Here is a 56018-nt window from a genome sequence, read left to right as displayed (position 1 = left end):
TGCGGCCGCCGCGCTCCTCGTCGCGGCCGAGGTCGGCGCGGGCCTGGTCGGCGCGCACGTCCTGCGTGCGGTCGCCCTGGCCGCGGCCGTTCTGGCGCTGGCGGCCGGTGCGGGCCTCCTCCTGCGCCTCGTCGTCGGCGTCGGGCTCGCGGGGCGCCTGGTCGCGGCCGTTCTGCTGCTGGTCGTCCTGGTCGCGTCCGCGGTCGCGGTTGCGGCGGTTGCGGCTGCGGTTGCGGCCGCCCTCGCGACCCTCGCGGCCCTGCTCGTCGCGGCGTCCGCCCTGGTCGTCGGCGTCGCGGTCGTCGCGCTGCCGGTCGGTGGACTCCGAGGCGGCGGGGGCCTCGTCGGCGGCGGCCTGCGCGGGGGCGTCCTGCGCGGCGCCGCGGTCGGCGCCGTCCTGGGCGTCGCGTCCGCCGCGGCGACGGCCGCGGCCGGAGCGCTGCGCGGGGGCCTGCTCCTCGGTGGGCGCCTCGGCGACGGGCGCCGGCGCGTCGGCCTGCGCGTCGGCGGGGACGAGCTGGTCGGCGGTCTGGCCGCTGTTCACGTGCTGGGCGGCCTGGCGCGGGGCCTCGGCGGCGGGGTCGACGACGCCGGAGCTCGTGGCACGGCGGGATCCGCGGCCGGAGCGCGCGGGCGCCTCGGTGCGGGGTGCCTCGGCGCGGGGCTCCTGCGTGGCGGCGGCCGGCGCGCTGCCGCCCGTCGCCTCGGCGATGCGGGCCTCGAGGCCGGTGCCGGCGGGCTCGGCGGCGGGCGCCTCGATGGTCTCGGCGATGCGCTCGGGCACGATGCGGGCGGTGCTGGCGCGGCGGGATCCACGGCCGGAGCGCGCGGGCTGCTCGGCCGGGGCCTCGGCGGCGGGCGCCTCGGCGGTCTCGGAGGCGGCGGGCGCCTCGGCGGGGGTCGTGTCCGCGGCGGGGGCGGCGTCCGCGGTCGGGGCGGCGTCGGCGACGACGGGCTCCGAGGCGGGGGCCTCCTCGACGGCGACGGTCGCGTCGCCGGTCTCGGCGGGAGCGGCGGCCTCGGGGGCCGTCTCGTCGGCGGGGGCGGTGATCCCCCGGGCTGCCTGGATCTCGGAGATCGCGGTCACGAGCTCGCCCTTCCGGAGCTTGGAGCCGCCCGGGATCCCGAGCTCGGAGGCGATGGCCTGGAGCTGGGAGACGCGGAGCGCGCTCAGGTCCGCGGTGGTGGCGCGGGTGTCGACATCGGTCATGTGCGTGGGTCCTTTCCCCGATCCGGCGGGACGAAGCCCGTGCGGAGGAGAGCCGATCGCGTGTGTCTCTGCGAAAGCGGCGGACGGTCTGATTCCGTCCGGAGCTGCTGTCGGGCACGAAGGCACGGGATCTTGCAGAGACGACAGCGGGTGAGTGGTGAGAAACGACCACCGGGACCGGATCTCCGACGCGCATGCGTGGATCCGTTGATTCCGGGGTCGCCCAGAGCCTAGCACCCGGCGCGCCGCCCGGGGAGGGAACGACGCGCCGGGTGCGGGACCCGCGCGATCCGGCTAGGCGGCGGGCGCGGATCCCTCGGCGACGACCTGGACGGTCGAGCCCTTGACGTCGACGGCGAGCATCAGCGCGGTCCACGGGTTCGCGCTGCGCTCGGCGACGAGCTCGGCGGCCGTGAGGCGCTGGCCCGGGTCGCTGCCGAGGACGAGGAGCGAGGGACCCGCGCCGGAGACGACGGCCGCGTAGCCGCGCTCGCGCAGCAGGTGCACGAGCTCGTTGGTCTCGGGCATCGCCGCGGCGCGGTAGTCCTGGTGCAGCCGGTCCTCGGTGGCGGCGAGCAGCAGCTCGGGGCTCTGGATGAGCGCCGCGATGAGCAGCGCCGAGCGCGACACGTTGAAGATCGCGTCCTCGTGCGGCACGGACTCCGGCTGCAGGCTCCGGGCGAGCGCAGTGGACATGGTCGCGACCGGCACCAGCACGAGCGGCGAGACGCCGCGGTGCACGGCGAGCTTCTTGTGCTGCGGGCCCTGGCCGTCGACCCACGCGATGGTGAGGCCGCCGAAGAGCGCGGGCGCGACGTTGTCGGGGTGGCCCTCCATCTCGGTGGCGAGGCGGAGGAGCGCGTCGGCGTCGATCTCGACCGTGCCGGCGAGCAGGCCCTGGGCCGCCATGATGCCGGACACGATGGCCGCGCCGGATGACCCGAGGCCGCGTCCGTGCGGGATCCGGTTCTCCGCCACGAGGTCGAGGCCGGGCATCGGCTGGTCGAACGCGGCGAACGTGTGGGCGATGGCCGTGACCACGAGGTTCCGCTCGTCGGTCGGCACCTCGCCCGCGCCGACGCCGCGCACGTCGACCGTGGCGCCGGGCGCGTCGCGCACCGTCACCGTGAGGTCGTCGTACAGCGCGAGCGCGAGGCCGAGCGTGTCGAAGCCGGGCCCGAGGTTGGCGCTCGTCGCGGGCACGCGCACCTGCACGCGGCGCCCGATCGGGAGCGCCCGGGGCATCGGACCGTCGGTCACGACGCGACCAGGTCGAGCACGCCCGCGATCTCGGCGACGTCGACGCCCACGCTCGTGGGGGCGACGTCCGAGCCGTCCGTGGTGCGGAGCGCCCACTGCGGGTCCTTGAGGCCGTGACCGGTGACCGTGAGGACGACCGTCGCGCCCTTCGGGATCTGCCCGGCCTCGGCGCGCTCGAGGAGCCCGGCGACGCTGATGGCCGAAGCGGGCTCGACGAAGATGCCGACCTCCGCGGAGAGGATGCGGTGCGCCTCGAGGATCTTCGCGTCCGAGATCGCGCCGAAGTAGCCGTCGGTGAGCAGCTGCGCCTCGAGCGCGAGCTTCCACGAGGCGGGGTTGCCGATGCGGATCGCGCTGGCGATCGTGTCGGGGTCCTTGACGACGGCGCCGTCGACGATGGGCGCGCTGCCCGCCGCCTGGAAGCCGAACATGCGCGGCAGCTTCGTGGCGTTGCCCGCCTCGAGGTCCTCGCGGTAGCCGCGCGTGTACGCGGTGTAGTTGCCGGCGTTGCCGACGGGGATGAGGTGGAAGTCCGGTGCGTCGCCGAGCACCTCGACGACCTCGAACGCGCCCGTCTTCTGACCCTCGATGCGGTCGTTGTTGACGCTGTTGACGAGGTGCACCGGGTAGTTCGCGCTGAGCTCGCGCGCGATGTCGAGGCAGTCGTCGAAGTTGCCGCGCACCTGGAGCAGCTGCGCGTCGTGGGCGACGGCCTGGCTGAGCTTGCCCATCGCGATCTTGCCCTCGGGCACGAGCACGGCGGCCGTGATGCCCGCGTGCGTCGCGTACGCCGCGGCCGACGCGGAGGTGTTGCCGGTCGAGGCGCAGATGACGGCCTTCGCGCCGTGCTCGACGGCCTTCGAGATCGCCATGGTCATGCCGCGGTCCTTGAACGACCCGGTCGGGTTCATGCCCTCGTACTTGACCCAGACCTGCGCGCCCGTGCGGGCGGACAGGGCCGGCGCGGGGATGAGCGGCGTGCCGCCCTCGCCGAGCGTGATGATCGGGGTGGCGTCCGTGACGTCGAGGCGGTCGGCGTATTCGCGGAGCAGTCCGCGCCATTGGTGGGCCATCAGGCTCCTTCTACTCGGAGGACGCTCGCGACTGCCGTCACCGCGTCGAGGTTCGAGACCGCGTCGACGGTGGCCCGGAGGGCCGCGTCGGTGGCGCGGTGCGTGCCGATCACCAGGCTAGCGGTGGGCCGGGCGCCCGCCCCTCCCGCCACGGGGGCCTGGTGCGTGGTCTGCTCGAGCGTCTCCACGGAGACGCCGTGCTCGCTGAACAGATGGGCGATGCGGGCGAGCACGCCCGGCTCGTCCGCCACCTGGAGCGTGATCTGGTACTGCGTCGTGATCGCGCCGACGGGCAGCGTCTCCAGGTCGGCGTGCGTCGACTCGGCGACGCCCGGGCCTCCCACGACGTGCCGGCGCGCGGCGGAGACGACGTCGCCGAGGACGGCGGACGCGGTCTGCACTCCCCCGGCGCCCGCGCCGTAGAACATGAGGTCGCCAGCGGCCTCGGCCTCGACGAACACGGCGTTGTTCGCGCCGTGCACCGCCGCGAGCGGGTGGTCGCGCGGCACGAGCGCCGGGTAGACGCGGGCCGAGACGCCGTCGCGGCCGGTGGCGGGATCCGCGAGGCGCTCGCAGATGGCGAGCAGCTTGATCACGTACCCGGCCTTGCGGGCGGAGTCGAACTGCCCGGAGGACAGGCCCGTGATCCCCTCGCGGTGCACGGCCTCGACGGGCACGCGCGTGTGGAAGGCGAGGCTCGCGAGGATGGCCGCCTTCTGGGCGGCGTCGTAGCCCTCGATGTCGGCCGTGGGATCCGCCTCCGCGTAGCCGAGCTCCGTGGCGGTCGCCAGGGCCTCGTCGAAGCCGAGCCCGTGGGTGTCCATCTCGTCGAGGATGTAGTTCGTCGTCCCGTTGACGATGCCGAGGATCCGCTCGACCCGGTCGCCCGCGAGGCTGTCGCGCAGCGGCCGGATGATGGGGATCGCGCCCGCCACCGCGGCCTCGTAGTAGAGCTGCGCGCCGACCTGCTCGGCCGCCTCGAAGAGCTCGGGTCCGTGGGTCGCGAGCAGGGCCTTGTTGGCCGTCACGACGTCGGCGCCCGAGGAGATGGCCGCGAGGATGTGGGTGCGCGCCGGCTCGATGCCGCCCATCAGCTCGATGACGATGTCCGCGCCGAGGATGAGCGACTCGGCGTCCGTGGTGAGCAGCTCGCGCGGCACCGACGGGTCGCGCGGCGCGTCCGCGTCCCGCACCGCGATGCCCACGAGCTCGAGCCGGGCGCCCACGCGCTGCGCCAGCTCGTCGCCGTGCTCCCGCATGAGGCGCGCCACCTGGGTGCCGACCGAGCCGCAGCCCAGCAGGGCGACGCGCAGGTTCCGGTACTCGATCATCGTGCTCCGTTCACGTCGGGGGATGCGGGCGCGGGCGTGCCCAGGTCGCGCGCCAGCAGGTCGGCCTCGGTCTCGCCGCGGACGATGACGCGCGCCTCGCCGGCGCGCACGGCGACGACGGCCGGGCGGCCGATCCAGTTGTAGTTGCTCGCGAGCGCCCAGCAGTAGGCGCCCGTCGCGGGGACGGCGAGGAGGTCGTCGGCGCGGACGTCGCCCGGCAGGTAGTCGGCGAGGACGACGAGGTCGCCGCTCTCGCAGTGCTTGCCGGCGATGCGGACGAGGGCGGGATCCGCGTCGGAGGTGCGCGAGGCGATCCGCACGGAGTAGTCCGCGCCGTAGAGGGCGGGGCGCGCGTTGTCGCTCATGCCGCCGTCGACGCTCACGTAGCGGCGGACGGCGGTCTCCGCCTCCGCGGCGACGCGCGGATCCTCGACGTCGCCCGTGGCGGACTCCGCCTCGGCCACCTCGCCGTCGAGGCCGCCGACGGTCACGAGCACGTCCTTGACCGTGCCGACGGAGTAGAGCGTGACGGTGGACGGGCCGACGATGCTCCGGCCGGGCTCGACCGCGATGACGGGCACCGCGATCCCCCGGCGCCCGCACTCGTCGCCGACGATGCGCGCGAGGCGCCGGGCGATCTCGGGCACGGGCACGGGCCGGTCGACCGACGTGTACGCGATGCCGAAGCCGCCGCCGAGGTTGAGCTCGGGCACGGGACCGTCGGCGAGCAGCCGCTCGTGCAGGTCGAGGAGCCGGCGGGCGGACTCGACGAAGGCGTCGGTCTCGAAGATCTGGCTGCCGATGTGCGCGTGCAGTCCCGTGAAGGAGAGGGACGCGTGTGACCGGATCCGCGCGACGAGCTCGGGGGCGTCGGCCAGCGTGATCCCGAACTTCTGGTCCTCGCGCGCGGTCGCGAGGTACTCGTGGGTGTGAGCGTGCACGCCGCTGTTCACGCGCAGGCGCACGGGCTGGACGCGGCCGTGCGCGGCGGCCGCGGCGGCGACGCGCTCCACCTCGATGGCGCTGTCGACGACGATCTGGCCGATGCCGGCGCCCACCGCGCGGTCGATCTCGGCGACCGACTTGTTGTTGCCGTGGAACCCCAGGCGGGCGGGATCCGCGCCGGCCGCGAGCGCGACGGCGAGCTCCCCGCCGGAGCAGACGTCGATGTGGAGGCCCTCCTCGACCATCCAGCGCGCGACCTCGATGCTGAGGAACGCCTTGCCCGCGTAGTAGACGCGCGCGCTCGTGCCGACGGCGGCGGCCTCGCGGGTGAAGGCCGCGAGCGTCTCGGCGGCGCGGGCGCGCACGTCGTCCTCGTCCATCACGTAGAGCGGCGTGCCGAAGCGCGCGGCGAGCGCGGTGGCGGGGACCCCGGCGATGCGGATGGCTCCGTCGTCGCCGCGGGCGGTGCCGCGGGACCAGACGGCGGGGTCCAGCGCGTTCGCGTCGTCGGGGAGCTGCAGCCAGGACGGGGCCAGCGGGTTCGCGGTCACGGAGGTCACCTGTTCGTACGCGGGGCGGACGTGCGGGATGGCGAGCGGACCCGGTGTGGTCCCTGGAGCCGAAGGGGGCGGTGCGAGCCATCCTACCGAGGCACGACGAGGCCCCCGGCGCATGTGACGGCGGCCGCCGCGGCACGGCGGGAGCGCGGCCGGGCGGCTACCCGCAGCTGCCGGTGACCCCGAGCGAGTCGCGCGTGAGCTTCAGCGACGACGACGCGACGGTCATCGACGCACGGCCGTCCGCGATGGTCACGTCCTGCACCGCGACGCCGGCGGGGAGGTACTGCGCGACGCACACGGGGTACGTGATGTCGCGGATCCCCTGGATGGTCTGCGCGAGGTCGATCTTGAGCGATCCCGCCTGCAGATTCACCTCGGCGGGCGTGATGACCACGGTCGAGGCGTCGCGCAGCACGGGCTGCGCCGCCACGGTGTAGCCGAGCGTGAGCCCGAGGATCCGCGTGGACCCGGAGTAGCCGAGCGTGCCGTCGCCGAACTCGAGGTCGGGCGGCGTGCCTGCCGTCTTGGCGAGCAGCGCGCTCGCGGGGACCTGGTCCATCGACACCGTCGCGACGACGCTCCCGACGGTGCGCTCCTGGTCGGTGGGCACGTCGGTCGCGACGATGTGCGCCTGGAAGGGCGTTCCGTCGGCCTGGAGGTTCGGTCCGTCGAGCACGACGCGGTCGAGCGTGCCGCGGATGAGCTGCGGGATGACCCAGTCGCCCTCGATCGAGACGTTCACGCGCCCGGTGATCTGGCCGGGCAGCTGGTCGGCGATCTGCTTCTCGGCCTGGTCCTCGGCGACGCCGCGGACGGTCTGGTCGATGATCCGCAGCCCGAACGCGAGACCGACGCCGATCACGGCGAGCACGAGGAGCCAGATGAAGACGGTGCCGCCGCGCGGGCCGCGACGACGGCGCCTCGCCTCCCGCGGGTCGCGGCGCTCGGGCGCCTCGAAGACCTCGGTGCCCTGGAACCGCCCCGACATGATCCGCTCCCCTACATGCGCTCGGGGGCCGAGACGCCCACGAGGTCGAGTCCGTTGGCGACCACCTGCCGGACCGCGTCGTTCAGCCACAGGCGCGTGCGATGCAGGTCGGTGACCTCCTCGTCGCCCCGCGGGACCACCCGGCAGCTGTCGTACCAGCGGTGGTAGGAGCCGGCGAGCTCCTCGACGTAGCGCGCGACCCGGTGCGGCTCGCGCAGCTCGGCGGCCTGCGCGACGATGCGCGGGAACTCCTGCAGGAGGCCGAGGAGCGCCGACTCGGTCGGGTGCGTGAGCAGCTCCGGCGCGAATGCCGAGCGGTCGACGCCCGATGCGCCCGCGTTGCGGTCCACCGCGCAGGTGCGCGCATGGGCGTACTGCACGTAGAAGACGGGGTTGTCGTTGGTCCGCTTGCCGAGCACCGCGAGGTCGATGTCGAGGTTCTGGTCGGCGGAGGAGCGTACGAGCGCGTAGCGGCCGGCGTCCACGCCCACCGCGTCGACCAGGTCGTCGAGCGTGACGATGGTGCCGTTGCGCTTGCTCATCTTCACGGGCTCGCCGTCGCGCAGCAGGTTGACCATCTGGCCGATGAGGATCTGCAGGTTGACGCCCGGGGTGTCGCCGAACGCCTCGACCATGGCCATCATGCGGCCGACGTAGCCGTGGTGGTCGGCGCCCAGCATGATGATGTTCTGCTCGAAGCCGCGCTCGCGCTTGTCGAGGTAGTAGCCGAGGTCGCCCGAGATGTAGGCGGGCTCGCCGGTCGACCGGATGACGACGCGGTCGCGGTCGTCGCCGAACGTGGTGGTGCGGAGCCAGACGGCGCCGTCCTCCTCGAAGACGTGGCCGAGCTCCTTCAGGCGCGCGACGGCGCGGTCGACGGCGCCGGACTCGTGCAGCGAGTCCTCGTGGAAGAAGACGTCGAAGTCCACGCCGAAGTCGTGCAGCTTCTGCTTGATCTCCGCGAACATCAGCTCGGTGCCGGCGCTCCGGAACAGCTCCTGCTGCTCCTCGCGCGGCAGGGCGTCGATGTCGCCGTCGTACCCCTCCACCACGCGCTCGGCGATCTCGCCGATGTACGCGCCGCCGTAGCCGTCCTCGGGCGTCTCCTCGCCGAGGTGGCTCGCGAGGAGGCTGCGGGCGAAGCGGTCGATCTGGGATCCGTGGTCGTTGAAGTAGTACTCGCGCGTGACGTCAGCGCCCTCGGCCTGGAGGATGCGCGCGAGGCTGTCGCCGACGGCGGCCCAGCGCACGCCGCCCAGGTGGATGGGGCCGGTCGGATTCGCGGAGACGAACTCGAGGTTGATGCGGATCCCCTCGAGCGTCGTGCCGCGGCCGTACGCGGGGCCCGACTCGACGATGGTGCGTGCGAGCGCGCCCGCGGCAGCCGCCTCGAGCGTGATGTTGATGAAGCCCGGACCCGCGACGTCGACCTTCGCGACCTGCGGCAGCTCGCCGAGCGCCTCCGCGATGTCGGCCGCGATGGTGCGCGGGCTCTCCCCCAGCGGCTTGGCGATCCGCATGGCGATGTTGGTGGCCCAGTCGCCGTGGTCGCGGTTGCGCGGGCGCTCGAGCACGACCATGTCGGGGCTGAGCGCGAGGGCGTCGCCCCCCGGTCGTCGTCCTGCCGTCCGGGCCACGATCTCGAACAGGGCGCCGGTCAGGTCAGGGGTCGTCATGGGGATCGATCCTACCGGCGGGCGCGACCCGCCCCGCCCGGCGCGCGTGCCCGTGCGGGCCGCCCCCAGGGCGCCGGGGCATCCCAGCGGCGTCCCGTCCCGGCTCGGTAGGGTGTCGATCCCGCCTCCCGCTCGTGGCAGCCTCGCCGCGCGCCGAGCGTCGCACCCCGCGGCGCGCCCGGATCCGAAGGAGCACCGCCATGCCCGTCCGCCTCCCCGCGCCCGCCCGGCCCCGCCTCGCCCGCACCGTCCCCGCCACGGCCGCCGCCGGGCTCGCGGTGGCCCTGCTCCTCACGGGCTGCTCGAACCCCGCCCCGCTCCAGCCCGCGACCCCCGGCCCCTCGGCGAGCGCCGGCGGCGGCGAGGCGCAGGGCGGCGGATCCGGCACCGCGCCGAGCGCGTCCCCCACGCCCGCGCCGCCGAAGGGCACGCCGGTCAGCACCACGTGCGCGCAGCTCCTTCCCGACCTCGCCGAGTTCGGGAAGGGCTTCGCGAGCGAGGCGCTCCCCGCCGACACCTCGACGGACGGCCTGCGCGCCGACGTCCTCGCGATGCAGGGCATCGCCTGCGCCTTCCGGTCGTCGGACGGCACCGCGGTCGAGGTCGACGTGGCGCAGCCCGTCGCGGCCGAGCTGCAGTCCCGGCGCGACGCCGCCATCCTCCTGGCGGACCCGATCGCGGGATACCCGTCGGGCGTCGAGGCCTACTTCGAACTGCAGGACGCCGTCGGCGTCGCCACCATCTACTCCTCGAAGCACATGGTCGTCATGCGCTCCGCGTCGTTCTACGAGCCGGGCGACCACGCCGACCTCGGCAACGCGGTGCTCAAGACCGTCGGCGGCTGATCTGACCCGTCAGCCGGGGCGGACGGCTCAGCCCAGGCGCACGGCCGCGGCCACGTCGTCGACCGGCAGCTCGTCGACCGTGGCCATCACCTCCATGCGCGAGATGGTCACGAGGCTCCGCGTGTTCGTGAGGAACGCGGTGTCGGAGGCGTCGCGACCCGTGGAGATCCGCAGCAGGCTCTGCCGGGGCGCGAGCCCGGTGGCATCGACGACGTGCCATGCGCCGTCGACCCACGCCTCGGCGACCGCGTGGAAGTCCATGGGGCTGAGGCCCGGCGCGTAGACGGCGGCCAGGCGCGCGGGCACGTCGAGCGCGCGGAGCATCGCGATCACGAGGTGCGCGTAGTCGCGGCAGACGCCGCGGCGGGCGAGCAGCGTGCGGACGGCGCCGTCGGTCGGAAGGCTGGAGCCGGGCGCATACCGCAGCGACTCGGCGACGAACGCGCGCACGGCGGCGAGGAGGGGCAGGCCGTCGAGGCCGCGGAACTCGCCGCGAGCGGTGGGGAACAGCGTGTCCGACTCGCAGTAGCGGCTCGGGCGGCGGTAGATCCAGAGGTCCACGTCATCCACGGGCGCGGGGTCGCGGCGGCCCGTGACGGTGGCGCGGTACTCCATCGTGAGGACGCCCGCGCCGGTCGTCAGGACGTGCAGGCGGGTGTCGTGCCGGTCGACCACCTCGGTCGCCTCGATCGCGCGGCCGTCGAGGGCGAAGGAGAGATGCTCGGACGCGATGTCGGCACCTCGGGCGACGGCGACCGCGAAGGCCATCTCGCTCTCGCCGGATACCTGCAGCTCGAGCATGGAGGAGACGTCGCGGCGCATGCGTCCATCGTGGCATCGGATCCGCTCGGCCCCGTCCGCGCGACCGGGTCGCCGCGGCTCAGCGCGGGTGCGGCCCCGTCGACGCGCGCGCGACGAGCGTCGGCTCGAGCATCCGGGAGGCGGCCTCGCGACCGTCGACGAGCGAGAGGAGCGTCTCCAGCGCGAGCCGCCCCATCTCGTGCACGGGCGAGCGCACGCTCGTGAGCCCGATGGATCCGGATGCCGCGAGCGCGGTGTCGTTGTAGCCGACGAGCGCGACGTCGTCGGGCACGGACAGGCCCGCGTCGCGGAGGGCCCCCATCGCTCCGATCGCCGCGAAGTCGTTGGTCGCGAAGAGCGCGTCGGGCGCGTGCCCGGCGCGCAGCACCTCCTCGGTCGCCTCCCGGCCCGCCGCCGCGTCGAAGCCCCGCTGGATCACGCGCTCCGACGGCACGGGCATCCCGGCCTCCGCGTACGCCTCGAGGAAGCCGCGCGTGCGGTCGACCGCGGTCGACGCGAAGGACATGCCGGCGAGCACGGCCGGCCGGGTGCGCCCCTGCGCGATGAGGTGCTCGGCCGCGAGCCGGCCGCCCGTCACGTCGTCGCACGTGACGGCCACGTGATCCCCCCGGCGGCGCGAGACGAGGACGAAGGGCACGCCCTCCTCCGCGAGCTCGTCGAGCAGCGGGTCGTCGAGGTGCGCGTCGCCGAAGATCATGCCGTCGACCCGGCGGTCGAGCATGCTGCGGGTGCGGCTGCGCTGGAGGTCCGGCCGGTCGAGGCTGTTCGTGACGAAGGTGGAGATGCGGCGCTCGGTCGCCGCCTCGTCGATGCCCTCGTAGACGGTCGCGAGCACGTAGTCCTGGAGGCGCGGGACGAGGACGCCGACGAGGTCGGAGCGGGAGGTGCGCAGGCTCGCGGCGTGCGGGTTCGGCCGGTAGCCGCTGCGCTCGGCGATGTCGAGGATGGCGGCGACGGTCTCGGGTCCGGCCCACCGGCCGGGGTGCTCCTCGCGGGAGTTGAGCACGCGGGAGACGGTCGTGATGCTGACGCCGGCGAGCTCGGCGATCATGCGCTGCGTGGTGGGCGGCCGACGCTTTTGGGTCATGCGGGCCTCCTCACCCGATCCAGCATGGCATAGCGTCGCGGGCCGGCAGCGAGGGTGGCCGTGGACCCTCCGGCGGGGAAACATCCCCGCAACAGGACGGCAACGTGATCGTTCGACGCAAACCATTGACGCAATCGTTTGTGCATCGCAGGATCGTCCGCATGCCCCACGTCCTCGTGCTCGCCACCGGCGGGACCATCTCCTCGCGCGCACGCGCCGACGGGTCCGCGGTCGCCGCCGATCCCGCCGAGCGCCTGCTCGGATCCGTGCCCGCCCTCCCGCCCGGCGTCACCGTCGCCACGCGCGACGTCCTCCGGGTCAACTCGTTCGCGCTGACGCACGCCGACCTCCGCACCATCGCGGACGCGGTCGCCGAGGCGCTCGCGCGCGACGACGTGGACGGCGTGGTCGTGACGCACGGCACGGACACCCTCGAGGAGACGGCGTTCCTCCTGGAGCTGGTGACGGACGACCCGCGGCCCGTGGTGCTCACGGGCGCCCAGCGCTCCGCCGACCACCCGGAGGGCGACGGGCCCGGCAACCTGCGCGACGCCATCGTCGTCGCCGCGTCGTCCGAGGCGCGCGGGGCCGGCGTTCTCGCCGTGTTCGCCTCGCGCGTCCTCGCCGCCGACGGCCTGGTGAAGGCCCGCACGCTGGATCCCGACGCCTTCGCCGCCCGCGACGGCGCGCCCGTCGGCCGCGTGGTCGGTGACGGCGTCCGCCTCGCCCGCCGGCCGCGCGCGCTGCCGCTCCTCCCCGCGCCCAGCCCGCGCTTCGACCGGATCCGCGTGGACTGCGTCAGCGTCCACCCGGGCGCCGACGCCGTGCTCCTCCGGGCCGCGATCGCCGCGGGGGCCGCGGGCGTCGTCGTCATCGGCACGGGCGCCGGCAACGCGAACGCCGCGCTCGTGCCGGAGATCGAGGCGGCCGTCGACGCCGGCGTCCTCGTCGCGCTCGGCACGCGCGTGGCCGAGGGACCGGTGGCCGCGATCTACGGCGACGGCGGAGGGGTCGACGCCGTGCGCGTCGGCGCCGTGCCGATCGGCCGCCTCTCCGTCGCGCAGGCCCGGATCCTCGTGGCCCTCCTGCTCGACCACCACCCCGTCGACGAGGCGCGCCGCCTGCTGGCCGCCGCCGCCGACCCCGCGACCGCACTCCCCACCCCGGCCGGCGTCCTGCCGGCCTGACCCATCACCAGAGAGGACCCCCATGGTCAAGGACATCATCATCGCGTTCGGCATCGACGTCGATGCCGTGAGCGGCTGGCTCGGCTCGTACGGCGGGCAGGACTCGCCCGGCGACATCTCCCGCGGCCTGTTCGCGGGCGAGGTCGGCGTGCCGCGCCTCAACGCGCTGCTCGCCAAGCACGGCCTCCCCTCCACCTGGTTCTGGCCGGGCCACTCGATCGAGACGTTCCCGCGCGAGTTCGACCAGGTGGTCGCCGCCGGGCACGAGATCGGCGCGCACGGCTACAGCCACGAGAACCCCATCGAGATGTCGCGCCAGCAGGAGGCGGACGTGCTCGACCGCTCCATCGAGCTCATCGAGTCGCGCGCCGGCCGCCGGCCCACCGGCTACGTGGCGCCGTGGTGGGAGTTCTCGCGCGTGACCAACGAGCTCCTCATCGAGCGCGGGATCCGCTACGACCACTCCCTCATGCACCGCGACTTCGAGCCGTACTACGTGCGCGTGGGCGACACGTGGCAGGGCGTCGACTACACGAAGGACGCGGCCAGCTGGATGCACCCGCTCGTGCGCGGCGAGGAGACCGACCTCGTGGAGATCCCCGCGTCGTGGTACCTCGACGACCTTCCTCCCATGATGTTCGTCAAGGGCAGCCCGAACAGCCACGGCTTCGTGAACCCCCGCCACCTCGAGGAGATGTGGCGCGACCAGTTCGACTGGGTCTACCGCGAGCAGGACTACGGCGTCTTCACCTTCACGATCCACCCCGACGTCTCGGGCCGTCCGCAGGTGCTCCTCATGCTCGAGCGGCTCATCGCCCACATCAACTCGCACGAGGGCGTCCGCTGGGCGACCTTCGACGAGATCGCCCAGGACTTCCAGCGACGCTCCCCGCGCACCCCGCGCGTCCCCTGATCCGCGACCCGACCGACCGCAGGAGACCACCACCATGAGCACCGACACCTCCCGTCCCGGCACCGCATCCGCGGGCGCCGGCCCCGCCGGCGCGCTGCCCGCCGGCCTCGAGAGGGTGAGCGTCCGCCAGACCCGCCGGGTCACGGGCATCGCCTTCCTCGCGTGGACCATCGCGGTCTACGACTTCATCCTCTTCGGCACGCTGCTGCCCGACATCTCGCGCGACTTCGGCTGGGACACGAGCGAGTCGCTGCTCGTCTCGACGCTCGTCAGCGTCGGCACGGCGGTCGTCGTGCTGCTCGTCGGCCCGATGGTCGACCGGCTCGGCCGCCGCGTCGGCATGGTCGTCTCGGTGACGGGCACGGCGCTGTCCTCGGGCGCGACCGCGCTGAGCGCCGGCGCGGTCTCGCTCGTCGGGATCCGCAGCATCAGCGGCCTGGGCCTCGCCGAGCAGTCGATCAACGCCACGTACCTCAACGAGATATACGAGCAGACGGAGGACGAGAGGATCCGGCGCAACAAGGGCTTCGTCTACGCGATGGTGCAGACGGGCTGGCCGCTCGGCGCGCTGCTCGCCGCCGCGTTCGTGGGCCTGATCACGACGGCCTTCGGCCCGGGCAGCTGGCGCGTCGCGTTCGGCCTCGCGACGGTGCCCGCGCTCGTGGTCGCCGCGATCTGCCTCACGCTCCGGGAGAGCCCGCAGTTCGTGGCGCAGCAGCAGATCCGGCGTCTGCGGACCGCGGGCCTGCACGACGAGGCGGCCGCCTTCGCGCGCGCCACCGGGCTCGACGTGCAGAAGTCCGCCCCCATCGCGCGCATCTTCCAGGGCAAGCACCTGCGCAGCACGATCGTGCTGAGCGTGGCGTGGCTGCTCAACTGGTTCGGGATCCAGACCTTCTCGGTGCTCGGCACCACCGTGCTCGAGTCGGGCAAGCACATCGACGCGTCCAACGCGCTGCTGCTGATCATCGCGTCGAACTGCGTGGGCGTGCTCGGCTACCTCGCGCACGGCTGGCTGGGCGACCGGCTCGGCCGCCGCAACGTCATCGTCGGCGGCTGGCTCATCGCCGGGCTCGCCTTCGCGGTCATGCTCCTCGGGCCCGACGACCCGACGTTCGTGATGGGCGCGTACATGGTCGGGCTGTTCTTCCTGCTCGGGCCGTACGCGGCGATCCTGTTCTTCCAGGCCGGCTGCTTCGACAGCGACTGCCGGGCGACCGGATCCAGCTTCATCGGCGCGATGAGCCAGCCCGGCGCCATCATCGGCGGCTTCCTGCTCACGGGCCTCACGGCGAGCGCGATGTCGTTCGGCCAGGCCGCGCTGTGGGTGGGCGCGGGCGGGATCCTCGCCTCGGCGCTCGTGATGCTGCTCGCGAAGCCCACGGGCGAGACGCGCGAGGCGACCGCGTGACCGGCGCGGCGCCCGTCGCGCTCGTCACGGGCGGGGCCTCCGGCATCGGCCGGGCGACCGCCGTGCGCCTCGCCGCGCGGGGCGACCGCGTGGTCGTCGGCCGCTACCCCGGCGACCCGCACGACCCGGGCGCGACCCTCGAGGCCGTGCGCGCCGTCGGCGGCACGGGCATCGCGGTGGACCTCGACGTGGCCTCCACCTCGTCGGTCGACGCGTTCGTGCGGGCCGCGCTCGAGGAGTACGGCCAGGTGGACCACGTAATCGCGGCGGCCGGGATCCTCCGCCGCGCGCCCCTCGGTGCCATGACCGACGAGCGGTGGGACGAGGTGCTCGGCGTCGACCTCGGCGGCGTGATGCGCGTGATCCGCGCCGCCGAGCCGCTCCTCGGAAGCGGCTCCTCGATCGTCGCCGTGTCCTCCATCGCGGGCGGCGTCTACGGCTGGGGCGACCACGCGCACTACGCGACGGCGAAGGCCGGGGTCGTCGGCCTCGTGCGGAGCGCGGCCGTGGAGCTCGCGCCGCGCGGGATCCGGGCGAACACCGTGATCCCGGGCCTCATCGAGACCCCGCAGTCGCTCGACGCGGTGAACTCGCTCGGCGCCGACGGCCTCCGGCGGGCGGGCGACCGCATCCCCGCCGGGCGCGTGGGCCGGCCCGAGGAGGTCGCGTCGGTCATCGCGTTCCTCGCCTCCGACGACGCCGCCTACGTGACGGGCCAGACCCTCACGGTCGACGGCGGCCTGACGATCCGGATGCAGGAGTGACCGCGTCGGTGCCCCGGAGCGACCGGCTCCGCGGGCGCACCGCGCTCGTGACGGGCGCGGCCAGCGGGATCGGCGCGGCCATCGCGCGCCACTTCGTGCTCGCGGGCGCCGAGGTCGTGCTGCTCGACCTCGCGCCCGCCGTGCACGAGGAGGCGCGGCGGATCGGCGCGGTGGGCGCGGTCATCGCCGACGTGTCCGACGAGGCGCGCGTCGCGGAGGCCGTCGCGGAGGCCGGGCGGCTGCTCGGCCGGATCGACGTGCTGGTCAACTCCCACGGCATCCTCACCGAGGCGCCCGTGGCGGAGATGACGCTGGCGACCTGGCAGCGCACGATCGACGTCGACCTCACGAGCGTGTTCCTGCTCACGCGGGCCGTGCTGCCGGGGATGCTCGAGCGGCGCGACGGGCGGATCATCACGGTCGCGTCGCAGCTCGGCCAGAAGGGCGGCGTCGGGCTCGCGCACTACGCGGCCGCGAAGGCCGGGGTCATCGCGTTCACCAAGTCGCTCGCGCTCGAGGTGTCCTCGTCGAACGTGCTCGCGAACGTGATCGCGCCGGGCCCGATCGCCACGCCGCTCGTCGACGCCATCTCGGAGGACTGGAAGGACGCGAAGCGCCGGGAGCTGCCGCTCGGCCGCTTCGGGACGGTGGACGAGGTCGCGCCGACCGCGGTGCTGCTGGCGGCGGATCCCGACGGCAACCTCTTCGTCGGCCAGACGCTCGGGCCCAACAGCGGCGACGTGATGCCCTGACCCGTGCGGCCTCGTCGTGCGCGCCGCGATCGCCCGCGACGGTGTCGGCTCAGGCGGCCGCGGTGCGCGCGGCGCCGACGGGCTCGCGCAGCGCGCAGGCCTCGGCGAGCGCGTCGAGGAGCGCGGGCAGCTGGTCGCGCGCGGCGCCCGGGTCCTCCGGGTGCCACTGCACGCCGATGACGGGTGCGCTCTCGTGCTCGACTGCCTCCGGCACGCCGTCGGGCGCGACGGCGACGACGCGGAGGCCCGTGCCCGGGCGGTCGACCGCCTGGTGGTGCGCGCTCCGCACGACGACGTCCGTGGATCCGAGCACGCGCGCGAGCCGGCTGCCCGCGGCGACGCGCACGTCGTGGTCGCGCATGACGGCCGTGATCTCGTCGGCGTCGTTGCGGTGCTCCCCCACGCCCTCGATGTGCTGCTGCAGGGTGCCGCCGAGCGCGACGTTCACGATCTGGGCGCCGCGGCAGATCCCGAGCAGCGGCGTGCCCTCGGCGACCGCGCGGCGGACGAGCGCGATCTGCCCGGCGTCGGCGACCTCGCGGTGCATCGAGCGGCCCTCGTACTCGGCCGGCCCGCCGTAGAAGCGCGGGGCGACGTCCTCGCCGCCCATGATGACGACGGCGTCGGCCTCGCGCGTGCGGGCGAGCAGCGACTCGACGCCCTCGTCCTCCGCGGCGATGTTCTCGACCACCCAGCCGGCCTCGTCGGCGACCTCGGCGACGCGCGCGTTGAGGCCCTGCACGAGCGTGTTGTACGCGGCGGCCTCGGGGCGGGAGCGGGTCACCTGCACTACGGCGAGGCGGCGGAGGGGGGCGGGCATGGATCCAGTGTGCGGCGTCGCCCGCGGGATCGCACGCCGCGCGTCATGTTCCGCAACACGCGCCGGCGGAGGCGCGCCTCAGGGCCAGACGAGCGTGTGCGACCAGGATCCGTCGGGCCCCGACCGGTACATGATCCGCAGCTGCCCGTGGTCCTCGGTCGCCTGCCAGAACTCGACGACCGTGGGCTGCAGCACGTAGGCGCGCCACGACTCGGCGACGAGCTCCGGGTCCGCCTCGACGGCCTCCCGCGCCCGGGCGACGCGCGCGTCGCGCTCGGCGGCGTCGGGCATCGGCTCGCTCTGGTCGCCCGCGATGACCTCGGCGCGCGACGACGGGTGCCGCGAGAGGAAGTCGCGCGCGCTCACCTCGCCGTCGCCGTGGAAGACGGGCCCGGTCGCGCGGATCTGGCGCCCGCGCTCCCGCCAGTACGCGACGAGCGCCGCGCGCGGGTTCGCCTCGAGGTCGCGCCCCTTGGGGCTGTCGGCGAGGGAGGAGAACCAGAGGGCGCCCGGCTCGTCGTCGACCGTGGGCGTCACGTCCTTGAGCAGCAGCGTGCGCGCGCTGGGCCGCCCGTCGGCGTCGGCCGTGGCGAGCACGACCGCGTTCGGCTCGGCGGCGTCGTGGGCGACGGCGTCGCGGATCCAGTCGACGACGAGGTCGATCGGGTCCTCCGGCAGGTGCGCGGGGTCGAGCTCGGGGAACTCGTGGGGCTTCGGCTTCGCGCCCTTCAGGAGGTCGCGGATCGAGGTGGAGTCGTCGTCGTCTGCCATGCGTCGAGCCTAGGCCGAGCCGCGGCGGACGCCCGGGCGACCGGCCCGCGGACGCGCATCATGCCCGACCGGTGGCGCGCATTCGGCACCATGCGGGATTCGGATTGGTTCGTGCACCACTGGACTTTTCCAGTACCGGGCGGCGTGGTCGTCCGACCGGGCGCCCACTACCTTCGTCTCTAGGCCCGCTCCCCCAGTTGGGCCCAGCACCACGCGGCGGGAACCCGAGACCCGTCTCGGGCCCCGCCGCGTGTGTTCACGCGTCCTCCGCCCCTGCCGCTCCGCGAGCGTGCGTCGAGTCGATGCGCTCCGCTCCGATGCGACCGCGCGCGCTCGCCCCTGCGAGGCCGACGCGGCGCGCGCGATCGAGCGGAGGTCCCGCGGCGTCGCCGGCCGCCGTCGCAGACGCCCCGGACGCACGAGAGGCCGGCCCCGCTGACGGGACCGGCCTCTCACCGCACCAACACGGGATATGGGAAGGTGTGCCCCCAGGAGGATTCGAACCTCCGCCCCTGCCTCCGGAGGGCAGTGCTCTATCCCCTGAGCTATGGGGGCCAGGGTGCGCGCGAGCGCGGATCCAGGGTAGCACCGGCGACGAGGCCCGCCGCGCCGTCGCCACGGGCCGTCGCTCGCCGACGCATTCCCTCTCCCGGGGAGACTCCCCGCTCCAGCACAGGCGCGGCACGCCAGGATGGACGGAGGACGACCGCCGCGCCGCCCGGGCACGGCGGCCCACCCGATCCCCTCCAGAGGAGACCACCCGTGAAGCTGTCCCGCATCGCCGCCGCCGCCACCGGCTTCCTGCGCACGTCCAAGGGCCAGGACGTCGGCCGCACCGCCATCGACAAGGTGTCCGGCATCGCCGACAAGGCCACCGGCAGCAAGCACGCCGACAAGATCCAGAAGGCGCGCCAGGCCGCCGACGACCAGCTGCGGAAGCTCGGCCCCGACGGCGGCCGCGGCGGCCAGGGCCCCACGCCGCCCGCGACACCGCCCCGCCGCTGAGCGCCGGCAGCCTCGAGCTCACGCTGGACGCGGCGTCCGACGCCGCGATCCGCGCATCCTGGCGCGCCCTCGCCGATGCCGGGCTGCCGAGCCTCGCCGACCACGCCGGGAGACGAACCGCCCGCACGTGACGCTGCTGGCGGCCGACGGTCTCGGCGGGTCCGCGGACGACGCCGTGCGCGCCCTCGTCGCCTCCGTTCCCCTGCCCACGCTGCGGCTCGGCGGGCTCGTCGTCTTCGGCGTCCCGCCCCGCGGCCTCGTGCTCGCGCGGCAGGTCGTGGTGGACCGGGCGCTGCTCGACCTGCACGCGCGGATCCACGCGGCCGTCGACCGGGCGACCGCCGACGGGGACGCGGACACCGACGCCGCGCCCGTCGAGGTCGTCCCGCACACGCGCCCCGGGTCGTGGACGCCGCACATCACGATCGCCCTGCGGCTCACGACCGACCAGCTCGGCGCGGCGGTCGCGGCGCTCGGTCGCATCGACCCGCTCGACGCCCCGGTCGCCGGCCTCCGCCGCTGGGATCCCCGCGACCGCACCGTGACGGAGCTCGCGTGACCCGCGAGGCCCCGATCCTCACGGCCACCGCACGCACCCGCGCCACTAGCCTGGATGGAGCACGCACTTGAGACGACGGAGGAGTCGGATGCCGCGGTCCGCGAGATTGATCGGGGCCGCGCTCGCGCTCGGCCTGTTCGGGGCCATGGTGCCGACCGCCGCGCAGGCCACGGAGCCGGTGGACTTCGGCGGGGCCTCGATCCTCGACCCGGTCGACGCCGTCACGTCCGCGCAGGAGCAGCAGATCCAGCAGGCGATCGACCAGCTGCAGGAGCAGACCGGGGTCACGCTGCATGTCGCGTACGTCGACACGTTCACGGGAGCCGCGAACCAGGCGGCCTGGGGGCAGGCGACGAAGGACGCCAACGGCTTCGGGTCGACCGACGCGATCCTCGCGGTGGCGGTCGACGGGCGCCAGTTCACCCTCGGCGTCCCGGACAGCGTGTCCGTCGCGCAGCGGACGCAGCTCACGGACCAGGTGGTCGCGCCGCGTCTGAGCGACGGCGACTGGTCCGGCGCGGCGGTCGACGCCGCGCAGGGGCTCCAGTCCATCTCCCAGTCCGGCACGGTCGCCGAGACCGGCACGGGATCGACCCCGTCCTCCGGGAACGACTCCGGCATCGACTTCGGCCTGGTCCTCCTCCTCGTGCTGGGCGCGATCCTCGTGGCCGCCGTCGCCACGACGCTCGTCGGCCGCCGGAAGAAGCAGAAGGCCGTCCAGGCGAAGCGCCAGGCCGCGCTCGCGGAGATGAAGACGGCCGAGCAGCGCGCGGGCAGCATGCTCGTGCAGCTCGACGACGCCCTCGAGACCAGCGAGCAGGAGGTGGGCTTCGCGGAGGCGGAGTTCGGATCCGGCGCGGTCGGCCCGTACAGGGAGGTGCTCGTGTCCGCGGGCGGCAAGGTGCGCGAGGCGTTCGCCCTGAAGCAGAAGCTCGACGACACGATCGAGGACACCGACGAGGAGCGCCGCACCTGGGCCGCCCGCATCGTCGAGCTGTGCGAGGAGGCGCGCGGCGAGCTCGACGCGCAGGCCGCGTCGTTCGAGGAGCTGCGCGCGCTCGAGCAGAACGCGCCGCAGACCCTCGCGGCCATCGTCACCGACGCGGAGACGCTGAAGTCGCGCATCGACCGGACGCAGGAGGCGGTGGACCTCCTCGGCCGCCGCTACGCCGGCCCGTCGATGACGACCGTCACGGGCAACGTCGACCAGGCCCGCTCGCTCCTCTCCTTCGCGACCGACACGGCGCAGGAGGCTGCCGAGGCGATCCGCGCGGGCGATCGCGCGTCCACCGGCGAGATCGCGGTGAAGGTGCGCGCGGCGCAGCAGGCGGTCGGTCAGGCCGGCAAGCTCCTCGACGGCGTCGACCGCGTGTCCTCCGACCTCGAGCACGCGTCCACGCGCGTGCAGGAGGAGATCGCCGACGTCCGCAGCGACATCCAGGATGCCCGCGCCGCCCAGCGCGGCGGGCGCATGCCGGAGCTGACCCGCCTGGTCGAGGCGGCCGAGCAGGCCATCGCCGACGCCAAGCCGCTGCAGGGCCGGCTCGCGGATCCGCTCACGAGCGTCACGCTGCTGCAGGAGGCGGAGGCCCGGCTCGACGAGGCGCTCGCGCCCGTGCGGGAGCAGCAGGAGCAGGTCCAGCGCGCGATCGGCTACCTGCCGCGGGCGCTGTCGACCGCCGAGAGCCAGGTGGCCACGGCGCGCGACTTCATCTCCACCCGTCGCGGCGGCGTCGGCGAGGAGGCGCGCACGCGCCTCGCCCACGCGCAGCGCGCGCTCGACGACGCGCATGAGGCGGCTCCCCGGGATCCCGTGCGCGCGGTCGCCGCGGCCCAGGCCGCGACCTCCTACTCGGCGCAGGCCATCGAGGCCGCGCAGCGCGACCTCGACCAGGGCGGCGGCTACGGCGGCGGCATGATGGGCGGCCGCGGCGGAGGCGGGGACGCCTTCGGCGGCGCGATCATGGGCGGCATCATCGGCGGCCTGCTCAGCGGCGGCGGCGGAGGCGGCGGCTGGGGTGGCGGTGGCGGCGGCTTCAGCGGCGGGGGCTTCGGCGGAGGCGGCGGCTTCGGCGGCGGGGACTTCGGCGGAGGCGGCGGCTTCGGCGGCGGCGACTTCTAGCGACGACCAGCAGGACGACGAGAACGAGAGCGACCCATGATCAACCCATTCCGACGAAGCACCAGACGAGAAGGAGCAGCACCCATGTCCAAGCAGTCCATCCTCGGCCGCATCGCCCAGCTCGCGAAGGCCAACATCAACAACCTCATCGACCAGGCCGAGGACCCGCAGCTCATGCTGGACCAGATGGTCCGCGACTACACGGAGAGCATCCGCGAGGCCGAGAGCGCCGTCGCCCAGACCATCGGCAACCTGCGCATGATCGAGGACGACCACCGCGAGGACGTCCAGGCCGCGCAGGACTGGGGTCGCAAGGCCCTCGCCGCGAGCCAGAAGGCGGACGAGTACCGGAACGCGGGCAACACCCCGAACGCCGACAAGTTCGACGCGCTCGCCCGCGTCGCGCTGCAGCGCCAGATGCAGTCGGAGAGCGAGGCGAAGGGCGCCGAGCCGACCATCGCGTCGCAGACCGAGGTCGTCGAGAAGCTCAAGCAGGGCCTCGACACGATGCGCGGCAAGCTCCAGCAGCTGTCGTCGAAGCGCGACGAGCTGAACGCCCGCCAGAAGACGGTGCAGGCGCAGTCGCAGGTGCAGGACGCCATGAAGAGCATCGACATCATGGATCCCACCAGCGAGGTCAGCCGCTTCGAGCAGAAGATCCGCCGCGAGGAGGCCCGCGTCCGCGGCGCCGAGGAGCTGCAGGCCTCCAGCCTCGACGCGCAGTTCGAGGAGCTCGAGGACCTCGGCGAGCTGACCGAGGTCGAGGCGCGCCTCGCTGCGCTCAAGTCCGGCGGATCCGCGCCGAAGCAGGTCACGTCGGGCGAGTAGCCGCACGCCACGACGGGCGCCGCATCCTCCGGGAGCGGCGCCCGTCGTCGTGCCGGCGGGGAATGCCCGCCACGCGGATGCCGTTCCCTCCCCCATGACCAACATCGGAATCATCGGCGCCGGACTCATCGGCAGCCAGCTCGCCCGCCTGTTCACCTCCACCGGCCACGACGTCGTCATCGCGAACTCGCGCGGCCCGGAGACCCTCACCGACCTGATCGACGAGCTCGGCGAGCACGCCCGCGCCGCCACCGTCGAGGAGGTCGCGGAGGCCGGCGAGATCGTCGTCGTCACCATCCCGCTGAAGAACATCGACAGCGTCCCGGTCGCGCCGCTCGCGGGCAAGATCGTGATCGACACCGACAACTACTACCCGGAGCGCGACGGCCACATCGCCGAGCTCGACGACGAGACCACGACGACCGCGGAGATGCTGCAGCGGCACCTGCCCGAGTCGAAGGTCGTCAAGGCGTTCAACCACATCTACGCGGCCGACCTCACCGAGCACGGCACCCCCGCCGGCACGCCCGACCGCCGCGCCCTCGTGATCGCGGGCGACGACGCCGAGGCGAAGGCGACCGTCACCTCGATCCTCGACTCCTTCGGCTACGACACGGTCGACGCGGGACCGCTCGCGGAGGGCTGGCGCATCCAGCGCGACACCCCCGGCTACGGCCCGAAGCTCGACGCCGCGGGCCTCCGCCAGGCGCTCGCCGAGGCGAAGCGCTACCGCGACATGTAGGCAGCGAGGCGCAGGGTCCGTCCCTCCCCACGTCGATGCCCGCCCTCCCCGCTCCGGCGGAGACGGCGGGCATCGCCATGTCCGGCCACCCAGGCGATACTGGGGTGTGCCCGCCTCCTTCGTCGTCGTCCCCCAATGGCAGGGCTCGGGCTCGTCCCGCGCCATGAGGCTCGCGGACGGCGCCGAGGCGATACGCGGCGACCTGCCCGCCTCCGCCACGCACGTCGTCGACGTGCCCGTCGAGGCCGGCGAGTCGCTCGGCACGGGCGTGCTCCGCTACGCGTCGCTGCTCGCGGTGCGCACCCGCCAGGAGGCGGCGCTGCAGGCGGCGTCGGCATCCGGCGCGTCCACGGTCGTCACGATAGGCGGCGACTGCGGCGTGGAGATCGCGTCCATCGGGCACGCGGCCGCCGCCCACCCCGGCCTCGCGGTCGTGTGGCTCGACGCCCACGCCGACCTCAACTCGCCCGCCTCCTCGCCGTCCGGGGCCTTCCACGGGATGGTGCTGCGCGCCGTCATCGGCGAGGGCGTCGACGGGCTGGAGCTCCCCGCGGGCGCCGTCACCCCCGACCGCGTCGTGCTCGCCGGCGTGCGCGCCCTGGACGACGCCGAGTCCGACCTCGTGGACGCGCGCGGCATCCCGCTCCTCGGCGCCGACGCCGTCGGGCCCGAGGCGCTCGTCCGGGCGGTCACCGCCACGGGCGCCGCGCACGTCTACATCCACGTCGACCTCGACGTGCTGGATCCCGGTGCCATGTCCGGCGTCGGATACCCCGAGCCGTTCGGGCTCGACGTCCAGGTCGTGACCGAGTCGATCAAGGCGCTGCGCCGGTCGTTCGGTCTCGCGGGCGCCGGGATCACCGAATTCGCGCCCTCCTCCCCCGCGGCGGCCGTGGACGACATGGGCACCATCCTGCGGATCATCGGGGCGCTGACCGGGCCCGTGTGACCCGACCGGGAGGTCGCGCCGCCCGCCCGGCCCTGCGAGTCTGGGACGGACGATCGAAGGAGACCGCCGTGAGCGACGACGCCCGCACCGCATCCACCGCCCGCCCCGAGGCCGACGAGGCACCGCGCGTGCGCGTCGAGCGGCGAGGGCACCTGCTGCTGATCGGCCTCGACCGGCCGGCCAAGCGCAACGCCGCCGACATGCGGATGCTCCGCGAGCTCGCGAGCGCGTACGGCCTGCTCGACCGCGACCCGGAGCTGCGCGTCGGCGTCGTGCACGCGTTCGGCGACCACTTCACGGGCGGGCTCGACCTCGCGGACGTCGCCCCCCACATCGGCCGCGGCCCCGGCGGCGGCCTCGACTCGGTGCCGGATGACGGCGTCGACCCGTGGCGCATGGCGGACGCGGGCACGGGCAAGCCCGTCGTCCTCGCGGTGCAGGGCACGTGCCTCACGCTCGGGATCGAGCTGGCCCTCGCGAGCGACGTGGTGGTGGCGGCCGCGGGCACGCGGTTCGGGCAGATCGAGGTCGCGCGCGGGATCCTGCCCTTCGGCGGGGCGACACTCCGCTTCCCCGCGGTCGCGGGCTGGGGCGACGCCATGCGCTGGATCCTCACGGGCGACCCGTTCGACGCGGAGGAGGCCAGGCGGATGCGCGTCGTGCAGCTCGTGGTGCCCGACGGCGAGCAGCTCGAGACGGCGATCGGGATCGCCGACCGCATCGCCGCGCAGGCCCCGCTCGCCGTGCAGGCGACCCTCCGCAACGCCCGCGCCGCCATCCGCGACGGGCACGGATCCGCGGCCGCTGCCCTCCCCGCCGAGCTCGTGCGGCTCGCGGGATCCGAGGACGCGGCGCGCGGCATGCAGGCGGCGGCGAGCCGGCGTCCCGCGGAGTTCGTCGGCCGCTGAGCCGCCGACCGAAGCCGCCGGGCCGATGCCCGGGAGTCCCGGCGTAGGGTCGGACGATGACCTCCTACGACCTCATCGTCATCGGTGCCGGCCCCGTCGGCGAGAACGTCGCCGACCGCGCGAAGCAGGGCGGGCTCTCCGTGCTCGTCGTCGAGTCCGAGCTCGTGGGGGGCGAGTGCTCCTACTGGGCCTGCATGCCCAGCAAGGCGCTCCTCCGCTCCGGCAGCGCCCTCCGCGCGGCGCGCGCCGTCGCCGGCTCGAAGGAGGCGGTCACGGGCGACCTCGACGTCGCGGCGGTGCTGAAGCGCCGCGACTCCTTCACCAGCTCCTGGGACGACCAAGGCCAGGTGAGCTGGCTCGAGGGCATCGGCATCGACCTCGCGCGCGGCCATGGGCGCATCTCCGGGCCGCGCCGCGTCACGGTCACCGCGCCCGACGGATCCGTCACCGAGCACGAGGCGGCCCACGCCGTCGTCGTCTCCACCGGCACCGCCGCCCTCCTCCCCGACATCCCCGGCCTCGCCGAGGCCGAGCCCTGGACCAGCCGCGAGGCCACCAGCGTGGAGGTCGTGCCGACCTCCCTCGTCGTCATCGGCGGCGGCGTCGTCGCCGCCGAGATGGCCACCGCCTTCGCGTCGCTCGGCAGCGCCGTCACGATCGTCGCGCGCAGCGGCCTGCTCACCGGGCAGGAGCCCTTCGCGGGCGAGCTCGTCGGCGACAGCCTGACGGGCATGGGCGTCGACGTGCGGCTCGGCGCCTCGCCCTCCCGCGTGACGCGCGACGGCGACGAGGTCACCGTCGAGCTGTCCGACGGATCCTCCGTCACGGCCGCCGAGCTGCTCGTCGCCACCGGCCGCACCCCGCGCACCGAGGACCTGGGCCTCGACACCGTGGGCCTCGAGGCTGGCGCCTACCTCGACGTGGACGACACCATGCTCGTCACGGGCGAGGTCAACGCGGAGACGCCGTGGCTGTACGCCGTCGGCGACGTCAACCACCGCGCGCTCCTCACCCACCAGGGCAAGTACCAGGCGCGCGCCGCGGGCGAGGTCATCGCCGCGCGCGCGACCGGCGGCACCGTCGACGACTCCCCGTGGGGCGTGCACGTCGCGACCGCCGACCACCGCGCCGTCCCGCAGGTCACCTTCACCGACCCCGAGGTCGCGAGCGTCGGCCTCACCGCGAAGGCGGCCGAGGACGCCGGGATCCGCACGCGCGTCGTCGACTACGACCTCGGATCCGTCGCGGGCTCGAGCCTGCACGCCGACGGCTACGCGGGGCAGGCGCGCATGGTCGTCGACGAGGACCGCGGCGTGATCGTCGGCGTCACCTTCGTCGGCCCCGACGTCGCCGAGCTGCTGCACTCCGCGACCATCGCGGTCGTCGGCGAGGTGCCGCTCACGCGCCTGTGGCACGCGGTGCCGTCGTACCCCACGATCAGCGAGGTGTGGCTGCGCCTGCTCGAGACGTACGGCCGGCCGACCGCGTGATCCGGGCCGGCATCGGCGCCGCGGCGGGTGCCGTCCGCGGCGTCCTGCTCGACTCCCCCGTCTCGCGCGCCGGCAGCGGCGTCGCGACCGCGGTGGGCCTCGCGATCGGCTTGCCGCTCAGCACGGGCGAGGTCCGCCGCCACGGCGACCTCATCGTGCTCACGGGACTTCCCTCCTGGGTGTTCGGGCGCGGCGGCACGTGCGTCGGCCGCGTCTACCTCACGCGCGACAACGCCGGACCCGACGTGCTGGAGCACGAGGCCGTGCACGTCGCGCAGTGGCGCCGGTACGGCCTGCTGATGCCGCTGCTCTACGGGTGGGCGGGACGGGATCCGCTGCGGAACCGGTTCGAGATCGAGGCCGGCCTCGAGAAGGGCGGCTACCGGTGACGGGCCCGCTCGACGGCCGCACGGTCGTCATCACGGGCGCGAGCTCCGGCATCGGCCGCATCGCCGCCCGGGAGCTGCACGCGCGCGGCGCCGACGTCGTCGTGGTCGGGCGGGATCCCGAGCGCACGCGCGGCATCGCGGCCGAGCTGGGCGCGCGGCACGCCATCGCCGACATGGACCGGCTCGACGAGGTGCGCGGGCTGGCGGCGACGCTCCTCGAGACGTGCCCGCGGATCCACGTGCTGGCCCTCAACGCCGGCAGCCTCGTGCCCCGGCGCGCGATGACGGTCGACGGCCACGAGACCACCTTCCAGCGCAACGTCCTCGCGCCGTTCCTCCTCACGCGCCTGCTCCTCCCGCGCCTCGAGGAGACGCAGGACGCGCTCGACGCCGACGCGAGCCCGGTGCGCGTCATCGGCACCGCGAGCCGCGCCAACCTCTGGGGCCGCGTGCGCCTCGACGACCTCGACTGGCGGAAGCGCCCCTGGCTCGGCGGCTGGCAGGCGTACGGCACGTCGAAGGCGATGATGATCCTGATGATGCGCACGCTCGCCGAGCGCGTCGGCCCGCGCGGCATCGAGGCGTGCTCGTTCCACCCGGGGCTCGTGCGGACGTCGTTCGGATCCGACAGCACCGTGATGAAGGCGCTGCTCGCGCTCTCCATGGGCGCCTACGGCATCTCCGCGGAGGCGGGCGCCGTGCCGCTCGTGCAGCTCGCGTCGGTGCCCGACCTGGGCGCGCCGGACGGCACGTACTTCGACCAGCTCACGCCCGACGGGAAGACGACCGCGCAGGCGGCGGACCCGCAGCTCGGACGGGATCTGTGGGCGGCGCTGGAGCTCGCGGCCGGCACCGACGAGCCCGTGCGGCGCTGAGCCGCGCGCCCGCGACGGCAGGAGCGCGGCGGATCCGCGTCAGCGGGTCGCGAGCAGGTGCAGCAGGTCGTCGTGGCCGCCGACGTGCCCGCCGAGCAGCACGCTGACCTCGGTGACCGGGTGCTCGTCGGAGATCGGCGCGGAGAAGACCATCATCTCGCTGGCCCACGCGCCGACGGCCCGGGCGACCGCGGTCATCGGCTCGGCGGGCGCGCCGTCAGCCCCGCGGCCCTCGCGCGCGATGACGGTGACGACCATGCGCGGCGGGTGCGCGAGATCCACCTCGACGGACGCGTCCGGCACCTCGACGAACACGCTGCCGCGCGTGCACAGCGGAAGCGCGGCGAGCGCGACCTGCGTCTCGGCGAGGCCGGTCTCGTCGGTGACGAGCAGCACCTGGCGCTTCGTGCCCTTCGCGGCGCGCGTGCGGGTGGATCCGGCCATCGTCAGGATCCCTCGGCCGCGCCGCGACGCCAGTAGCCCATGAAGGCGACCTGGCGGCGGTCGATCCCGGTGTCGCGCACGAGGAAGCGGCGCATGGCCTTGATGCAGCCGGACTCGCCCGCGAGCCAGGCGTAGAGCGTGGAGCCCTCGTGGACGACCGGCGCGTCCCAGACGATGCCCTCGGCGTCGTCCTCGGCGAGCGGCTGGACCTCGTCGGCGAGCGCGACCTCGGGGGTGGCGATGGCGCCGACCTTCACGTGGCAGTCGACCCAGCGGCGCACGGCCTCCTCGAGGCGGGATCCGTTCGGGCGGCCGTCGCGCGGCAGCCAGGTGAGGTTCACGCCCTTCGGCACGCGCACGTCGAGGCGGTCGCCCGTGACGGGGACCTCGATGAAGGCGCAGCCCACGGCGTCGTCGGGCAGGGAGGAGAGGATGTTGCAGATGGCGGGCGCGGCCGTCTCGTCACCCGCGAGGAGCAGGGAGCGGGCGGCGCCCGGGTGCCACTCGATGCCGAGGCCGCGGGCGGGGCTGAGGGCGTCGGGGCCGATGATGACCATCTCGTCGCCGGGCTGCGCGGCTCCGGCCCAGCGGGAGGCGGGGCCCATGTCGCCGTGCAGCGCGAAGTCGACGTCGACCTCGCCGAGCTCGCGGCGGACCGCGCGGGACGTGTAGGTGCGGAGCGGGTTGCGCTCGGCGTCGGGCAGCGCGCGCCACCAGGCGAACCAGTCGTCGCCCCCGACGCCGGTGAGGTCGGGCAGGCCGTGCTCGGCGACGGGCAGCAGCAGCTTGATGCGCTGGTCGAGGCACTCGTCGCCGAAGTCGCGGAGGTCGTCGCTCTGGAACGTGATCCGCAGGAACGTCGGGCTGACGCGCTCGGTGCGCGCGACCCGGGCCGCGAACGGCCGGTAGGCGGGGCGCTCGACCGCGGGTTGCTCCTCGACCGTGTCCTCGACGGGAGCGGTGCCGGCGGCGAGGGTCGCGGTGGAGGTAAGCACAGCCTAAGTATGGCATGCCTTACCTCAGCGGTCGAGGGCGGGCGGCGGAACTAGACCGGGATCCACGGGAGGATGTCATCGTGTCCGCCCTCGTCCTCGCCGCCGTGTTCGTGGGCGCCGTGGCCCAGCGCGTCACCGGCCTCGGCTTCGCGCTCGTCGTCTCACCCGTGCTCGTGATCCTCCTCGGCCCCTTCGACGGCGTCCTCATCGTGAACCTCTGCGGCGCGCTGTCCGCGGCGATCATCCTGGCGGGTGTCCGACGCGACGTGGAGTGGCGACGCTACCTCTTCCTCGCGATCCCCGCGCTCGTGGGGATCGTGCCCGGCGCCCTCCTCGCCTACCTGCTGCCGGACGAGGCCCTCGAGATCGGGATCGGCCTGCTGCTCATCGCCGCCCTCACCACCTCGCTCGCGCTCCGGCGGACCGCGCGCCCGATCGACGGGCCGGGCGTCATGGCGGGCTTCGGCTTCGCGTCGGGCGTCATGAACGCGGCGGCCGGCATCGGCGGGCCGAGCCTCAGCGTCTACGCGGTCGTGAGCCGCTGGGAGCAGCGGGCGTTCGCGGCGACGCTGCAGCCGTTCTTCGTCACGGTCGGGGCCTCGTCCCTCCTCACGAAGCTCCTCATCGCGCCGGAGCGCTGGCCGCACCTGGGGACGGCGGCGTGGGTGGGCATCATCGTGACGATGCTCGCGGGGATCGGGGCGGGCACGCTCCTCGGCCCCCGGATCCCGACGCGCGCCGCCCGCGCGGCCGTCGTGGTGCTGGCGTTCGGCGGCGCGGTGTCGGCGATCGTCAAGGGGATCAGCGGGCTGGGCTGACCCGCCGCCTCACCACTGCGGCGGGTGCCGCCGCTGCCAGCGCAGGCGCCGCTCGAGCTGCCGGCCGATCGCGAGCAGCGTCGCCTCCCCGCCCGGCTTGCCGATGAGCTGCACGCCCATGGGCAGGCCGTCGTCCGTGAGGTGCACGGGCAGCGTGATCGCGGGCAGGCCCGTCACGTTGGCGAACGACGTGTACGGCGTGTACCGCACCTGCTGCGCGAAGTTCCGCTCGCCGTCCTCGGCGTCGTACCAGCCGATCGGCCGCGGCTCCTGCGCGAGCGCGGGGGTGAGCACGGCGTCCACGTGGGCGAACTGCGCGATCACGCTGCGCTCGTAGGCGGCGAGCTGCGCGAGCGCGCGGGCGAGGTCGCGCGCCGTGAGGGTCCGGCCGCGCTCCACGAGCCAGCGCGTGAGCGGCTCGAGGAGGTCGAGCTGGTCGCCCTCGGCCGGGATCCCCGCGGCACCGGCCTGCCAGATGGTGCGGAACGCGGGCGCGTAGGTGGGATCCGGCCGCAGCGCGAGGTCCTCCAGGCCGTGGCCCATGGTCGCGAGCTCGCGCACGGCGAGCGCGAGGGCGTCGTCGGCGGAGGGGTCGCGCACGATCTCGTAGGCGTCGTCCCACGGCGTGGTGGTCATCACGCCGATCTGGAAGCGGCCCTCGCCGCGGACGGCCGCGCCCAGCAGGTCGCCGTCCGGGTCCTCGGGCGCGCGCAGGGTGAAGGGGTGCGGGATGCGGCCGTTGACCCGGCCGATCATCGCGTCGAGCAGCATGGCCGCGTCCGCGACGCTGCGCGCGAGCGGGCCGGGGACCACGAGGCCCGCGAGCGACTCCTGGCCGGATCCCGCGGGCACGAGGCCGCGCGACGGCTTGAGGCCGACGAGGCCGGTGGCCGCCGCGGGGATGCGCACCGAGCCGCCGCCGTCGGATCCCGGCGCGAACGGCAGGAGGCCCGCCGCGACCGCGACGGCCGCTCCCCCGCTGGATCCACCGGCACCGCGCGTGGTGTCCCAGGGCGTGCGCGCGGGCGGGCCGACGAGGCTCTCCGTGTACGACGGCAGGCCGAACTCGGGCGCGCTCGTCTTGCCCAGGCTGATGCCGCCCGCGTCGTCGAGCGCCTGCGGGATCGGGTCGGTGCGGTCGGACACGTGGTCGCGGAAGAGGCGGGAGCCGAAGGTGGTGCGGACGCCGGCGCGCTCGGAGAGGTCCTTGTCGCCGAACGGCAGGCCCCAGAGCGGCGCGGTGCGCGGCACCTCGCGCTCGACGTGCCGGGCGCGCTCCAGGGCACGGTCGGCGGTGACGGTCGTGAACGCGCCGAGGCCCGGGTCCAGCCGCTCGATGCGCTCGAGGTAGTGGGTCACGAGCTCGGTCGGGGTGACCTCGCCGCGCTGGAGCTGGTCCCACTGGTCCTGAGCGGTGAGGTGGTGGAGTTCGAACACCGGTCCAGCGTAGGCCGGGGTCGGGGCGGGCCGACCGGCCGACCGCGGATGCGCGGACGGGGCGGGCGCCGGTCGCCCGGCACCCGCCCCGCCCGCGCGGGTCGCCGAGGACTAGCGGCGCGCGGCCGCCGACATCCGGCGGCGGAACGCGACGAGCGCGAGGCCGAGGACCAGCGCCGCGAGCGAGGTCCCGAGCACGGGTCCGGACTCGGATCCGGTCGCCGCGAGCGTGGGCTCCGAGCTCGGCGCGGGCACCGTGCCCGTGCCGGACGGGACGACGGATCCGGCCGACGTGTCGAGCGCGTAGAGCACCGAGGCGCCCGTGCTCGGCAGCAGGAACGCGAGCTGGTGCGGGCCCGCCGTGAGGCCGGCCGGCACCGTGAACCGGACGCTCGCGCGCCCCTGCTCGTCGGTCGTGTCGACCACGGCGGCGTCGATCGGCGTGCGCGCCACCTCCTCGCCGTCGATGAGCGTCACCACCTCGGTGTCCTGCACGGGCGCGTTCGAGACGAGGAGCGAGGAGAGCTCGTAGGAGCGCTCCTGCCCGGCGCGAGGAGCGGCGCCCGTGGTGTCGACGATGCCGATCGAGCGCGTCGCCGAGTCGGGCTCGACGGGCGAGAACTCGGTGATGTAGTCGACGAAGGCGGTGAGGTCGATGCGGCCGGAGTCGCTCTGCTCGGTCGTGTTCGCGAGCTCTGTGAAGTTGTCGCCGCCCTCGGCGAGGAAGCTGTTCGCGACCATCGTGAAGACGCGCGCGGGATCCACCGGCTCGCCTCGGAAGAACACGCCCGTGATCCGCTCGCCGCGCGCGGCCGTCGGGTCGTACGTGTAGGTGAGGTCGCGCGAGAGGCCGAGCTTGAGGAACGGCCGCGAGGATCCCTCGGGCTGCCACTGCTGCTCGAGCACGGCCTTGATACCCGCGCCCGTGATCTTCGCCCTCGTGAGCGTGTTGGCGAACGGCTGCACGATGGCGGCCTCCTTGTAGGTCACCTCGCCCTCCGCGTCGCCGGCGCCCGACGACGCGACGTTCAGGTCCTGGCGGATGCCGCCGGGGTTCATGAAGGCGATCTCGGTGCCGAGGTCCGCCTGCGTGGCCCAGAGCTGCGCGTCGGCGACGAGGTTGCCGATCGTGGACTCGCCGCCGCGGTTCTCGGAGCCGTCCGCCTGGCGGGCGCGCGTGATGTCGCCCGTGATCTCGCCGACCGTGCGGCTGCCGATGACCTCGGCCTTCGCGACCGCGTCGTCCACGATCCGCTGCACCGCGGGATCCGCCGGGAACGCCGGCTTCCCCTCGGCCGTGAGGAGCGGGACGAGCTCGGAGCTGATGGACGTGAGCGCCTTGGTGGCGGGATCCACCGTGAGCGACAGGTGCCCGAGGTTCGTGCCGTAGCTGCCGGTCTGCAGCACGGGCAGCGGCAGGGCCTTGCCCGCGACGGGCAGCTCGTAGTCGTAGCCGAGGTGGGTGTGGCCGGAGATCACGGCGTCGACGTCCTGCTGCACGCCCGTGACGATGCGGCCGAAGACCGAGTCGTCGGTGAGGGAGGACTCGTCGGAGGTGGACGCGCCCTCGTGCACGACGAGCACGACCACGTCGGCCTCGCCGTTCGCGTCGTCGCCGTCGCGGAGCGCGCGGGCGGTCGCGGTGGAGGCGTCGACGACGCTGCCGACGTCGAGCGATGCGATCCCGGCCGGGCTCACGAGCTCGGGCAGCGCCTCGGTCGTCGCGCCGACGAACGCGACGCGCACGCCGTCGATGTCCTGCACGTCGTACGCCGCGTACGCGTGCTCCGTCGTGCCCTTCTCGTAGAGGTTCGCCGAGATGTACGGGAAGTCGGATGCGGGGACGACGCGGCCGTCGACGTCGTCGCGGCCCTGGTCGAACTCGTGGTTGCCGAGCGTGGAGACGGAGACGCCCATGGCGTTCAGCGCGTCGATGGTGGGCTCGTCCTGCTGGGACAGCGACGTGAAGGTCGAGGCGCCGATGTTGTCGCCCGCGCTGATGAGCGTGCTGTTCGGGTTCTCGGCCTTCGCCTGCTGGAAGGCGCCGGAGATCACCGCGGCACCCGCGGTGGACGACGTGGTCTCCAGGCGGCCGTGGAAGTCGTTGATCGAGTACACGTCGATGGCGACGTCGCCCTCGGCGGCCGACGCGGGCGCGGCGCCGAGGCCGAGGACCGCGGTGGCGGAGAGTCCCGCCGCGAGGGCGAGGGCGCCGGAGCGGGCGGCTCCGGACGGGTTTCGGGTGGGAGCTGAGCGCATGCGGGACATCCTCGTTCGGGCGGGCGGCGGTGCTCAATACCTTACGGAGCTGAGGTTTCCGTACGGTTAACTCCGGGATCCGCTGCGAGCGCCCATCGCCGTCGCGGGCGCCGCCACCGTCGGCTCGTGCCGCCTCAGCCCCGCACGAGCCCCGCGAGCTCGGCGCGCGTCGAGGCGCCCATCTTCCGCAGCAGGTTCGCGACGTGGAACTTCACGGTGTTCTCGCTGATCCCGAGGGTCGTCGCGATGGCGCGGTTGCGGGATCCGCCGGCCACGAGCGCGAGCACCTCCCGCTCGCGCGCGCTGAGCCCGGCCTCTCCCGCGGCGTCGAGGCCGGCGGCGGGAGCGTCGAGCGGCAGGCGCACGGCGATCTCGGATCCCCAGCCGGGCGTCGCCGTCACGTCGAGCGCGCCGTCGAGCGCGGCGACGCGGTCGGTGAGGCGGCGGAGCGCGTCGAGGTCGGCGGTGGTGGCCCCCGCGCCGTCGTCGCGGATCCCGACGAGGAGGTTGCTGCCGTCGCAGTCCCACTGGATCCGCACGCGCGTCACGTCCGGCTGCTCCACGAGCGCGAGCACGGCGCCGCGCACGATGGCCCGTCCCGCGTGCGCGACCTCGCCCGGGAGCGCGCGGCCGTCCACGGGCGGCTCGACGAACTGCACGTCGAGGTCGCGGAAGCGGACGAGCGGCCGCAGGTCGTCGCGGAGCCGCGCGAAGGCGCGCGCGACGGGCTCCTCGCCCAGCGAGCGGTCGCGGTCGCTCGCGGCGCGCAGCTCGACCATGGCGTTGGTCGCGAGGTCGGCCGCGGTCTGGCGGGCGGCCGCGTCGCCCGTGCGGGAGGAGCGGAGCACCGCGAGCAGCGACTCGAGCGTGGTGGCGTGCGCGTCGCCCAGCTCGGACACGATCCGGGCGCGCTCCGACGAGACGGCGCGCGCCTCGGCGAGGTAGGCGGGCGGCGCCGCGGCGACCTGCTGCCGGATCCCGTGGGCGACGCTGCGCCACAGCGCGCGCACCAGCTCGCGGGCGGCGGGCACGTCGTCGTGCGCGGCGACGGGATCCACGAGCACGAGGAGCGCGCCCGTGTCGGCGCGCCAGGCGGCGACCGTGCGAGGACGGCCGCCGACGGGGTGCTCGACGGCCCAGACGGAGCCGACGTCGTCGGCCGCGTCGCCGGACCCGTCGGCCAGGCTCGCGAGGATCCGGTCGAGCTCGGCGATCGTCACGTTCTCCACGACCTCCGCCTCGCCCGCCTTCTTGCGCGGGCGGCCCGTGCAGTCCTCCGTGAAGATCACGAGGGCGCGATGCGCGACCACCGGTCGCAGCAGGGCGGACAGCGCCTCCGCGACCTCCTGCAGCGGGGCGGCGAGCGCGTCGTGCAGGCCGTCGAGCAGCGCGACGGCGTCGGCGGACGCGGCGGCGGGACGGGCGGCGGGATCGGCGGGGTGGGTCCGGGACGGCATCCCGCCACCGTACGCCCACCCGATCCGCCGCCCGCGCGACGGCGACCTGCTCGGACGGGTAGGCGGATCCACCCGTCGGGTGGGCGTCACGGACGGGCCGCGAGGAGCACCCTCGACACGTGACCGATTCGACGCACCCCCGCCCGACCGGCGACGCCCCCGTCGACGTGGCCGCCGCGATCACGCTCATCTCCGACGAGAACGCCCGTGTAGCCCGCGCCCTCACCGACCCGGACCTCGCGACGCGCCTCGACGAGGCCGCCCGCGTGATCCGCGACGGCCGCCGCGTCTTCGCCCTCGGCGCCGGCCGCTCCGGCCTCGCGCTCCGCATGACCGCCATGCGGTTCATGCACCTGGGGCTCGACGCGCACGTCGTCGGCGAGGCCACGTCGCCCGCGATCGAGGAAGGCGACGTCCTCCTGGTCGCGAGCGGATCCGGCACCACGGCGGGCATCGTCAGCGCCGCGCAGACCGCGCACGACGTGGGCGCCCGCATCGTCGCGCTCACGACGGCCGACGACTCGCCGCTCGCCGACCTCGCGGACGTGACCGTGCTGATCCCCGCGGCCGCCAAGCAGGACCACGGCGGCACGGTCTCGGCGCAGTACGCGGGCGGGCTCTTCGAGCTCTCCGTCGCGCTGGTCGGCGACGCCGTGTTCCACGCGCTGTGGCAGGCGTCCGGCCTCTCGGCCGACGAGCTGTGGCCGCGTCACGCCAACCTCGAGTGACCGACGGTCGCTCGATCCCCACCACCGAACGCATCACGACAGGAAGAGGAACCGCATGAAGCTCCAGGTAGCCATGGACGTGCTCACGACGAAGGACGCTCTCGAGCTGGCCGGCAAGGCCGCGCCGCACGTCGACATCATCGAGCTGGGCACCCCGCTCATCAAGGCCGAGGGCCTCTCCGCGATCACCGCGATCAAGGAGGCGCACCCCGACAAGATCGTCTTCGCCGACCTCAAGACGATGGACGCCGGCGAGCTCGAGGCCGACATCGCGTTCTCCGCGGGCGCTGACCTCGTCACGGTCCTCGGCGTCGCGGGCGACAGCACCATCGCGGGCGCCGTCAAGGCCGCGAAGAAGCACGGCAAGGGCATCGTCGTCGACCTCATCGGCGTCCCCGACAAGGCGAAGCGCGCGAAGGAGGTCACCGAGCTCGGTGCCGAGTTCGTGGAGATGCACGCGGGCCTCGACGAGCAGGCGGAGGACGGCTACACGTTCGGCGACCTGCTCGAGGCAGGCAAGGCCTCCGGCGTCGCGTTCTCCGTCGCGGGCGGCGTGAAGCCCGGCACCATCGGCGACGTGCAGGACGCGGGCGCCGTGGTCGCCGTCGCGGGCGGCGCGATCTACTCGGCCGACGACCCGGCCGCGGCCGCCGCCGAGCTGCGGGCCGCGATCCGCTGATCCACCCGCCTCACCACGAGCGCCGCGCACCCGTCCTCGGACGGTGCGCGGCGCTCGTGCGTGCGGCCGGGTCAGCCGAGCGTCGCCAGGACCTCGAGCTCCTCGTCGCGCGTGAGGCCGGCTTCACGGGCCCTGTCGATCCCGCGCTCCCGCTCGTCGGCGAGCACGTCCCGCATCGTCTCGGCGAGCGCGCGGCGCGTGGCTCCGAGCGCGCGGATCCCCGCGTCGCTCCGAGCCAGCATCCCGGCCGCTGCGTCCGGCAGCCAGAGCGGCAGCGAGCGCGGGCCCGACCAGTGCCGCACGTCGGCGTCCGCCAGCCGCGCGTCGGTCGCGACCACCCGATCGCCCGTCGATCCCGCCGCCTCCGCCGCGAGGTCGAGCACGTCCGCCAGCGGCACGCTCTCCCCCACCGCGTCGACCACGCCGTCGAGCCCGCGCACGCCGACATCGACGATCAGGTCGGCGAGGTCGCGCGCGTCGATCACCTGGGAAAGACGGCCGATCGCGTCCGGCACGAGCACGGGTCCGTCGCCCGCGAGCGCGAAGCGGGCCGGCCAGTAGCCGAACCGGTCGCTGTCGTCGCCCGGTCCGGTGATGAGGCCGGGGCGCACGATCATGCGCCGTCCGGCGAGCGCCGCGGTCACCGCGCGCTCGGCCGCGACCTTCGCCTGCCCGTAGTCCGTCAGGTCGATCGGCTCCAGGAGCGCTGCCGTCTCGTCGTCACCCGCATGCGCGAACGACGCGTACACGGACACCGTGCTGACGAACGTCCAGTGCCGGGCGCGCTCGCGCAGCGCGGCCACCGCGGAGCGCGCGTGCTCCGCGGAGGAGGTGAGGTCGACGACCTCGTCCCAGTCGGCGCCGGCGACGGCCGCGTACGCGTCGGGCCGGTCGCGGTCGGACGCGACGAACCGCGTGAGGTCGGGCGCGGATCCGCCGGTGCCGCGCGCGAGGCACGTCACCCGGTCGCCGCGCGCCGCCAGCCGTTCCGCGACGAGCCGGCCGATCCACGCGGTGCCGCCGAGCACGAGCACGTCGCGCGGGGCCGCCGCGCCGCCGGCCCGCGCGTCGCTCACGAGCGGCGCGCCGCTCACGACTCGCGCGCGGGCGTCGTCTTCCCGGGCCGCACCGATGCGGTCTCCGCGACGTCGATGCGCGTCACGCCGCCCTCCTCCTCGGTCACGTCGATGCGCGGTGCCGCATCCGACTCCACGGCCTTCGGCGCCGTCGTCAGCTGCTCGTGCCGCTTCTCCGCGAAGTCGGCGTCGCGGGCCGCGTCGGGCCCCTGGTCGTCGTGCTGGTCCTGCTGCATGGGTGCGCCTCTCGTCGCGTCCACCGTACGCGGACGGACGGCCTCGCCCGGGCGTCCTCCGCCGTCCGCCGCGCGCCCTCCGCCCTCGGGGGGATCCGCGCACGCCACCGCCCCGCGTACCGTGGCGGCATGAGCGCACAGGAGCCGACCACGCCCGATCCCGCCGCGAACCCGTGGCCGCCGGTCGCCCCGCCCGTCGCGCCACCCGTCGACCTCGCCGCTCCCCCGGCGGCGGGCATGCCCGGCACGTTCCCGCCCGAGCTCCCGCCGCTGCCCGAGCGCCCGCCCGTCCCGTACCACCACGGCCTCCGCGACACGGGCGGCCCCTGGCGCGGGATCCTCGCGCTCGTGCTCGGCGTCGTCGCGTTCTTCGTCCTGTCCCTCGTCTTCGGGCTCGTCGGCTTCGGCATCGAGTTCCTCACCGGCCGCCTCGACCCGACGGACGAGTCGTCGCTCGAGACGATGACGCCCGTGATCATGCTCGCCACGAACCTGTCGCTCGCCGCGCTGATCCCCGTCTCGATGCTCCTGCAGCGCTGGCTCTTCGGCGTGCGGATGGGCGCGATGTCGTCCATCGCGGGCCGGTTCCGCTGGCGCTGGCTGGGCCGCGTCGCGCTCGTGATGGTGCCCGTGTTCCTCGTCTACATCGGCGTCACGTTCGCGCTCGACCCCTCGGGCGAGATCCGCGTCGACGGCGAGGTGATCGCGTTCCTCGTCATCATCCTGCTCACGACCCCGCTGCAGTCCGCTGGGGAGGAGTACGGCTTCCGCGGCCTCGTGCAGCGCTCCGTCGGATCCTGGTTCCGCGACACGCGCGTCGCCCTCGTCGTCGGAGCGCTCGTCTCCAGCTCCCTCTTCGCCCTCGCCCACCTCGCCGAGGACCCGTGGCTCATCGCCTACTACTTCGTGTTCGGCATCTCGGCGACCATCTCGGCGCGGATGACCGGCGGCCTCGAGGCGCCTGTCCTCATCCACGCGCTCAACAACACGCTGCTGTTCCTCCCCACGGCGCTCCTCGGCCAGATGTCGGAGAGCCTCGACCGCAGCGCCGGATCCGGCGGCCCGTTCATGCTGCTGCCGATGGTCGTCGTGCTCGGATCGGCGCTCCTCACCGGCTGGTGGGCGCGCCGTCACCGCGTGGAGACGGTCGCGCCTCGGCCGCTCACCGCGAAGGAGGAGCGGCGGGAGCGGGAGCGGGCGTGGTGGGACGGGGAGCGGCAGCGGCAGGCATCGCTCGCCGCATGGTCCGCGCCCACAGGCCCGGCCGCTCCGTCGGCTTGAGCGTCAGTTGCATCGTGACGGTGCCGAGCCAGCGCCCGAACTTCCAGCCGACGCGCCCCATGCGCCCGCTCTCCGTGAAGCCGAGCGACGCGTGCAGCCGGATCGACGCGTCGGCCCCCTGGTCGGCGATGACCGCGATGACCTCGCGGATCCCGGCCTCGCGGCACGCGTCGACGAGCGCCTCCAGCAGCGCGCGGCCGAGGCCCTTGCCCGTGGACGCCGCGCCCAGGTAGATCGAGTCCTCCACGGTCGTCCGCGACGACCGCCGGTTTCCGACGGGCTCGACGAGCGCGTAGCCGAGCACCTGCCCCGACGGCGAGACGGCGACGAGGAACGGCATCCCCATCCGCTCGAGCTGGCCGAACCGGCCGCGCCACCTGGCGAGCGTCATGCGCGTCTCGTCGAAGGTGACGGTGCTGTTCATCACGTAGTGGTTGTAGACCTCGCGGATGTCCGGGAGGTCGGAGGTCGTGGCCGGCCGGATCTCGTAGGAGAAGACGGGCAGCGGCGGCGCGGGCTTCCGGAGGTGGGCGGGCAGGCGGCGCCGCCGCTGGTATTCCTCCTCGAGCATGCCGCGATCCTACGGGGACCGCGGCGCGCTCGACCGGAACCCGCGATGCGGTCTCAGAGCCGCCAGTCGACCGGGTCCGCGCCCTGCTCGGCGAGGAGCGCGTCGGCCCGGCTGAACGGCTTCGAGCCGAAGAACCCGCGCGACGCCGACAGCGGGCTCGGGTGCACGGAGGTGATCGACGGCACGGGGGCGAGCAGCGGCGCGAGCGATCCCGCGTCCTTGCCCCACAGGATCGCGACGAGGGGGCCGCCGCGCGCCGCCAGGCCGCGGATCGCGCACTCGGTCACGGCCTCCCAGCCCTTGCCGCGGTGCGACGCGGGCGCGCCCGGCCGCACGGTGAGCACGCGGTTGAGCAGCAGCACGCCGCTGCGGGTCCACGCGGTGAGGTCGCCGTGCGCGGGGGTCGGGATCCCGAGGTCGTCGCGCAGCTCCCGGTGGATGTTGACGAGGCTCCGCGGCACGGGCCGCACGTCGGGCTCGACTGAGAAGGAGAGGCCGACGGGGTGGCCGGGCGTGGGGTACGGATCCTGCCCGACGATGAGCACGCGCACGTCGGCGAGCGGCTGCTGGAACGCCCGCAGCACGCGGTCGCCCGCGGGGAGGTAGGGGCGGCCGGCGGCGACCTCGGCGCGCAGCCACTCCCCCATGCGCGCTATGTCGTCGGCGACGGGCGCGAGCACCTCCGCCCAGCCGGCGTCCATGAGGCCGCGCTCGACGAGCTCCGGCAGGGTCAGCGCCACGGGCGGCGGATCAGGACGCGCCGGCGGAGCTGACGGTGACGCCCGTCTCCGAGCCGATGACCGACCAGACGCTGCCGCGCCCCTCGACGACCAGCTGGCCCTCGCCCACGATGAGCACGGTGCCCTCGTCGATGGCGACGCCGCCCTCGACGAGCCCGGCCTCGGTGGCGGCGATGAGCCGCGTGAGGGTGCCCCACTGGGCGGCGTGCACGTCGACCGCGACGTCGATGAGGCCGATGCCCTGCTCCACGGTGACCTCGTCGAGGTCCTCGCTCGCGGACTCCTGCACGACCTCGACGTCGCCGATGCGCCAGCCGCCGACGATGGCGGTCTCGGCGGCGACCGCGGCGCCCGCGGAGAAGCCGAGGTACGAGACCCCGGCGGTGACCTGGCGGCGGATCTCGCCGAAGACCGGCTCGAGCGCCTGGCGGTACGCGGGGGTCAGGCCCCCGCCGACGACGATGCCGTCGACGTCCTGCAGCTGCGCGACCTCGATGGATCCGCCCTCGGGCGCCAGCACGGCGACCGGCTCGCACGCGCCCGCGGCCCGGAGCGCGGCGGCGTACTGGTCGAACCACTCGGCGCCGAGACCGTCGTGGACGAGGACCACGGCGATGCGCGCCGGCTCCAGCCGGGCGGCATCGGTCGCCCTCGTCGTCGCCTCGGACAGGAACCGCGCGAGGAGGGGGGTGTCGTCATCCGACAGGCCGCCTCCGACCAGGTGCACACTCACCCCTCGACGGTACAGGCCGCGGGAGACGCCCCGAGCCGGATCCCCTGGCGGATGCCCTGCCGGACACAAGGAGAAAGCCCGGCGCCTCCGTGAGGAGGAGCCGGGCTGGATGATGCGGTGGTGACCCCAACCGGATTCGAACCGGTGTTACCGCCGTGAGAGGGCGGTGTCCTAGGCCGCTAAACGATGGGGCCGTTTTTGCAACTCGTCGAGTATGCCACAGCGCGCACAGCCCGACCAAATCGAGCCCCGACCGGGCCGGATCCGCCCGATCCGGAGCCGCTCCACGGCCGGTCGCGCGCCCCCGACCGGCGCCAGCAGACGCCCCCGCGCGCCGGTTTGCCCTGCCCGCCCGGACGGTGTTGGCTCCTCTCATGCGATTGACGAAGCTCGAGCACGCCGCCCTGGTCCTGGAACTCTCGGGGCGCAAGCTCTTCATCGACCCGGGCTCCTTCACCACCCCCATCACGGAGGCGATGAACGCCGACGCCATCGTCATCACCCACGAGCACGCGGACCACTGGACCCCGGAGCAGCTCAAGCGGATCCTCGACAAGAACGAGGGCGTCCCCATCTACGCACCCGAGGGCGTCGCCGCCGCCGCGACCGACTTCGACGTCACGGTCGTGCACGCGGGCGACGTGATCGAGGCGGGCGCCTTCACGCTGCGCTTCTTCGGCGGCACGCACGCGGTGATCCACGAGTCCATCCCCGTGATCGACAACCTCGGCGTCCTCGTGAACGACACGCTCTACTACGCGGGCGACTCGTTCGTCGTCCCGGAGGGCGTCGAGGTCGACCTGCTCGCCGCTCCCGCGGGCGCGCCGTGGATGAAGATCAGCGAGTCCATCGACTACGTGCTCGCCGTCAAGCCGCGACGCGCGTTCCCCACCCACGAGATGGTGCTCTCGACCGCGGGCAAGTCCATCTCGAACGGTCGCCTGCAGTGGGCGACCGAGCAGGGCGGCGGCGAGTTCCACGCCCTCGAGCCCGGCGATAGCATCGACCTCTAGGCCCGTTCGGGCTCGACGAGCGGACGGGTGGACGGCATGGACGGTCTCGCCGCGGCGTCGCTCATCATCGAGTTCCTCACGTGGATCGCGCTCGTCCCCGGCGTCCTGCTCTACGTCGCCGGCATCTCGGTGCGGGTCCTCGGCCGACGCTGGACGGCGACCGAGGGCCTCGTCGCGGACGCACCCGCCGACGACGACGGCCGGGCGGCGCGCGTCCTCCGCTGGTTCGACGGCGACGGCGACGTGCACGAGGCGCCGGCTGACACCCCGGAGACCCGCGACCTGGCGGTCGGATCCGACGTGCGCGTCTGGTTCGCGCCGCGCGCGCCGTGGCGGGTCCGCACGCACGCCCCCGAGCTCGACGGCCGCGCGCTCCGCGTGACCGGGCTCGTGCTCATCGGCATCGGCGTGCTCGCGGCCGTCGCCGGGATCGCGCTGCTCTTCCTCGAGTAGCGCGCGTCCGCCGCCGACCGGGCCAGCTGGGGATCCGCCCGCGCGGTCGGGAGCGCTCCATGCGGCCGTATAGAGTGTTACCTCGAAGGGGAGTACTCCCATCCGGCGGTCGTGTCGTCAATACGGTCGGACCACTCCGACCCGTGCGGCCGGTTCCGCGAGCAGCAGCTCGCGGGGTGGAGGAGACCTTCAGTACCCCACCGGACCCGTCGAGGTCCGAGTACTGGAGAACCCCCCATGGATGTCCCCTTCTGGCTCTGGGCCGCGACCATCGCGGCCGTCCTCGGCCTGCTGATCTTCGACTTCTACGCGCACGTCCGCCACGCGCACGAGCCCACGATCAAGGAGTCCGCCACCTGGTCGGTGGTCTACATCGTCATCGCCCTCGTCTTCGGCGTGGGCGTCGGCGTCTTCTCGAACTGGACCTTCGGCGGCGAGTACTTCGCCGGCTACGTCACGGAGAAGGCGCTGAGCGTCGACAACCTCTTCGTCTTCCTCATCATCATGTCGAGCTTCGCCGTGCCGCGGGCCTTCCAGCAGAAGGTGCTGCTCGTCGGCATCGCGATAGCGCTCGTGATGCGCGGCATCTTCATCGCGATGGGCTCCGCGATCATCGACAACTTCTCCTGGGTCTTCTACCTCTTCGGCGCCCTGCTCCTCGTCATGGCCTACAAGCAGATGAAGGAGACGCACGACGAGGACGAGTCCGACTCGAAGCTCATCCGCACGCTCCGCCGCTTCATCCCCACCTCGGACCACTACGACGGCGACAAGCTGACGACCCGCGTCGACGGCAAGAAGCTCTTCACCCCGATGTTCCTGGTGATGCTCGCCATCGGCCTCACCGACGTGCTGTTCGCGCTCGACTCCATCCCCGCGATCTTCGGCCTGACGCAGGAGGCGTACATCGTCTTCACCGCCAACGCCTTCGCGCTGCTCGGCCTCCGCCAGCTGTACTTCCTGATCTCGGGCCTGCTCGAGCGCCTGATCTACCTCTCGCAGGGCCTCGCGGTGATCCTCGGCTTCATCGCCGTGAAGCTCGTGCTGCACGCCATGCACGTCAACGAGGTGCCCTTCATCAACGGCGGCGAGCCGATGCTGTGGGCGCCCGAGATCCCGATCTGGTTCTCGCTGTCGTTCATCCTCCTCACCATCACGGTGGCGACCGTCGCCAGCCTCGCGAAGACGAAGCGCGACGCGTCCGCCGTCGAGGGGACCGACTCCGCGGACTCCGTCGCGGGCGAGAAGGCGCCGGCCGACGCGGACGACGACGCGGCCCGCGGCTCCGGCCGCAGCGTGGACGCGGACGCGGACGCGGACGCCCCGCGCCGCTAGCCCTCGCCGTACCGCCACGACGCCCGCTCCCGGACCCGGGGGCGGGCGTCGTCGCGTCCGCGCGGCTGCGCAGCTGCGCGTCAGCCGAGTCGCGTGCTGCCGATGCCGCCGTCGACGTCGAGCAGCGCCCCGTGCACGAACGCCGCCTCGTCCGAGACGAGGAAGCGCACCGCGAACGCGATGTCGACGGGACGCACCGGGACGCCCGCGGGCGTGGTCGCCGTCATCGCGTCGAGCACGGCCGCATCCGACGCGTTGCCGGGCGTGGCGGTCACGCCCGGCGCGACCGTGGTGACCCGCACGCCGCGCGGGCCGAACTCCGCCGCCCAGGTGCGGGTCATCTGCTCGACCGCGGCCTTGGACGCCGTGTAGGCGGCGCCGAACGGGACGCCGACGCGCGACATCCAGGATCCGACGTTGACCACGGCGCCGCTCCCCCGTTCCGCCATCGCGGGCGCGAGCGCCGCGACGAGCACGTGGGGCGCACGGACGTTGACGGCGAGGACGGCGTCGAGGTCGTCGTCGCCGAGCGCGGCGGTCGGCCCGACCGGGTAGATGCCGGCGTTGTTCACGAGGATGTCGGGCCGGCCGCCGAGGGCGGCGGTGGCCTCCGCCGCGAAGCGCCGTATCCCCTCGGCGCTCCCCGCGAGGTCGGCCGGGACGGCGTGGGCGGTTCCGCCCGCCGTCGTGATCGCGGCGACGACGGAACGGGCCCGGTCGACGTCGCGGCCGCTGACGACGACCTCGGCGCCGGAGGAGGCGAGCACGCGGGCGATGGCCTCGCCGATGCCGCTGGTGGATCCGGTGACGACGGCCGTGCGGCCGGCGAGCCGGGTGTCGGGGACGAGGGACTGGATGGCTTCTTCATTGGACTGCATGGTCCAATTGATAGCACGGGTTGGACCGATCAGTCCACAACGGTAGGATCGGAGCATGGCCGAACCGAGGATCACCGAGCGCGGGCGGCTCACCCGCCAGCGGATCATCGAGGCCACCGGCGAGCAGATCCTCGCCACCGGCGTCGGCGGCACCACGCTCGACGACGTGCGCGCCGCGACCCTCACGAGCAAGAGCCAGCTCTTCCACTACTTCCCCGGCGGCAAGCTCGAGCTGGTGCGCGAGGTCGCGGGCTGGGAGGGCCGGCAGCTGATGGAGGCGCAGGAGCCGCACATCCACGACCTCGGGTCCTGGGAGTCGTGGGAGGCCTGGCGCTCGGCGCTCGTCGACTACTACATCGGCCGCGGCCGGTGGGCGTGCCCCATCGGCTCGCTCGCGACGCAGGCGTCCGCCGTCGATCCGGAGCTGGAGCGGGCCATCGCCGAGACCATGCGGTCCTGGCGCGCGTTCCTGTCGCGCGGCGTGGAGCGGATGCGCGAGGCGGGACTCGTCGGCCCCTCGGCGGATCCGCAGCGCATCGCCACGGTCATCCTCGCGGCCATCCAGGGCGGCCTGGTGCTCAGCCAGCCGGAGCGCTCGGCGTGGCCGCTGGAGGCGGCGCTCGACACGGCGCTCGCGCCCCTGCACGTGATCCGCTCCCCCGCCGCCTGACCCGGGCGCCTGACCCGGGCGCCCGATCCGTCGCACACTTTCGTGCGGGGGCGCGGAGGCGGCCGGCGTACGGTCGTCCCATGGAATTCAGATACCTCGGCAACTCCGGCTTCAAGATCTCCGAGATCACCTACGGCAACTGGCTCACCCACGGATCGCAGGTGGAGAACGACACCGCGACCGCGTGCGTGAAGGCCGCGCTCGAGGCGGGGATCACCACCTTCGACACCGCCGACGTCTACGCCAACACCAAGGCGGAGACCGTCCTCGGCGAGGCGCTCAAGGACGAGCGACGCGCCTCGATCGAGATCTTCACCAAGGTCTTCGGCCCCACCGGACCCAAGGGCCACAACGACGTGGGGCTCTCGCGGAAGCACATCATGGACTCCGTCGACGCGTCGCTCCAGCGCCTCCAGACCGACTACATCGACCTGTACCAGGCGCACCGGTTCGACTACGAGACGCCCCTCGAGGAGACGATGCAGGCGTTCGCCGACGTCGTCCGCCAGGGCAAGGCGCTCTACATCGGCGTCAGCGAGTGGACGAGCGAGCAGCTGCGCGCCGGCCACGCGCTCGCCACCGAGCTGGGCTTCCAGCTGATCTCGAACCAGCCGCAGTACTCGGCGCTCTGGCGCGTCATCGAGGAGGAGGTCGTGCCCACGTCGAAGGAGCTGGGCATCTCGCAGATCGTCTGGTCCCCCATCGCCCAGGGCGTGCTGACGGGCAAGTACAAGCCCGGCCAGGAGCTGCCGTCCGGGTCGCGCGCGACCGACGACAAGGGCGGCGCGAACATGATCAAGCGCTTCATGAACGACGACACGCTGACCCGCGTGCAGGAGCTGCAGCCCGTCGCCGACGAGCTCGACCTGTCGCTCGCGCAGCTCGCGGTCGCGTGGGTGCTGCAGAACGAGAACGTGGCGTCCGCGATCATCGGTGCCTCGCGTCCCGAGCAGGTGCACGAGAACGTGAAGGCGTCGGGCGTGAAGATCCCGGCGGAGCTGCTCACCCGCATCGACGACGCGCTCGGCGACATCGTCGAGAAGGATCCGCGCAAGACCGAGGACAGCTCGCCGAAGACCCGCGAGGCCTGATCGGCTCTCCCTCCGCGCCACCGCGCGGCCCCGCCCGAGACCATCGGGCGGGGCCGCGCGTCCATCTCCCGGTCACCCCGCGGACAGACCCCGCCCGGGGCTCCCCCAGCGCCCGCGGCGTAGGCTCGGAGGATGGAATTCCGCTACCTAGGCAACTCAGGCTTCAAGATCTCCGAGATCACGTACGGCAACTGGCTGACCCACGGGTCGCAGGTCGAGAACGACACCGCCACGCAGTGCGTGCAGGCGGCCCTCGAGGCCGGCATCACCACGTTCGACACGGCCGACGGCTACGCGAACACCGTCGCCGAGAAGGTGCTCGGCGACGCGCTCAAGAGCGAGAACCGTGACGGCCTGGAGATCTTCACGAAGGTCTACTTCCCGACCGGTGCCAAGGGCCACAACGACACCGGCCTCTCGCGCAAGCACATCATGGCGTCGATCGACGGCTCGCTCGAGCGCCTCCAGACCGACCACGTGGACCTCTACCAGGCCCACCGCTACGACTACGAGACCCCGCTCGAGGAGACGATGCAGGCGTTCGCCGACGTCGTCCGCCAGGGCAAGGCGCTCTACATCGGCGTCAGCGAGTGGACCCCTGAGCAGCTCCGGGAGGCCCACGGCCTCTCCCGCGAGCTCGGCTTCCAGCTGATCTCGAACCAGCCGCAGTACTCGGCCCTCTGGCGCGTCATCGAGGAGGAGGTCGTCCCGACCTCCGCCGAGCTCGGCATCTCGCAGATCGTCTGGTCCCCCATCGCGCAGGGCGTCCTCACCGGCAAGTACAAGCCCGGCCAGGACCTGCCGCAGGGCTCGCGCGCCACGGACGACAAGGGCGGCGCCGACATGATCAAGCGCTACATGAACGACGACGTCCTGACCCGCGTCCAGGAGCTGCAGCCCGTCGCCGACGAGCTCGACCTGTCGCTGGCCCAGCTCGCCGTCGCATGGGTGCTCCAGAACGACAACGTCGCCTCGGCGATCATCGGCGCCTCCCGCCCCGAGCAGGTGCACGAGAACGTGAAGGCCTCCGGCGTGAAGATCCCGGCCGAGCTCCTGACCCGCATCGACGACGCCCTCGGCGACGTCGTGGAGAAGGACCCGTCGAAGACGAGCGACAGCTCGCCGAAGGGGCGCCTCGCCTGATCCGCTTGCGCTGAAAACGACGACGGCCCCGCTCGAGCAGATGCTCGGGCGGGGCCGTCGTCATGTCAGGGCAGCAGGTCCAGCATCTGCTTCCGCGCGATCATGGCGTGGATCACCAGTTCGTTCCCGCTGTCGAACACGAGCACCACGGTCTCCAGCAGACGCCCCGAGTGATCGAATCCGAGACGCAATTGCCGCGCAGGGCTGTCGTCGTCCAGATCCTCGATCCAGATCGCCCACGATGCGGCCTGGACGGCATCCTCGGGTTCGATCCCGTGCTTCCGCGCCGAAGGGTGAACCCTCACGCCGCGGAGTCGTGGAGCGCCTGCCGGATCACCTCGGAGCGCGACGTTCCCTCGCGAGCCGCTCGAGCATCCACCGCGGCGAGCTCCTCGTCGGTGAGCCGCACGGCGACGACCTGGGACGGTCGCGCTCCGCGCCCGGGACGGCCGCGGCCCCGCTTCCTGAGCGTGTCCGCGTCGTACCCGACCTCGGCCTCATCGGCCCACGCCTGGATCTGCTCCTCCGTCACGGGGACGCCGTCGATGGTCTCGTCGCCTGTCATGCGAATAACGTAATACGCCGGGGGCCGGGAGTCGAGAGCCGTCCGGCAGCAGCGATCGGCATGCGCGGCGCTTCGGATGGCGCCATCCGAGATGGCAGAGCGAGGGAAAAGGAAAAGGCCCGGATAACCGGGCCTGTGATTTCTCGCGTATTCAGTGCTGGGGTACCTGGACTCGAACCAAGAACAAAAGAATCAGAATCTTCCGTGTTGCCAATTACACCATACCCCAAGGTCCCGATGCGCGATCGGGCCTCGTCGAGTGTAGCCCATCGGCCGGATCCGCGCCAAACCGGCGCGCTACCGATGGGCCCGACACGCGTCAGATCACGGGCAGCAGGTCCCGGTTGATCGCGCTGGCGGCGCGCGCCCCGAAGCCGGCCGCGATGATCAGCTGCTGCGGGCCCGGCTGCGAGCTGTCGCCCGCCGCGTAGACGCCGTCGTGGGAGGTGCGGCCCTCGGCGTCGACGGCGATGTGGCCGTCGTGATCCGTGTCGAGGTCGAGCCCCGAGAGGAAGTCGAGCGCGGTCGAGTACCGCGGGCGGACGAAGCCGCCGGTGCGCGGGACGACGGAGCCGTCCTGCATCCGGATGCCGGTGACGACCGCGCGCTCGCCCTCGATGTCGGCGACGGGGCGGCGGTCGACGCGGATGCCGAGGGACGCGAGCCCGCGCTCCCCCGCCTCGTCGATCTCCGCGACGCCGTTGGTGAAGACGATGATGTCGCGCGACCACTGCGAGAGCAGCAGGGCGCGCTCCACGAGGTCGTCGGTCTCGCCGATGAGGAAGAGCGGCTCGTCGGCCTTCTCGTAGCCGTCGCACTCCATGCAGCTGTGCACGGCGGTGCCGTAGTACGCGCGGATGCTCGGCAGGTCGGGAAGCGTCTCCACGAGGCCCGTGGCGATGAGGATCCGGCGCGCGTGGACCTCGCGGTCGGGCGCGCGGCGCACGCCCTTCGCGCGGATCGTGAAGCCGCCCTCGGCGGGCTCCGCCGACTGCACGACGGCCAGCTGGAACTCGCCCTCGTCGTACCCCTCGACCTCGACCTGGCCGAGCTTGCGGAGCTCGAGCGGGGAGATCCCGTCGCGCGTGACGAAGCCGTGCGACATGAGGGTCGCGGCGTTGCGCGGCCGGTTGCTGTCGAGCACGAGCGTGCGGCGGCGGGCGCGCACCAGGTTGAGCGCGGCGGACAGGCCGGCGGGCCCGGCGCCGATGACGACGACGTCGTAGGAGTCGCCGGTCGCGGTGGATCCCGCGACCCCGGGATCACTCACCGAGCATCCCCGCGAAGCGGTCGAGGCGGGCGATGGTCTCGTCCTTGCCGAGCAGCACCATCGACTCGAACAGCGGCGGCGAGATCCGGCGCCCGGAGACGGCGACGCGCAGCGGCCCGTACGCGAGTCGCGGCTTCATGCCCATGCCGGTGATGAGCGTGTTCTGCAGCACCTCCTGCACCAGGTCGATGTCCCACTGCGTGTGCGGGACGCCCGCGAGCGCGCCCCGCGAGGCGGCGAGCACCTCGGGGGCGTCGTCCTTCAGCGCCTGGACCGCAGCGTCGTCGTAGGGCAGCGCATCCGCCGTCGTGAAGAGGAAGGAGAGGAGGTCGGGCGCCTCGCCGAGGAGCTGCATGCGCTCCTGCACGAGCGGGGCCGCCGCGTCGAGCATCCGCTGCTCGTCGTGCGTGAGCTCGGCGCCGACGACGCCAGCGGCCTGCAGGTACGGCACGAGGCGCTGGGCGAAGTCCTCGAGCGGGAGCAGGCGGATGTGGTCGCCGTTCAGCGACTCCGCCTTCTTGAGGTCGAAGCGCGCAGGCGCGGGCGTGACGTCGGCGACGTCGAACGCCGTGATCATCTCCATCCGCGAGAACACGTCGCGGTCGTGCGTGAGCGACCAGCCGAGCAGCGCGAGGTAGTTGATGAGGCCCTCGGGGATGAAGCCGCGGTCGCGGTGGTGGAACAGGTTCGACTCGGGGTCGCGCTTGGAGAGCTTCTTGTTGCCCTCCCCCATCACGTAGGGCAGGTGGCCGAAGCGCGGGATGGCGTCGGTCACGCCGATGTCGATGAGCGCGTGGTACAGCGCGATCTGCCGGGGCGTCGATGAGAGCAGGTCCTCGCCGCGGAGCACGTGCGTGATCCCCATGAGGGCATCGTCGACGGGGTTCACGAGCGTGTAGAGCGGGGCGCCGTTCGGGCGCACGAGCACGAAGTCGGGGAAGGATCCGGCCGGGAACGTGACCGTGCCGCGCACGAGGTCGTCGAAGGAGAGGTCGGTGTCCGGCACGCGGAGGCGGAGGGCCGGCGAGCGGCCCTCGTCGCGGAACGCCTGGCGCTCGGCCTCGGTGAGGTCGCGCTCGAAGTTGTCGTAGCCCATCTTCAGGTCGCGGCCGGCGGCGCGGTTGCGGGCCTCGATCTCCTCCGCGGTCGCGTAGCTCTCGTAGAGGTGGCCGGACTCGGTGAGCTTCTGGATCACGTCGAGGTAGAGGTCCGTGCGCTGCGACTGGCGGTACGGCGCGTGCGGCCCGCCGACGCCCTCGCCCTCGTCCCAGTCGATCTCGAGCCAGCGCAGCGCCTCGATGAGCTGCTCGTAGCTCTCCTCGCTGTCGCGCGCGGCGTCGGTGTCCTCGACGCGGAAGATCAGCTTGCCGCCCGTGTGGCGGGCGTAGGCCCAGTTGAAGAGCGCCGTGCGGATGAGCCCCACGTGCGGCGTCCCGGTCGGGGACGGGCAGAACCGGACGCGGACGTCGGTGCCGGTGGCGGTGGTCACGGGGTGCGCGGTTGTCTCAGTCATCCTGGGTCCGATTCTAGGGCTCGGGCTGCGGCTCCCCGTCGGTCGCCGGCGCCCCGTCGGCGCAGTACGGCTCGAGCAGGTCCCAGCGGTCGTACTGGTCGCCGGGCGGCACGCCGCACTCGAGGAGGACGGCACCGGCGGACCGCGTCGGGTCGAGGCCCTCGAGCGTGCCGGATCCGCGGAACGCGCCGTCGCAGCCCGTCACCGTCACGTGCGCGGACTGGGCGGAGCCCAGGTAGCCGATCACGTAGCGGGCCTCGCGGTCGAGCGCGGGATCGAACGAGGAGATCTGCAGCGGCCGCCCGAACCGCGGTCCCACGAGCTCGCGGTCGCGGAGGTCCGCGGCGAGGAAGGAGGCCCACGTCTCAGCCGGGGCGAGGTCGTCGTCGACCACCGGGGTCGCGGACTCGTCCCTCTCGTCGAGCTCCAGGCGGAGCGCCGGCCGCAGCGCGGTGTCGTTCCGCGTGACGCGCTGGGTCGTGGATCCGAGCCCGGGCTGCTCCCCCGCGCTCGGGATCCGCACGGTCATCACCCGCACGGCGAGCAGCTCGTCGGCGGGACCCGCCTCGGGCTCCGCCCAGTCGATCGAGAGGTCGGCGGGTGTGCAGCCGGCCGGCAAGCCGAGCTCCGCGGCCCCCGGGGTCGGCGACGCCGTGGGCGTCGGGGCCGCAGAGGGCCCCGGCGTCTCGAGCCCGTAGTCGGACACGTCGTAGACGCAGCCCGAGAGCAGCGCCACCGCCGCGGCCGCCAGCGCGACGCGCGCAGGACGACCGGGACGGATCACGGTCAGGCGCGGGCGCGCGCGGGATTGGAGAGCGTGCCGATGCCCTCGATCGACACCTCGACGACCTGGCCGTCGGTGAAGGGGCCGACGCCCGCGGGCGTGCCCGTGAGGATCACGTCGCCGGGCAGCAGCGTCCACACGCGCGAGGCGAACGCGATGAGCTCGGGCACCGAGTGCACCATCTCGCTCGTGCGCCCGGACTGGCGGAGCTCGCCGTCCACGCGGGTCTCGATGAGCGCGTCCTCGAACGAGCCCTCGGTCTCGATGACCGGCCCGAGCGGGCAGAACGTGTCGTACCCCTTGGCGCGGGCCCACTGGCTCTCGGAGTGCTGGATGTCGCGAGCGGTCACGTCGTTGCCGATCGTGTAGCCGAAGATCGAGCGGCGCGCGTCCTCCACGGACACGTCGCGCGTGATCCGCCCGATGACGACCGCGAGCTCGCCTTCGTGCTCGACCTGCTCGCTGTCGGCGGGGAGGCGGATCGCGTCGTCGGGGCCGATGACGGAGGTGTTGGGCTTCAGGAAGATGAGCGGCGTGGTGGGCGCCTCGCTGCCGTGCTCGGCCGCGTGCGCCGCGTAGTTGCGGCCCACCGCGACGACCTTGGAGCGCGGGATCACCGGGGCGAGCAGCCGGGCGTCGGCGAGCGGCACGCGCTCCCCCGTCGTCTGGTAGCCGCTGAACATGGGGTCGCCGGTGAGGACGACCAGGTGGCCCTCCTCCTCGTCGAGGATGCCGAAGCGGGGGTCGTCACCGGTGCTGAATCGCGCGATCTTCACGCTGACGACCCTAGCCGTGCCGACGGCGCGCGGCCGCCGGCACGAGGCACCGGGCTGCGCGCTACGCGTCGAGGCGCGTGAGCCAGCCGTGGCGGTCGGGGATGCGGCCGTACTGGATGTCGGTGAGCTCCTGGCGCAGCGACATCGTCAGCTCGCCGGCGGGCGCGTCGATGTCGCCGACGTCGAGGCCCTCGCCCATCAGGCGGCCGATGGGCGTGATGACCGCCGCGGTGCCGCACGCGAACACCTCCGTGATCTCGCCCGACGCGACGCCGTCGACCCACTCCGACAGCTCCACGCGCCGCTTCTCGACCGTGAGGCCGCGGTCGCGCGCGAGCTCGAGGATCGAGTCGCGCGTGATGCCCTCGAGGATGCTCTCCGAGTCGGGCGTGACCAGCCGGCCATCCTCGTAGACGAGCACGATGTTCATGCCGCCAAGCTCCTCGAGGTAGCGGCCCTCCTCGGAGTCGAGGAAGAGCACCTGCGCGCAGCCGTGCGACGCGGCCTCGGCCTGCGGGAGGAGCGATGCCGCGTAGTTGCCGCCGCACTTCGCGGCGCCCGTGCCACCCTTGCCCGCGCGGGAGTACTGCGTGGACAGCCAGATGGACACCGGCGCCACCCCGCCCGTGAAGTACGCGCCCGCGGGGCTCGCGATGACGTAGTAGCCCACGCGCTGGGCGGCGCGCACGCCGAGGAAGCTCTCGTTGGCGATCATGAACGGGCGCAGGTACAGGCTCTGCTCCGCGGCCGTCGGCACCCAGCCGAGGTCGGCGCGGACCAGCTGCCGCACGGACTCGACGAAGTCCTCGGTGGGGAGCTCGGGGAGCGCGAGGCGGCGGGCCGAGCGCTGGAGGCGGGCGGCGTTGCGGTCGGGGCGGAAGGTCCAGACGGATCCGTCGGCGTGGCGGTACGCCTTCATGCCCTCGAAGATCTCCTGACCGTAGTGCAGCACGCTCGCCGCCGGATCCAGCTGGAGCGGCCCGTACGGGACGACGCGCGCGTCGTGCCACCCGGCGTCGAGGGTCCAGTCGATCTGGACCATGTGGTCGGTGAAGTGCTTGCCGAAGCCCGGGTCCGCGAGGATCGCCTCCCGCTCGGCGTCGGCGCGGGCGCTCTCCGACGGGGTCTGCTCGAAGGACAGGGGGAACGCGGTGGCGGTGCTGGTGGTGCTCATGGGGTCCTTCAGTGGTTCGTGGAGAGGGCGCGGATGACGGCGTCGCCGACCTCCGCGGTGGATCGGGGTGCCGTGTCGCCCACGGCGCGCGCGGCGAGGTCGGCCGACACCGCTGCCGTGACGCGCGCGGCGGCCTCGGGCAGGCCGAGGTGGTCGAGCAGGAGCGCGACCGAGAGGATCGCCGCGGTCGGGTCGGCCTTCTGCTGCCCGGCGATGTCGGGCGCGGATCCGTGCACCGGCTCGAACATGCTCGGGAACGCGCCCGTGGGGTTCACGTTGCCGGACGCCGCGAGGCCGATGCCGCCCGAGATGGCCGCGGCCAGGTCGGTGATGATGTCGCCGAACAGGTTGTCGGAGACGATCACGTCGAAGCGGGACGGGTCGGTGACCAGGAAGATCATCGTGGCGTCGACGTGCAGGTAGTCGACCGTGACGTCCGGGTGCTCGGCGGCGACGCGGTCGACGGTGCGCTGCCAGAGGGATCCGGCGAAGGTCAGCACGTTGGTCTTGTGCACGAGGGTCACGTGCTTGCGCTCGCGCTTCTGGGCCAGCTCGAACGCGAACCGCACGGTGCGCTCCACGCCGTGCGCCGTGTTCACCGACACCTCGGTCGCGATCTCGTGCTCGGTGCCGCGACGCAGCACGCCGCCGTTGCCCGCGTACGGCCCCTCGGTGCCCTCGCGGACGACGACGAAGTCGACCTCGCCGGGCGCGGCGAGCGGCGAGGCGACCCCGGGCAGCAGCGTGGTGGGCCGCAGGTTGATGTAGTGGTCGAACGCGAAGCGGAGCTTGAGCAGCAGGCCGCGCTCGATGATGCCGCCGGCGAGGCGCGCGTCGCGGGGGTCGCCGCCGACGGCGCCCAGCAGGATCGCGTCGTGCTGCGCGAGCGCGGCGAGGTCGGAGTCGGTGAGGATCTCCCCCGTCTCGAGGTAGTGGCCGGCGCCGAACGGGTACTGCGTGGTGTCGAGCGACACGTCGTCGGGGACCGCCTCCCGGAGCACGCGCAGGGCCTCGTGGACGACCTCGGGGCCGATGCCGTCCCCGGGGACGACGGCGAGCGAGATGGTGCGGGGCATGGATCCTCCCGGGACTGGTGGGTTTCCGGACAGGCTACCCGTCCGTCGCGGGGCACCGGCGCTACGGTGAAGGCGTCCGACTACTCGGCGGGCACGACCCAAGGAGCACCGCATGAGCATCGGCCTCGGAATCTTCCTCGTGGTCGTCGGCGCGATACTCGCGTTCGCCGTCGACCTCACCGTCCCCGGCGTCGACCTGCAGCTGGTCGGCTACATCCTGATGGGTGGCGGTGCGCTCGTCATCATCATCGGCGTCGCGCTCCTCGCCCGACGCCGCACGGCCGTGAGCGAGACGCGCACGCGCATCGACCCCGCGACCGGTCAGCGCATCACGCGCAGCGAGCGCTCCGACGACAACGTCGTCTGATCCCGCCGGCGGGCTGACGCGCCCGCTCAGTCGTGCGAGCTCGCGCGGCGCAGGCTCGTGAGCGAGATGACGATCGCGCCGACCATGAGCAGGGCGCCGATGATCGACGTCGTCACCACGCCGCCGTCGAACGCGCGGTGCGCCGACTCCAGCAGCGCCGCGCCCACGTCGGCG

58 protein-coding genes and 3 tRNA genes (2 of these 61 cut by a window edge) are annotated in these 56018 nt (G+C 73.8%); 27 read left to right on the top strand and 34 right to left on the bottom strand.

All coding sequences use genetic code 11. The features are described from left to right. The 7 genes from rho to argS form a co-directional block, all read right to left on the bottom strand. Positions 1-1210, bottom strand: the beginning of a protein-coding gene (gene rho, locus JOE38_RS00775) for a transcription termination factor Rho (RefSeq protein WP_204574438.1). Its footprint begins 1256 nt before the window's first position; only the first 1210 of its 2466 coding nucleotides appear in the window; the start codon lies at positions 1208-1210; the stop codon falls past the left edge of the window. A 294-nt stretch (positions 1211-1504) separates the two neighbouring features. After that, complete coding sequence (thrB, locus tag JOE38_RS00770) at positions 1505-2455, bottom strand: homoserine kinase (protein ID WP_204577097.1); 951 nt, start codon at positions 2453-2455, stop codon at positions 1505-1507. 11 nt (positions 2456-2466) lie between these two features. After that, entirely contained in the window at positions 2467-3543 is a 1077-nt protein-coding gene (thrC, locus tag JOE38_RS00765; RefSeq protein WP_204574437.1) for a threonine synthase, read from the bottom strand. Next, complete coding sequence (locus JOE38_RS00760) at positions 3543-4874, bottom strand: homoserine dehydrogenase (RefSeq protein ID WP_204574436.1); 1332 nt, start codon at positions 4872-4874, stop codon at positions 3543-3545. The genes thrC and JOE38_RS00760 overlap by 1 nt, the downstream gene beginning before the upstream one ends. Next, positions 4871-6370: a diaminopimelate decarboxylase family protein gene (locus tag JOE38_RS00755; protein WP_204574435.1), complete on the bottom strand. Its 1500-nt coding sequence runs from the start codon at positions 6368-6370 to the stop codon at positions 4871-4873. The genes JOE38_RS00760 and JOE38_RS00755 overlap by 4 nt, the downstream gene beginning before the upstream one ends. Positions 6371-6536: 166 nt before the next feature. Next, positions 6537-7367, bottom strand: a complete 831-nt coding sequence (locus tag JOE38_RS00750) for an LmeA family phospholipid-binding protein (RefSeq protein WP_204574434.1) — start codon at positions 7365-7367, stop codon at positions 6537-6539. A gap of 11 nt (positions 7368-7378) precedes the next feature. Further along, complete coding sequence (gene argS / locus JOE38_RS00745; RefSeq protein WP_204574433.1) at positions 7379-9043, bottom strand: arginine--tRNA ligase; 1665 nt, start codon at positions 9041-9043, stop codon at positions 7379-7381. A gap of 200 nt (positions 9044-9243) precedes the next feature. On the opposite strand from argS, the gene JOE38_RS00740 reads away from it, so the two are divergent. Continuing rightward, complete coding sequence (locus JOE38_RS00740; protein WP_204574432.1) at positions 9244-9888, top strand: hypothetical protein; 645 nt, start codon at positions 9244-9246, stop codon at positions 9886-9888. A 27-nt stretch (positions 9889-9915) separates the two neighbouring features. Here the strand turns inward: JOE38_RS00740 and JOE38_RS00735 are convergent, their stop codons facing one another. Both JOE38_RS00735 and JOE38_RS00730 read right to left on the bottom strand, forming a co-directional pair. After that, on the bottom strand, positions 9916-10710 hold the full coding sequence (locus JOE38_RS00735; protein ID WP_204574431.1) for a transglutaminase-like domain-containing protein: 795 nt from the start codon (positions 10708-10710) through the stop codon (positions 9916-9918). A 58-nt stretch (positions 10711-10768) separates the two neighbouring features. Then, the gene (locus tag JOE38_RS00730) at positions 10769-11797 is read right to left on the bottom strand and encodes a LacI family DNA-binding transcriptional regulator (RefSeq protein ID WP_204574430.1); all 1029 of its coding nucleotides are present in this window, start codon (positions 11795-11797) and stop codon (positions 10769-10771) included. A 161-nt stretch (positions 11798-11958) separates the two neighbouring features. On the opposite strand from JOE38_RS00730, the gene JOE38_RS00725 reads away from it, so the two are divergent. From JOE38_RS00725 to JOE38_RS00705, 5 genes are read left to right on the top strand one after another with little or no spacing between them, the layout of a single operon-like run. Continuing rightward, positions 11959-12984 carry an asparaginase gene (locus JOE38_RS00725; protein WP_204574429.1) on the top strand — a complete coding sequence of 342 codons (1026 nt, stop codon included), beginning with the start codon at positions 11959-11961 and terminating at the stop codon, positions 12982-12984. A gap of 22 nt (positions 12985-13006) precedes the next feature. After that, positions 13007-13897, top strand: a complete 891-nt coding sequence (locus JOE38_RS00720) for a polysaccharide deacetylase family protein (protein ID WP_204574428.1) — start codon at positions 13007-13009, stop codon at positions 13895-13897. Positions 13898-13931: 34 nt separating this feature from the next. Next, on the top strand, positions 13932-15308 hold the full coding sequence (locus JOE38_RS00715) for an MFS transporter (protein WP_204574427.1): 1377 nt from the start codon (positions 13932-13934) through the stop codon (positions 15306-15308). Then, a complete protein-coding gene (locus tag JOE38_RS00710; RefSeq protein ID WP_204574426.1) occupies positions 15305-16072 on the top strand; it encodes an SDR family NAD(P)-dependent oxidoreductase in 768 nt (255 codons plus the stop codon). Before JOE38_RS00715 ends, JOE38_RS00710 begins: the two co-directional genes overlap by 4 nt. Beyond that, on the top strand, positions 16069-16824 hold the full coding sequence (locus JOE38_RS00705; RefSeq protein ID WP_204574425.1) for an SDR family oxidoreductase: 756 nt from the start codon (positions 16069-16071) through the stop codon (positions 16822-16824). Before JOE38_RS00710 ends, JOE38_RS00705 begins: the two co-directional genes overlap by 4 nt. 49 nt (positions 16825-16873) lie before the next feature. On the opposite strand, the gene JOE38_RS00700 is transcribed toward JOE38_RS00705, so the two are convergent. From JOE38_RS00700 to JOE38_RS00690, 3 genes are all read right to left on the bottom strand, one after another. Next, positions 16874-17644 carry a gamma-glutamyl-gamma-aminobutyrate hydrolase family protein gene (locus JOE38_RS00700; RefSeq protein ID WP_204574424.1) on the bottom strand — a complete coding sequence of 257 codons (771 nt, stop codon included), beginning with the start codon at positions 17642-17644 and terminating at the stop codon, positions 16874-16876. 78 nt (positions 17645-17722) lie between these two features. Next, positions 17723-18415, bottom strand: coding sequence for a pyridoxine/pyridoxamine 5'-phosphate oxidase (locus JOE38_RS00695; RefSeq protein ID WP_204574423.1), 693 nt, complete (start codon positions 18413-18415; stop codon positions 17723-17725). Between the two features lie 483 nt (positions 18416-18898). Further along, positions 18899-18970, bottom strand: a tRNA-Arg gene (locus tag JOE38_RS00690). Positions 18971-19177: 207 nt separating this feature from the next. Here JOE38_RS00690 and JOE38_RS00685 point away from each other — a divergent pair. The 10 genes from JOE38_RS00685 (at position 19178) to JOE38_RS00640 (ending at position 28282) form a co-directional block, all read left to right on the top strand. Then, entirely contained in the window at positions 19178-19420 is a 243-nt protein-coding gene (locus JOE38_RS00685; protein WP_086520660.1) for an antitoxin, read from the top strand. Between the two features lie 55 nt (positions 19421-19475). Then, on the top strand, positions 19476-19979 hold the full coding sequence (locus JOE38_RS00680; protein WP_374191166.1) for a 2'-5' RNA ligase family protein: 504 nt from the start codon (positions 19476-19478) through the stop codon (positions 19977-19979). A gap of 88 nt (positions 19980-20067) precedes the next feature. After that, a complete protein-coding gene (locus JOE38_RS00675) occupies positions 20068-22101 on the top strand; it encodes a TPM domain-containing protein (protein ID WP_204574421.1) in 2034 nt (677 codons plus the stop codon). Between the two features lie 84 nt (positions 22102-22185). Further along, positions 22186-22929, top strand: coding sequence for a PspA/IM30 family protein (locus tag JOE38_RS00670; protein ID WP_012037822.1), 744 nt, complete (start codon positions 22186-22188; stop codon positions 22927-22929). A 94-nt stretch (positions 22930-23023) separates the two neighbouring features. Beyond that, entirely contained in the window at positions 23024-23671 is a 648-nt protein-coding gene (locus JOE38_RS00665) for an NADPH-dependent F420 reductase (protein ID WP_204574420.1), read from the top strand. A 106-nt stretch (positions 23672-23777) separates the two neighbouring features. Then, entirely contained in the window at positions 23778-24620 is an 843-nt protein-coding gene (locus JOE38_RS00660; protein ID WP_204574419.1) for an arginase family protein, read from the top strand. A 68-nt stretch (positions 24621-24688) separates the two neighbouring features. Further along, a complete protein-coding gene (locus JOE38_RS00655; RefSeq protein ID WP_204574418.1) occupies positions 24689-25528 on the top strand; it encodes a crotonase/enoyl-CoA hydratase family protein in 840 nt (279 codons plus the stop codon). 56 nt (positions 25529-25584) lie between these two features. Then, entirely contained in the window at positions 25585-27018 is a 1434-nt protein-coding gene (locus JOE38_RS00650; RefSeq protein WP_204574417.1) for a dihydrolipoyl dehydrogenase family protein, read from the top strand. After that, entirely contained in the window at positions 27015-27407 is a 393-nt protein-coding gene (locus JOE38_RS00645; RefSeq protein ID WP_204574416.1) for a Fe-S oxidoreductase, read from the top strand. Before JOE38_RS00650 ends, JOE38_RS00645 begins: the two co-directional genes overlap by 4 nt. Then, entirely contained in the window at positions 27404-28282 is an 879-nt protein-coding gene (locus JOE38_RS00640; protein WP_204574415.1) for an SDR family NAD(P)-dependent oxidoreductase, read from the top strand. The genes JOE38_RS00645 and JOE38_RS00640 overlap by 4 nt, the downstream gene beginning before the upstream one ends. Positions 28283-28321: 39 nt before the next feature. Here the strand turns inward: JOE38_RS00640 and JOE38_RS00635 are convergent, their stop codons facing one another. Both JOE38_RS00635 and JOE38_RS00630 read right to left on the bottom strand, forming a co-directional pair. Then, positions 28322-28726: an SIP domain-containing protein gene (locus JOE38_RS00635; protein ID WP_204574414.1), complete on the bottom strand. Its 405-nt coding sequence runs from the start codon at positions 28724-28726 to the stop codon at positions 28322-28324. A gap of 2 nt (positions 28727-28728) precedes the next feature. Further along, the gene (locus tag JOE38_RS00630) at positions 28729-29721 is read right to left on the bottom strand and encodes a siderophore-interacting protein (RefSeq protein ID WP_204574413.1); all 993 of its coding nucleotides are present in this window, start codon (positions 29719-29721) and stop codon (positions 28729-28731) included. An 80-nt stretch (positions 29722-29801) separates the two neighbouring features. On the opposite strand from JOE38_RS00630, the gene JOE38_RS00625 reads away from it, so the two are divergent. Beyond that, entirely contained in the window at positions 29802-30539 is a 738-nt protein-coding gene (locus JOE38_RS00625; protein ID WP_204574412.1) for a sulfite exporter TauE/SafE family protein, read from the top strand. A 9-nt stretch (positions 30540-30548) separates the two neighbouring features. Here JOE38_RS00625 and JOE38_RS00620 read toward each other — a convergent pair whose 3' ends face one another. From JOE38_RS00620 to JOE38_RS15660, 3 genes are all read right to left on the bottom strand, one after another. Then, positions 30549-31976, bottom strand: a complete 1428-nt coding sequence (locus JOE38_RS00620) for an amidase (protein ID WP_204574411.1) — start codon at positions 31974-31976, stop codon at positions 30549-30551. A gap of 111 nt (positions 31977-32087) precedes the next feature. Then, on the bottom strand, positions 32088-34235 hold the full coding sequence (locus tag JOE38_RS00615; protein WP_204574410.1) for a bifunctional metallophosphatase/5'-nucleotidase: 2148 nt from the start codon (positions 34233-34235) through the stop codon (positions 32088-32090). 134 nt (positions 34236-34369) lie between these two features. Next, positions 34370-35692, bottom strand: coding sequence for a LuxR C-terminal-related transcriptional regulator (locus JOE38_RS15660; RefSeq protein ID WP_239544716.1), 1323 nt, complete (start codon positions 35690-35692; stop codon positions 34370-34372). A 119-nt stretch (positions 35693-35811) separates the two neighbouring features. Here JOE38_RS15660 and hxlB point away from each other — a divergent pair, with 119 nt between their 5' ends. Both hxlB and hxlA read left to right on the top strand, forming a co-directional pair. Next, positions 35812-36420, top strand: a complete 609-nt coding sequence (gene hxlB / locus JOE38_RS00605; RefSeq protein ID WP_204574409.1) for a 6-phospho-3-hexuloisomerase — start codon at positions 35812-35814, stop codon at positions 36418-36420. A gap of 55 nt (positions 36421-36475) precedes the next feature. After that, on the top strand, positions 36476-37099 hold the full coding sequence (hxlA, locus tag JOE38_RS00600; RefSeq protein WP_012037809.1) for a 3-hexulose-6-phosphate synthase: 624 nt from the start codon (positions 36476-36478) through the stop codon (positions 37097-37099). Between the two features lie 71 nt (positions 37100-37170). Here the strand turns inward: hxlA and JOE38_RS00595 are convergent, their stop codons facing one another. Both JOE38_RS00595 and JOE38_RS00590 read right to left on the bottom strand, forming a co-directional pair. Then, positions 37171-38175: an NAD-dependent epimerase/dehydratase family protein gene (locus tag JOE38_RS00595; protein WP_204574408.1), complete on the bottom strand. Its 1005-nt coding sequence runs from the start codon at positions 38173-38175 to the stop codon at positions 37171-37173. Positions 38176-38189: 14 nt separating this feature from the next. Further along, complete coding sequence (locus JOE38_RS00590; protein ID WP_204574407.1) at positions 38190-38411, bottom strand: hypothetical protein; 222 nt, start codon at positions 38409-38411, stop codon at positions 38190-38192. Positions 38412-38540: 129 nt separating this feature from the next. Here JOE38_RS00590 and JOE38_RS00585 point away from each other — a divergent pair, with 129 nt between their 5' ends. Next, positions 38541-39692, top strand: coding sequence for a CPBP family intramembrane glutamic endopeptidase (locus JOE38_RS00585; protein ID WP_204574406.1), 1152 nt, complete (start codon positions 38541-38543; stop codon positions 39690-39692). Here JOE38_RS00585 and JOE38_RS00580 read toward each other — a convergent pair. The 4 genes from JOE38_RS00580 to JOE38_RS00565 all read right to left on the bottom strand — a co-directional run bounded on the left by JOE38_RS00580 (position 39574) and on the right by JOE38_RS00565 (position 41930). Further along, the gene (locus JOE38_RS00580; protein ID WP_204574405.1) at positions 39574-40263 is read right to left on the bottom strand and encodes a GNAT family N-acetyltransferase; all 690 of its coding nucleotides are present in this window, start codon (positions 40261-40263) and stop codon (positions 39574-39576) included. The two genes, JOE38_RS00585 and JOE38_RS00580, sit on opposite strands and share 119 nt — an antisense overlap. A 53-nt stretch (positions 40264-40316) precedes the next feature. Beyond that, entirely contained in the window at positions 40317-41003 is a 687-nt protein-coding gene (locus JOE38_RS00575) for a uracil-DNA glycosylase (RefSeq protein WP_012037806.1), read from the bottom strand. Positions 41004-41013: 10 nt separating this feature from the next. Beyond that, entirely contained in the window at positions 41014-41736 is a 723-nt protein-coding gene (locus tag JOE38_RS00570) for a Type 1 glutamine amidotransferase-like domain-containing protein (protein ID WP_204574404.1), read from the bottom strand. Between the two features lie 118 nt (positions 41737-41854). Next, a tRNA-Glu gene (locus JOE38_RS00565) sits at positions 41855-41930 on the bottom strand. A 180-nt stretch (positions 41931-42110) separates the two neighbouring features. Between JOE38_RS00565 and JOE38_RS00560 the strand changes: the two genes are divergently transcribed. The 3 genes from JOE38_RS00560 to JOE38_RS00550 all read left to right on the top strand — a co-directional run bounded on the left by JOE38_RS00560 (position 42111) and on the right by JOE38_RS00550 (position 44537). Further along, positions 42111-42749, top strand: a complete 639-nt coding sequence (locus JOE38_RS00560; RefSeq protein WP_204574403.1) for an MBL fold metallo-hydrolase — start codon at positions 42111-42113, stop codon at positions 42747-42749. Positions 42750-42785: 36 nt separating this feature from the next. Beyond that, a complete protein-coding gene (locus JOE38_RS00555; protein WP_204574402.1) occupies positions 42786-43202 on the top strand; it encodes a DUF3592 domain-containing protein in 417 nt (138 codons plus the stop codon). 237 nt (positions 43203-43439) lie between these two features. After that, entirely contained in the window at positions 43440-44537 is a 1098-nt protein-coding gene (locus JOE38_RS00550; RefSeq protein ID WP_204574401.1) for a TerC family protein, read from the top strand. 80 nt (positions 44538-44617) lie between these two features. On the opposite strand, the gene JOE38_RS00545 is transcribed toward JOE38_RS00550, so the two are convergent. Next, complete coding sequence (locus tag JOE38_RS00545) at positions 44618-45415, bottom strand: SDR family NAD(P)-dependent oxidoreductase (protein ID WP_204574400.1); 798 nt, start codon at positions 45413-45415, stop codon at positions 44618-44620. Between the two features lie 55 nt (positions 45416-45470). Here JOE38_RS00545 and JOE38_RS00540 point away from each other — a divergent pair, with 55 nt between their 5' ends. The 3 genes from JOE38_RS00540 (at position 45471) to JOE38_RS00530 (ending at position 48319) form a co-directional block, all read left to right on the top strand. Beyond that, positions 45471-46085, top strand: coding sequence for a TetR/AcrR family transcriptional regulator (locus JOE38_RS00540; RefSeq protein ID WP_204574399.1), 615 nt, complete (start codon positions 45471-45473; stop codon positions 46083-46085). A gap of 80 nt (positions 46086-46165) precedes the next feature. Continuing rightward, positions 46166-47176: an aldo/keto reductase family protein gene (locus JOE38_RS00535; RefSeq protein ID WP_204574398.1), complete on the top strand. Its 1011-nt coding sequence runs from the start codon at positions 46166-46168 to the stop codon at positions 47174-47176. A 132-nt stretch (positions 47177-47308) separates the two neighbouring features. After that, positions 47309-48319, top strand: coding sequence for an aldo/keto reductase family protein (locus JOE38_RS00530; protein ID WP_204574397.1), 1011 nt, complete (start codon positions 47309-47311; stop codon positions 48317-48319). A 65-nt stretch (positions 48320-48384) separates the two neighbouring features. Here JOE38_RS00530 and JOE38_RS00525 read toward each other — a convergent pair whose 3' ends face one another. From JOE38_RS00525 to JOE38_RS00485, 9 genes are all read right to left on the bottom strand, one after another. Further along, the gene (locus JOE38_RS00525) at positions 48385-48624 is read right to left on the bottom strand and encodes a toxin (protein ID WP_204574396.1); all 240 of its coding nucleotides are present in this window, start codon (positions 48622-48624) and stop codon (positions 48385-48387) included. Further along, positions 48621-48884 (bottom strand): ribbon-helix-helix domain-containing protein, encoded by a 264-nt coding sequence (locus tag JOE38_RS00520; RefSeq protein ID WP_204574395.1) that lies wholly within the window; start codon positions 48882-48884, stop codon positions 48621-48623. Before JOE38_RS00520 ends, JOE38_RS00525 begins: the two co-directional genes overlap by 4 nt. 157 nt (positions 48885-49041) lie before the next feature. Further along, positions 49042-49113, bottom strand: a tRNA-Gln gene (locus JOE38_RS00515). Between the two features lie 90 nt (positions 49114-49203). Next, complete coding sequence (locus JOE38_RS00510) at positions 49204-50154, bottom strand: NAD(P)/FAD-dependent oxidoreductase (protein ID WP_204574394.1); 951 nt, start codon at positions 50152-50154, stop codon at positions 49204-49206. Then, a complete protein-coding gene (gene gltX / locus JOE38_RS00505) occupies positions 50147-51667 on the bottom strand; it encodes a glutamate--tRNA ligase (RefSeq protein ID WP_204574393.1) in 1521 nt (506 codons plus the stop codon). Before gltX ends, JOE38_RS00510 begins: the two co-directional genes overlap by 8 nt. 13 nt (positions 51668-51680) lie before the next feature. Further along, positions 51681-52451, bottom strand: coding sequence for a hypothetical protein (locus JOE38_RS00500; protein ID WP_204574392.1), 771 nt, complete (start codon positions 52449-52451; stop codon positions 51681-51683). Positions 52452-52453: 2 nt separating this feature from the next. After that, a complete protein-coding gene (locus tag JOE38_RS00495) occupies positions 52454-53227 on the bottom strand; it encodes a fumarylacetoacetate hydrolase family protein (protein WP_204574391.1) in 774 nt (257 codons plus the stop codon). Between the two features lie 61 nt (positions 53228-53288). Then, the gene (locus JOE38_RS00490) at positions 53289-54401 is read right to left on the bottom strand and encodes a branched-chain amino acid aminotransferase (protein WP_204574390.1); all 1113 of its coding nucleotides are present in this window, start codon (positions 54399-54401) and stop codon (positions 53289-53291) included. A gap of 8 nt (positions 54402-54409) precedes the next feature. Beyond that, entirely contained in the window at positions 54410-55477 is a 1068-nt protein-coding gene (locus tag JOE38_RS00485) for a 3-isopropylmalate dehydrogenase (RefSeq protein ID WP_204574389.1), read from the bottom strand. Between the two features lie 112 nt (positions 55478-55589). Between JOE38_RS00485 and JOE38_RS00480 the strand changes: the two genes are divergently transcribed. Then, complete coding sequence (locus JOE38_RS00480) at positions 55590-55844, top strand: DUF6458 family protein (RefSeq protein ID WP_012037789.1); 255 nt, start codon at positions 55590-55592, stop codon at positions 55842-55844. Positions 55845-55870: 26 nt separating this feature from the next. Here JOE38_RS00480 and JOE38_RS00475 read toward each other — a convergent pair whose 3' ends face one another. After that, on the bottom strand, positions 55871-56018 hold the final stretch of the coding sequence (locus JOE38_RS00475; RefSeq protein WP_204574388.1) for an MFS transporter. Its footprint extends 1394 nt past the window's final position; the window shows 148 of its 1542 coding nt (coding positions 1395-1542); its start codon lies off the right edge, out of view; it ends in the stop codon at positions 55871-55873.

This window comes from Clavibacter michiganensis (assembly GCF_016907085.1).
In the GTDB taxonomy this organism is placed as follows: Bacteria; Actinomycetota; Actinomycetes; order Actinomycetales; family Microbacteriaceae; genus Clavibacter; species Clavibacter michiganensis_O.
The sequence above is the reverse complement of the archived record's forward strand: the minus strand, read 5'-3'. Positions and strand labels throughout refer to the sequence as shown.

Bases quoted from the DNA above. Each gene is read 5' to 3' on its own strand.
- JOE38_RS00530 (WP_204574397.1), top strand. From the start codon at position 47,309: ATGGAATTCCGCTACCTAGGCAACTCAGGCTTCAAGATCTCCGAGATC.
- JOE38_RS00725 (WP_204574429.1), top strand. From the start codon at position 11,959: ATGCCCCACGTCCTCGTGCTCGCCACCGGCGGGACCATCTCCTCGCGC.
- JOE38_RS00730 (WP_204574430.1), bottom strand. From the start codon at position 11,797: ATGACCCAAAAGCGTCGGCCGCCCACCACGCAGCGCATGATCGCCGAG.
- JOE38_RS00615 (WP_204574410.1), bottom strand. From the start codon at position 34,235: ATGCGCTCAGCTCCCACCCGAAACCCGTCCGGAGCCGCCCGCTCCGGC.
- gltX (WP_204574393.1), bottom strand. From the start codon at position 51,667: ATGACTGAGACAACCGCGCACCCCGTGACCACCGCCACCGGCACCGAC.
- JOE38_RS00700 (WP_204574424.1), bottom strand. From the start codon at position 17,644: ATGCCCGCCCCCCTCCGCCGCCTCGCCGTAGTGCAGGTGACCCGCTCC.
- JOE38_RS15660 (WP_239544716.1), bottom strand. From the start codon at position 35,692: ATGCCGTCCCGGACCCACCCCGCCGATCCCGCCGCCCGTCCCGCCGCC.
- argS (WP_204574433.1), bottom strand. From the start codon at position 9,043: ATGACGACCCCTGACCTGACCGGCGCCCTGTTCGAGATCGTGGCCCGG.
- JOE38_RS00735 (WP_204574431.1), bottom strand. From the start codon at position 10,710: ATGCGCCGCGACGTCTCCTCCATGCTCGAGCTGCAGGTATCCGGCGAG.
- JOE38_RS00545 (WP_204574400.1), bottom strand. From the start codon at position 45,415: ATGCAGTCCAATGAAGAAGCCATCCAGTCCCTCGTCCCCGACACCCGG.
- JOE38_RS00555 (WP_204574402.1), top strand. From the start codon at position 42,786: ATGGACGGTCTCGCCGCGGCGTCGCTCATCATCGAGTTCCTCACGTGG.
- JOE38_RS00650 (WP_204574417.1), top strand. From the start codon at position 25,585: ATGACCTCCTACGACCTCATCGTCATCGGTGCCGGCCCCGTCGGCGAG.
- JOE38_RS00750 (WP_204574434.1), bottom strand. From the start codon at position 7,367: ATGTCGGGGCGGTTCCAGGGCACCGAGGTCTTCGAGGCGCCCGAGCGC.
- JOE38_RS00490 (WP_204574390.1), bottom strand. From the start codon at position 54,401: ATGAGCACCACCAGCACCGCCACCGCGTTCCCCCTGTCCTTCGAGCAG.
- JOE38_RS00675 (WP_204574421.1), top strand. From the start codon at position 20,068: ATGCCGCGGTCCGCGAGATTGATCGGGGCCGCGCTCGCGCTCGGCCTG.
- thrB (WP_204577097.1), bottom strand. From the start codon at position 2,455: ATGCCCCGGGCGCTCCCGATCGGGCGCCGCGTGCAGGTGCGCGTGCCC.
- JOE38_RS00635 (WP_204574414.1), bottom strand. From the start codon at position 28,726: ATGGCCGGATCCACCCGCACGCGCGCCGCGAAGGGCACGAAGCGCCAG.
- JOE38_RS00550 (WP_204574401.1), top strand. From the start codon at position 43,440: ATGGATGTCCCCTTCTGGCTCTGGGCCGCGACCATCGCGGCCGTCCTC.
- JOE38_RS00695 (WP_204574423.1), bottom strand. From the start codon at position 18,415: ATGGCAGACGACGACGACTCCACCTCGATCCGCGACCTCCTGAAGGGC.
- JOE38_RS00585 (WP_204574406.1), top strand. From the start codon at position 38,541: ATGAGCGCACAGGAGCCGACCACGCCCGATCCCGCCGCGAACCCGTGG.
- JOE38_RS00580 (WP_204574405.1), bottom strand. From the start codon at position 40,263: ATGCTCGAGGAGGAATACCAGCGGCGGCGCCGCCTGCCCGCCCACCTC.
- JOE38_RS00480 (WP_012037789.1), top strand. From the start codon at position 55,590: ATGAGCATCGGCCTCGGAATCTTCCTCGTGGTCGTCGGCGCGATACTC.
- JOE38_RS00560 (WP_204574403.1), top strand. From the start codon at position 42,111: ATGCGATTGACGAAGCTCGAGCACGCCGCCCTGGTCCTGGAACTCTCG.
- JOE38_RS00665 (WP_204574420.1), top strand. From the start codon at position 23,024: ATGACCAACATCGGAATCATCGGCGCCGGACTCATCGGCAGCCAGCTC.
- JOE38_RS00760 (WP_204574436.1), bottom strand. From the start codon at position 4,874: ATGATCGAGTACCGGAACCTGCGCGTCGCCCTGCTGGGCTGCGGCTCG.
- thrC (WP_204574437.1), bottom strand. From the start codon at position 3,543: ATGGCCCACCAATGGCGCGGACTGCTCCGCGAATACGCCGACCGCCTC.
- JOE38_RS00535 (WP_204574398.1), top strand. From the start codon at position 46,166: ATGGAATTCAGATACCTCGGCAACTCCGGCTTCAAGATCTCCGAGATC.
- JOE38_RS00540 (WP_204574399.1), top strand. From the start codon at position 45,471: ATGGCCGAACCGAGGATCACCGAGCGCGGGCGGCTCACCCGCCAGCGG.
- JOE38_RS00720 (WP_204574428.1), top strand. From the start codon at position 13,007: ATGGTCAAGGACATCATCATCGCGTTCGGCATCGACGTCGATGCCGTG.
- JOE38_RS00520 (WP_204574395.1), bottom strand. From the start codon at position 48,884: ATGACAGGCGACGAGACCATCGACGGCGTCCCCGTGACGGAGGAGCAG.
- hxlA (WP_012037809.1), top strand. From the start codon at position 36,476: ATGAAGCTCCAGGTAGCCATGGACGTGCTCACGACGAAGGACGCTCTC.
- JOE38_RS00740 (WP_204574432.1), top strand. From the start codon at position 9,244: ATGCCCGTCCGCCTCCCCGCGCCCGCCCGGCCCCGCCTCGCCCGCACC.
- JOE38_RS00485 (WP_204574389.1), bottom strand. From the start codon at position 55,477: ATGCCCCGCACCATCTCGCTCGCCGTCGTCCCCGGGGACGGCATCGGC.
- JOE38_RS00590 (WP_204574407.1), bottom strand. From the start codon at position 38,411: ATGCAGCAGGACCAGCACGACGACCAGGGGCCCGACGCGGCCCGCGAC.
- JOE38_RS00715 (WP_204574427.1), top strand. From the start codon at position 13,932: ATGAGCACCGACACCTCCCGTCCCGGCACCGCATCCGCGGGCGCCGGC.
- JOE38_RS00670 (WP_012037822.1), top strand. From the start codon at position 22,186: ATGTCCAAGCAGTCCATCCTCGGCCGCATCGCCCAGCTCGCGAAGGCC.